The organism is Aestuariivirga litoralis (assembly GCF_003234965.1).
GTDB classification, from domain to species: Bacteria; Pseudomonadota; Alphaproteobacteria; order Rhizobiales; family Aestuariivirgaceae; genus Aestuariivirga; species Aestuariivirga litoralis.
The window spans coordinates 448,337-504,451 of record NZ_QKVK01000002.1; the positions used below are offsets into that span (position 1 = coordinate 448,337).

General features: G+C 66.3%; 53 protein-coding genes (2 of these 53 only partly in view). 23 read left to right on the top strand and 30 right to left on the bottom strand.

The features are described from left to right. Positions 1-45 carry the start of a branched-chain amino acid ABC transporter permease gene (locus tag DK847_RS06060; RefSeq protein WP_111196857.1) on the bottom strand. 837 nt of this gene lie to the left of the window's left edge, so only the first 45 of its 882 coding nucleotides appear in the window; the start codon lies at positions 43-45; the stop codon falls past the left edge of the window. A 69-nt stretch (positions 46-114) separates the two neighbouring features. Next, positions 115-1,419: an ABC transporter substrate-binding protein gene (locus tag DK847_RS06065; RefSeq protein WP_111196859.1), complete on the bottom strand. Its 1,305-nt coding sequence runs from the start codon at positions 1,417-1,419 to the stop codon at positions 115-117. Between the two features lie 186 nt (positions 1,420-1,605). Here DK847_RS06065 and DK847_RS06070 point away from each other — a divergent pair, with 186 nt between their 5' ends. Beyond that, entirely contained in the window at positions 1,606-2,391 is a 786-nt protein-coding gene (locus DK847_RS06070) for a DUF937 domain-containing protein (protein WP_111196861.1), read from the top strand. A gap of 24 nt (positions 2,392-2,415) precedes the next feature. Here the strand turns inward: DK847_RS06070 and DK847_RS06075 are convergent, their stop codons facing one another. Beyond that, positions 2,416-2,859: a MarR family winged helix-turn-helix transcriptional regulator gene (locus DK847_RS06075; protein ID WP_111196863.1), complete on the bottom strand. Its 444-nt coding sequence runs from the start codon at positions 2,857-2,859 to the stop codon at positions 2,416-2,418. Positions 2,860-2,862: 3 nt separating this feature from the next. Next, complete coding sequence (locus tag DK847_RS06080; protein WP_111196864.1) at positions 2,863-3,636, bottom strand: ferredoxin--NADP reductase; 774 nt, start codon at positions 3,634-3,636, stop codon at positions 2,863-2,865. Between the two features lie 97 nt (positions 3,637-3,733). Between DK847_RS06080 and DK847_RS06085 the strand changes: the two genes are divergently transcribed. From DK847_RS06085 to DK847_RS06095, 3 genes are all read left to right on the top strand, one after another. Continuing rightward, a complete protein-coding gene (locus DK847_RS06085) occupies positions 3,734-5,152 on the top strand; it encodes a 6-hydroxynicotinate reductase (protein ID WP_161957171.1) in 1,419 nt (472 codons plus the stop codon). A 224-nt stretch (positions 5,153-5,376) separates the two neighbouring features. Next, on the top strand, positions 5,377-5,832 hold the full coding sequence (locus DK847_RS06090) for a (2Fe-2S)-binding protein (RefSeq protein ID WP_111196868.1): 456 nt from the start codon (positions 5,377-5,379) through the stop codon (positions 5,830-5,832). 29 nt (positions 5,833-5,861) lie between these two features. Next, positions 5,862-8,015, top strand: coding sequence for a xanthine dehydrogenase family protein molybdopterin-binding subunit (locus DK847_RS06095; protein WP_111196870.1), 2,154 nt, complete (start codon positions 5,862-5,864; stop codon positions 8,013-8,015). A 25-nt stretch (positions 8,016-8,040) separates the two neighbouring features. Here DK847_RS06095 and DK847_RS06100 read toward each other — a convergent pair whose 3' ends face one another. Beyond that, positions 8,041-8,748, bottom strand: coding sequence for a hypothetical protein (locus tag DK847_RS06100; protein ID WP_146256059.1), 708 nt, complete (start codon positions 8,746-8,748; stop codon positions 8,041-8,043). A gap of 202 nt (positions 8,749-8,950) precedes the next feature. On the opposite strand from DK847_RS06100, the gene DK847_RS06105 reads away from it, so the two are divergent. Both DK847_RS06105 and DK847_RS06110 read left to right on the top strand, forming a co-directional pair. After that, positions 8,951-10,201, top strand: coding sequence for an aminotransferase class V-fold PLP-dependent enzyme (locus tag DK847_RS06105; protein WP_204508246.1), 1,251 nt, complete (start codon positions 8,951-8,953; stop codon positions 10,199-10,201). Positions 10,202-10,239: 38 nt separating this feature from the next. After that, positions 10,240-11,091: an amidohydrolase family protein gene (locus DK847_RS06110; RefSeq protein ID WP_111196874.1), complete on the top strand. Its 852-nt coding sequence runs from the start codon at positions 10,240-10,242 to the stop codon at positions 11,089-11,091. Here the strand turns inward: DK847_RS06110 and DK847_RS06115 are convergent, their stop codons facing one another. Both DK847_RS06115 and xsc read right to left on the bottom strand, forming a co-directional pair. After that, the gene (locus DK847_RS06115; protein WP_111196876.1) at positions 11,092-11,850 is read right to left on the bottom strand and encodes a hypothetical protein; all 759 of its coding nucleotides are present in this window, start codon (positions 11,848-11,850) and stop codon (positions 11,092-11,094) included. A 90-nt stretch (positions 11,851-11,940) separates the two neighbouring features. Next, positions 11,941-13,716 carry a sulfoacetaldehyde acetyltransferase gene (gene xsc, locus DK847_RS06120; protein WP_111196878.1) on the bottom strand — a complete coding sequence of 592 codons (1,776 nt, stop codon included), beginning with the start codon at positions 13,714-13,716 and terminating at the stop codon, positions 11,941-11,943. 599 nt (positions 13,717-14,315) lie between these two features. Between xsc and DK847_RS06125 the strand changes: the two genes are divergently transcribed. Further along, a complete protein-coding gene (locus DK847_RS06125) occupies positions 14,316-14,942 on the top strand; it encodes a tetratricopeptide repeat protein (RefSeq protein WP_111196880.1) in 627 nt (208 codons plus the stop codon). Between the two features lie 156 nt (positions 14,943-15,098). On the opposite strand, the gene DK847_RS06130 is transcribed toward DK847_RS06125, so the two are convergent. The 6 genes from DK847_RS06130 to DK847_RS06155 form a co-directional block, all read right to left on the bottom strand. Further along, positions 15,099-16,214 carry a THUMP domain-containing class I SAM-dependent RNA methyltransferase gene (locus DK847_RS06130; protein WP_111196881.1) on the bottom strand — a complete coding sequence of 372 codons (1,116 nt, stop codon included), beginning with the start codon at positions 16,212-16,214 and terminating at the stop codon, positions 15,099-15,101. Positions 16,215-16,331: 117 nt separating this feature from the next. Further along, positions 16,332-17,051, bottom strand: a complete 720-nt coding sequence (locus tag DK847_RS06135) for a hypothetical protein (protein ID WP_146256060.1) — start codon at positions 17,049-17,051, stop codon at positions 16,332-16,334. Positions 17,052-17,061: 10 nt separating this feature from the next. Continuing rightward, complete coding sequence (locus DK847_RS06140; protein WP_111196885.1) at positions 17,062-17,469, bottom strand: phage holin family protein; 408 nt, start codon at positions 17,467-17,469, stop codon at positions 17,062-17,064. Between the two features lie 8 nt (positions 17,470-17,477). Continuing rightward, positions 17,478-18,056, bottom strand: coding sequence for a hypothetical protein (locus DK847_RS06145; RefSeq protein ID WP_146256061.1), 579 nt, complete (start codon positions 18,054-18,056; stop codon positions 17,478-17,480). Positions 18,057-18,081: 25 nt separating this feature from the next. Beyond that, positions 18,082-18,951: a DUF3618 domain-containing protein gene (locus tag DK847_RS06150; protein WP_111196889.1), complete on the bottom strand. Its 870-nt coding sequence runs from the start codon at positions 18,949-18,951 to the stop codon at positions 18,082-18,084. A 107-nt stretch (positions 18,952-19,058) separates the two neighbouring features. Next, complete coding sequence (locus DK847_RS06155; RefSeq protein ID WP_111196891.1) at positions 19,059-19,808, bottom strand: creatininase family protein; 750 nt, start codon at positions 19,806-19,808, stop codon at positions 19,059-19,061. Positions 19,809-19,911: 103 nt separating this feature from the next. Here DK847_RS06155 and DK847_RS06160 point away from each other — a divergent pair, with 103 nt between their 5' ends. The 4 genes from DK847_RS06160 (at position 19,912) to DK847_RS06175 (ending at position 24,992) form a co-directional block, all read left to right on the top strand. Beyond that, positions 19,912-20,973, top strand: a complete 1,062-nt coding sequence (locus DK847_RS06160; RefSeq protein WP_111196893.1) for an ABC transporter ATP-binding protein — start codon at positions 19,912-19,914, stop codon at positions 20,971-20,973. 326 nt (positions 20,974-21,299) lie between these two features. Next, positions 21,300-22,946, top strand: a complete 1,647-nt coding sequence (locus DK847_RS06165) for a type 2 periplasmic-binding domain-containing protein (protein ID WP_111196894.1) — start codon at positions 21,300-21,302, stop codon at positions 22,944-22,946. A 64-nt stretch (positions 22,947-23,010) separates the two neighbouring features. Continuing rightward, a complete protein-coding gene (locus DK847_RS06170) occupies positions 23,011-24,123 on the top strand; it encodes a carbohydrate ABC transporter permease (RefSeq protein WP_111196896.1) in 1,113 nt (370 codons plus the stop codon). Continuing rightward, on the top strand, positions 24,123-24,992 hold the full coding sequence (locus DK847_RS06175) for a carbohydrate ABC transporter permease (protein ID WP_111196897.1): 870 nt from the start codon (positions 24,123-24,125) through the stop codon (positions 24,990-24,992). The genes DK847_RS06170 and DK847_RS06175 overlap by 1 nt, the downstream gene beginning before the upstream one ends. Positions 24,993-25,120: 128 nt before the next feature. On the opposite strand, the gene DK847_RS06180 is transcribed toward DK847_RS06175, so the two are convergent. From DK847_RS06180 to DK847_RS06195, 4 genes are all read right to left on the bottom strand, one after another. After that, positions 25,121-25,516 carry a carboxymuconolactone decarboxylase family protein gene (locus DK847_RS06180; protein WP_111196899.1) on the bottom strand — a complete coding sequence of 132 codons (396 nt, stop codon included), beginning with the start codon at positions 25,514-25,516 and terminating at the stop codon, positions 25,121-25,123. After that, positions 25,516-26,331: a cyclase family protein gene (locus tag DK847_RS06185; protein ID WP_111196901.1), complete on the bottom strand. Its 816-nt coding sequence runs from the start codon at positions 26,329-26,331 to the stop codon at positions 25,516-25,518. Before DK847_RS06185 ends, DK847_RS06180 begins: the two co-directional genes overlap by 1 nt. 185 nt (positions 26,332-26,516) lie before the next feature. Then, positions 26,517-27,998, bottom strand: coding sequence for an FGGY-family carbohydrate kinase (locus DK847_RS06190; RefSeq protein ID WP_111196903.1), 1,482 nt, complete (start codon positions 27,996-27,998; stop codon positions 26,517-26,519). Next, entirely contained in the window at positions 27,995-29,098 is a 1,104-nt protein-coding gene (locus DK847_RS06195; RefSeq protein WP_111196905.1) for a M42 family metallopeptidase, read from the bottom strand. Before DK847_RS06195 ends, DK847_RS06190 begins: the two co-directional genes overlap by 4 nt. 72 nt (positions 29,099-29,170) lie before the next feature. Here DK847_RS06195 and DK847_RS06200 point away from each other — a divergent pair, with 72 nt between their 5' ends. Together DK847_RS06200 and DK847_RS06205 are read left to right on the top strand one after the other, a co-directional pair. Next, the gene (locus DK847_RS06200) at positions 29,171-30,169 is read left to right on the top strand and encodes a sugar phosphate isomerase/epimerase family protein (RefSeq protein WP_245414535.1); all 999 of its coding nucleotides are present in this window, start codon (positions 29,171-29,173) and stop codon (positions 30,167-30,169) included. Continuing rightward, complete coding sequence (locus tag DK847_RS06205) at positions 30,166-31,017, top strand: ribokinase (RefSeq protein ID WP_111196909.1); 852 nt, start codon at positions 30,166-30,168, stop codon at positions 31,015-31,017. The genes DK847_RS06200 and DK847_RS06205 overlap by 4 nt, the downstream gene beginning before the upstream one ends. Positions 31,018-31,153: 136 nt before the next feature. Here the strand turns inward: DK847_RS06205 and DK847_RS06210 are convergent, their stop codons facing one another. From DK847_RS06210 to urtA, 6 genes are all read right to left on the bottom strand, one after another. Further along, on the bottom strand, positions 31,154-31,606 hold the full coding sequence (locus DK847_RS06210) for an RbsD/FucU family protein (RefSeq protein WP_111196911.1): 453 nt from the start codon (positions 31,604-31,606) through the stop codon (positions 31,154-31,156). 56 nt (positions 31,607-31,662) lie between these two features. Continuing rightward, positions 31,663-32,364 carry an urea ABC transporter ATP-binding subunit UrtE gene (urtE, locus tag DK847_RS06215; RefSeq protein WP_111196913.1) on the bottom strand — a complete coding sequence of 234 codons (702 nt, stop codon included), beginning with the start codon at positions 32,362-32,364 and terminating at the stop codon, positions 31,663-31,665. A 2-nt stretch (positions 32,365-32,366) separates the two neighbouring features. Then, positions 32,367-33,113 (bottom strand): urea ABC transporter ATP-binding protein UrtD, encoded by a 747-nt coding sequence (gene urtD, locus DK847_RS06220; protein ID WP_111196915.1) that lies wholly within the window; start codon positions 33,111-33,113, stop codon positions 32,367-32,369. Then, a complete protein-coding gene (gene urtC / locus DK847_RS06225; protein WP_111196916.1) occupies positions 33,110-34,228 on the bottom strand; it encodes an urea ABC transporter permease subunit UrtC in 1,119 nt (372 codons plus the stop codon). Before urtC ends, urtD begins: the two co-directional genes overlap by 4 nt. Beyond that, the gene (gene urtB / locus DK847_RS06230; RefSeq protein ID WP_111196918.1) at positions 34,225-35,817 is read right to left on the bottom strand and encodes an urea ABC transporter permease subunit UrtB; all 1,593 of its coding nucleotides are present in this window, start codon (positions 35,815-35,817) and stop codon (positions 34,225-34,227) included. Before urtB ends, urtC begins: the two co-directional genes overlap by 4 nt. Positions 35,818-35,922: 105 nt before the next feature. Further along, positions 35,923-37,215 (bottom strand): urea ABC transporter substrate-binding protein, encoded by a 1,293-nt coding sequence (gene urtA / locus DK847_RS06235; protein ID WP_111196920.1) that lies wholly within the window; start codon positions 37,213-37,215, stop codon positions 35,923-35,925. 289 nt (positions 37,216-37,504) lie between these two features. Between urtA and DK847_RS06240 the strand changes: the two genes are divergently transcribed. Further along, positions 37,505-39,223 carry a PHA/PHB synthase family protein gene (locus DK847_RS06240; RefSeq protein WP_111197288.1) on the top strand — a complete coding sequence of 573 codons (1,719 nt, stop codon included), beginning with the start codon at positions 37,505-37,507 and terminating at the stop codon, positions 39,221-39,223. A 6-nt stretch (positions 39,224-39,229) separates the two neighbouring features. On the opposite strand, the gene pcaF is transcribed toward DK847_RS06240, so the two are convergent. Genes pcaF through DK847_RS06255 form a run of 3 tightly spaced genes read right to left on the bottom strand, consistent with a single transcriptional unit; the run spans position 39,230 to position 42,329 of the window. Next, positions 39,230-40,432: a 3-oxoadipyl-CoA thiolase gene (gene pcaF, locus DK847_RS06245; RefSeq protein WP_111196922.1), complete on the bottom strand. Its 1,203-nt coding sequence runs from the start codon at positions 40,430-40,432 to the stop codon at positions 39,230-39,232. A gap of 8 nt (positions 40,433-40,440) precedes the next feature. Then, entirely contained in the window at positions 40,441-41,574 is a 1,134-nt protein-coding gene (locus DK847_RS06250; protein ID WP_111196923.1) for a 3-hydroxyacyl-CoA dehydrogenase, read from the bottom strand. Further along, entirely contained in the window at positions 41,571-42,329 is a 759-nt protein-coding gene (locus DK847_RS06255) for an enoyl-CoA hydratase-related protein (protein ID WP_111196924.1), read from the bottom strand. The genes DK847_RS06250 and DK847_RS06255 overlap by 4 nt, the downstream gene beginning before the upstream one ends. 111 nt (positions 42,330-42,440) lie before the next feature. Between DK847_RS06255 and DK847_RS06260 the strand changes: the two genes are divergently transcribed. The 5 genes from DK847_RS06260 to DK847_RS06280 are packed head-to-tail and all read left to right on the top strand — an operon-like array spanning position 42,441 to position 47,541. After that, positions 42,441-44,726, top strand: a complete 2,286-nt coding sequence (locus DK847_RS06260) for a bifunctional salicylyl-CoA 5-hydroxylase/oxidoreductase (protein ID WP_111196925.1) — start codon at positions 42,441-42,443, stop codon at positions 44,724-44,726. Next, positions 44,723-45,178 (top strand): MarR family winged helix-turn-helix transcriptional regulator, encoded by a 456-nt coding sequence (locus tag DK847_RS06265; protein WP_111196926.1) that lies wholly within the window; start codon positions 44,723-44,725, stop codon positions 45,176-45,178. Before DK847_RS06260 ends, DK847_RS06265 begins: the two co-directional genes overlap by 4 nt. Beyond that, positions 45,175-45,987 (top strand): enoyl-CoA hydratase family protein, encoded by an 813-nt coding sequence (locus DK847_RS06270; RefSeq protein WP_111196927.1) that lies wholly within the window; start codon positions 45,175-45,177, stop codon positions 45,985-45,987. Before DK847_RS06265 ends, DK847_RS06270 begins: the two co-directional genes overlap by 4 nt. A 1-nt stretch (position 45,988) precedes the next feature. Beyond that, entirely contained in the window at positions 45,989-47,128 is a 1,140-nt protein-coding gene (locus DK847_RS06275) for an acyl-CoA dehydrogenase family protein (protein WP_111196928.1), read from the top strand. A 2-nt stretch (positions 47,129-47,130) separates the two neighbouring features. After that, the gene (locus DK847_RS06280; protein ID WP_111196929.1) at positions 47,131-47,541 is read left to right on the top strand and encodes a RidA family protein; all 411 of its coding nucleotides are present in this window, start codon (positions 47,131-47,133) and stop codon (positions 47,539-47,541) included. A 67-nt stretch (positions 47,542-47,608) separates the two neighbouring features. On the opposite strand, the gene DK847_RS06285 is transcribed toward DK847_RS06280, so the two are convergent. Together DK847_RS06285 and DK847_RS06290 are read right to left on the bottom strand one after the other, a co-directional pair. Further along, a complete protein-coding gene (locus tag DK847_RS06285) occupies positions 47,609-48,061 on the bottom strand; it encodes an acyl-CoA thioesterase (RefSeq protein ID WP_111196930.1) in 453 nt (150 codons plus the stop codon). 79 nt (positions 48,062-48,140) lie between these two features. Next, positions 48,141-48,728 (bottom strand): VOC family protein, encoded by a 588-nt coding sequence (locus tag DK847_RS06290; RefSeq protein WP_111197290.1) that lies wholly within the window; start codon positions 48,726-48,728, stop codon positions 48,141-48,143. Between the two features lie 212 nt (positions 48,729-48,940). On the opposite strand from DK847_RS06290, the gene DK847_RS06295 reads away from it, so the two are divergent. From DK847_RS06295 to DK847_RS06310, 4 genes are all read left to right on the top strand, one after another. Further along, a complete protein-coding gene (locus DK847_RS06295) occupies positions 48,941-50,521 on the top strand; it encodes a phytoene desaturase family protein (RefSeq protein WP_111196932.1) in 1,581 nt (526 codons plus the stop codon). A gap of 124 nt (positions 50,522-50,645) precedes the next feature. Continuing rightward, positions 50,646-51,428: a cyclase family protein gene (locus DK847_RS06300; protein ID WP_111196934.1), complete on the top strand. Its 783-nt coding sequence runs from the start codon at positions 50,646-50,648 to the stop codon at positions 51,426-51,428. A 24-nt stretch (positions 51,429-51,452) separates the two neighbouring features. Then, positions 51,453-53,027: a phytoene desaturase family protein gene (locus tag DK847_RS06305; protein ID WP_111196936.1), complete on the top strand. Its 1,575-nt coding sequence runs from the start codon at positions 51,453-51,455 to the stop codon at positions 53,025-53,027. Next, entirely contained in the window at positions 53,024-53,542 is a 519-nt protein-coding gene (locus tag DK847_RS06310) for a MarR family winged helix-turn-helix transcriptional regulator (protein WP_111196938.1), read from the top strand. The genes DK847_RS06305 and DK847_RS06310 overlap by 4 nt, the downstream gene beginning before the upstream one ends. 163 nt (positions 53,543-53,705) lie before the next feature. Here the strand turns inward: DK847_RS06310 and DK847_RS06315 are convergent, their stop codons facing one another. Continuing rightward, on the bottom strand, positions 53,706-55,229 hold the full coding sequence (locus DK847_RS06315; protein WP_111196940.1) for an indolepyruvate oxidoreductase subunit beta family protein: 1,524 nt from the start codon (positions 55,227-55,229) through the stop codon (positions 53,706-53,708). Beyond that, on the bottom strand, positions 55,229-56,115 hold the final stretch of the coding sequence (locus DK847_RS06320; RefSeq protein WP_111196942.1) for a thiamine pyrophosphate-dependent enzyme. It continues 1,276 nt past the right edge of the window; the window shows 887 of its 2,163 coding nt (coding positions 1,277-2,163); its start codon lies beyond the right edge, outside the window; the stop codon is at positions 55,229-55,231. The genes DK847_RS06315 and DK847_RS06320 overlap by 1 nt, the downstream gene beginning before the upstream one ends.

Sequence of the window (56,115 nt, forward strand, 5' to 3'; positions counted from 1 at the left end):
CGTGCCTTCGAGAATGGCGAGCAGGAGATGCGGGAAGAAGCCCAAGTCACACAGCCGTCAGCAAGGGAAAAGGATGGCCGGGGCGAGGCCCGGCCATGATGTGCGTGTGACGGCTCAGAGCGCCATCTTGGAATAGTCGTCCTCGGGCTCGTACATGCCCTCCTCGATGGTCGTGCGATAGACCAGTTCGCCCACGCCGTTCTTCACCTGGGTGATGTTCTGATGGCCAAAGACCTGGTGGATCTTGCCATTGAAGATCTTGTCGCCCTGCGGGTGCTCGTTGCCCTCGGGGATCGTGGTGATGGCCTCCACCGCCTCGATCAGCTTGCCGCGGTCGGCCGTCGTCTTGTAGCCCGCCGCCTCCATCGCCTGCTTGATGATGTAGAGCGTCTCCCAGCAGCCGAACATGTGGGAATAGGTCGAGACGTCATTGGGGTCGGAGACGCTGGCGCCATACTGGTCCACGCCCACCTTGCCGCGATAGAAGGTGTCGGCCTCGGTGGGCTTCGCACCGGCGTAGCGCGGATAGGCTTCCCAGAAATAGGAGCCCTCGAGGAACTCGAGGCCCGGGCTCTTGAGGCTCACCGCCTCGAGGCTGTCGATGAAGCCGAAGAGCGGGGGATGGTTCGAGCCATAGAACTCGCCCAGTTCCTTGACGAAGGTCAGCACCGCCGGCCCCACCATCACGTGGTAGATCACCTCGGTGTCGGCCGGGATCTGCGCGAAGTAGCGCGAGAAGGAGGTCTCGGTCGGCGGGATCGGGATCAGCGCATTGACCTCGCCGCCCTGCGCCTTGATGGCGGCGGAGAAATAGTCGCGGTGGTCATAGCCGAAGGCGAAGTCCGGGAAGATCATGGTGACCTTCTTGCCCAGGTTCTTGGCGATCCACGGCGCCATGGAGATGACCTGGCTGCGCACGTCCGTGATGCCCGGCTGGAAGGTGTAGCGATTGAGCTTGCCGGAGGCGACGTGATGGCCTTCCGAAACCACGAAATAGGGAATCTTCAGTTCGCCGGCACGCGGGGCCGAGCCCATCACCACATGGCTGAACAGCGTGCCGAAGGCCACGTCGCACTTGTGCTGGGTGGCGAATTTCTCGACCACTTCGGCACCGCGGCCGGGGTCCGTCGCATCATCTTCGGGCACGATCTCGATGGGCCGGCCGGAGATGCCGCCGGCCTCGTTGATCAGCTTCACCGCCGCATTGGTGGTCTGCTCGTACCACTTGCCATAGGCCGCGCCGATGCCGGTGCGGTGCACCTGGAAGCCGATGCGGATCGGTTCGGAGGATTGCGCCTGCGCATAACGGACGTAACCGGGCCCCATCAGGGCGGCAGCGGCACCCGCACCGCCGAGCTTCAGGGCGGAACGGCGGGAAATGAGCGTCTTGTCAGGCACGATCAGTTTGCGTTTCGACATGGTTTCCTCCGGTTATGTTTTCGCCCCCGTATGCGGGGTGCGTGGTCTGGCGCCGGAAGGGATCATATCAAAAGCGAGGCTGCCGGATAGGGGGCGGTGCGGCAAACTGCAATTGATTGTAACCACACAGTGTGGGACGCTGAGGTTGTGTATAGCTCCGCGGCACCAATCAGGGAGGCAGAAACCATGGATCTTTCAGCAATCGGCCGTCAGTACGGCCTCGACCCGGCGCAGACCGAGGCGGCGGTTGCCGCCCTCGCCCCCGTCATTGCGGCGGGCTTCAAGCAGAGCGCCGGCTCGGGCAATGGGCTCGGTTCCATCTTCGACGCGTTGCAGCAGGATGAGCAGCGGGGCCAGATCGCCTCGCCGACGGACGCTGGCAATGTGGTGCTGGGCCAGATCTTCGGCTCGAAAGACGTGAGCCGCGGCGTCGCCCAGCAGCTCTCGGCCAGTTCCGGCATCAGTTCGACCATCCTCAAGCAGCTCCTGCCGGTGATCGCGGCCTATTTCGTGAGCCAGATGATGAGCGGCAAGGCTGCTTCGGCCTCCACCGGCTCGGGCGGTGGCGGCCTTGGTGACATTCTGGGCCAGGTGCTCGGCGGCGGCGCGGCCCCACGTTCGGCCCCTGCCCCGCAGCAAGCACCGGGGGGCGGGCTCGGCGACATCATCGGCAACATCCTGAACGGCGCCGGCCAGCCGCCGTCGCGCCAGTCGGCACAGCCCGCCTCCGATGGCGGTCTCGGCGACATTCTCGGCCAGGTCCTCGGCGGGGCCCAGGGTGGCCAGGCAAGACAGGGCGGCGGCGGTCTCGCCGATGTCCTTGGCGGCATGCTCGGTGGTGGCCAGCCTCAGGGCGGCGGCGGCCTCGGTGACATCCTGGGCCAGGTGCTGGGCGGAGCCGGCGGTGCGCAGAAGGCGAGCTCGGCGGATGATCTTCTGGCCAGCGTGCAGGCCGCGCTGCGCGGGCGCTGAATCACATTGTGAAGGCTGCGGCGCTCACCCGATGCGCCGCAGCAGTTCCACCAGCGCGCGCTGCTCCGCCGCATCGAGCGGCTGCAAGGTTTCGGCGGTAATGGCCGTTGCTGCGGAAACGCCGCGCGCCACGGCCGCCACACCTTCGCGGGTGATCGACACGCGCATGCGCCGCCCGTCCTCGGGGTCGGGCGCGGTCTTCACAAAGCCGCGCTTCAGCAGGCGATCGACCACGCCCTTGATGGTGGCGGCATCCATGGCCGTCTCGCGGCCCAGCAGGTTCTGCGACAGGGATTCGAATTCGGCGAGCTTGACGAGCGCCGCCCATTGCGTCGGCGTCAGCTCATCGATCATGTGCCCAGCGAAGATCGCCGCATGGCGCTGGCCCGCACGGCGAAGATAGAAGCCCACCTGGTCTTCCAGGCGGTAGCCGCCCAGCGCGGTCGCCTTCGCCTCCGCACCGGCCATGGCTCACTTCTCCACAAAGGCCTTTTCGATGACGTAGCTGCCCGGCTCGTTGCTCGAACCCTCGGTGAAGGACATGCCCTTCAAGAGCCCGACGATGTCAGCGAGGAAGGCAGGCGAGCCGCAGATCATCACCCGGTCATGCGCCGCCTCGACGGGCGGCAGGCCCAAGTCCTGCGCCATCCTGCCATTGCCCATCAGCAGCGTAATGCGGCCGCGGTTCCTGAATTCCTCGCGCGTCACCGTGGGGTAGTAGAGCAGCTTGGCGCGCACGTCCTCGCCCAGGAGCTCGTCGTTCGGCAGCTGGTTCTCGATCTCGTCGGCATAGGCAAGTTCGGCGGCGGTGCGGCAGCCATGGACGAGGATCACCTTCTCGAAACGCTCATAGACGGCAGGGTCCTTGACCAGGCTCATGAAGGGCGCCAGCCCCGTGCCGGTGCCGAGGAGGTAGAGGTTGCGGCCGGGCGTCAGGTTGTCGAGCAGCAGCGTGCCGGTGGGCTTCTTGCCGACCAGGATCTTGTCGCCCACCTGGATGTGCTGGAGCTTGGAGGTGAGCGGGCCGTCGGCCACCTTGATCGACAGGAATTCAAGCTCGTCGGCGTAATTGGGGCTCACCAGCGAATAGGCGCGCAGCAGCGGCTTGCCGTTCACCTCGAGGCCGATCATCGTGAACTGGCCGTTCTCGTAGCGGAAGGCCGGCGAGCGGGTGGTCTTGAAGCTGAACAGGCGATCGGTCCAGTGATGGACGCTCAGCACTTCTTCCTCATACAACGCACTCATGGGCCGCCCCGATCCTCAAATTTGTTTGTATACATACAAAAAATATGGGATCATGGCAGCCCTGTCAACCGTGATTTCGCACCTGCGAAGGATTGCCATGGACGCCCCGACGGACAAGATCCGCTGCGATGCCTGCCCCGTGCTCTGCTTCATCCGGGAGGGCATGCTGGGCGCCTGCGACCGCTATGCCAACAAGGGTGGCGTGCTGACGAGGGTAGACCCCCATGTGCTGCTGGAGCGCACTGTCGCCCAGGGCGGCGGCCTCGTGCCCTTCCTTCCCTCCTCGCGTGACTGGGACGGCTCGATCGTCCGCGAGCCGCAGACCTTCGTCACCGCCATCGGTGCCGGCACCACCTATCCGGACTACAAGCCCGCGCCCTTCATCGTCTCTTCCGAGGTCGACGGCGTGGACATGGTCACCGTGGTGACCGAGGGCATCTTCAGCTATTGCGGCCTCAAGGTGAAGATCGACACCGACCGGCACCTTGGCCACGAAACCGCCGCCGTGCGCGTCGACGGCGAGCAGATCGGCCATGTCACCACCGCCGAATATGGTTCGCAGATGCTGTCGCTCGGCGGCGTGCGCCATTTGACCGGCGGCTCGAAGAAGGAAGGCCGCGTCACCTGCGAGGCGATGCTGGCACTCGCCAACTGCAAACCCGTCGAGGTGACCGTCGATGGCGGCGCAACCGTCGTCATCGAGGCCGGCAAGGCGCCAATCATCAACGGCGTGAAGGAAGAGCGCATGCGGGTGGGCTGCGGCTCCGCCACCATCGGCATGTTCGCCAAGCAGTGGATGGGCCATGTCGACGAGGTGGTGGTGGTCGATGATCACATCACCGGGGTTCTTTCCGAGCACCAGGCGGGCAAGTTCCTGGGCGTGCCGGACACCGGCATCAAGATGAAGGGCCACCGCTCCACCCCGGGCCGCTACTTCAAGGTCGCCCAGCCCGGCACTGGCTGGGGCGGCACCGACCTCACCGACCCGCTGTCGATCCTCAAGCCCTTCGACCCCAAGGAAGCCTGGCCCGGCCTGCGCATGCTCATGGTTTCGACCACCGGCGAACACCACGCCTATTTCGAACTCGACGCAGCGCTCGCCCCCGTCGAGAAGGAACTCCCTCCCGCTCTGCGCCTGTCCGTCGACCGCATCCAGGAGAATTGCGAGCCGGCTCTCTCCACCGTCCTCTTCATGGCAGGCGCGGGCGGATCCCTGCGCGCCGGTGTCACCGAAAACCCGGTGCGGCTCACGCAATCGGTGAAGCAGGCCATCACCCGCGTCACGGCAGGGGGAGCGCCCTGCTATGTCTGGCCCGGCGGCGGCATCACCTACATGGTGGACGTCACGCTGCTGCCTGAAAACGCCTTTGGTTCGGTGCCCACCCCCGCCCTCGTCGCCCCCATCGAGTTCACCATGAGCAAGGCGGACTATGCGGCCCTCGGTGGTCACATGGACGAGCTCCGGACGCTCGCCGACATTGCCGGGGACGGATCGAAAAGGCGCATCGCGGTGTGATGGCTCAGCGCAAGCTGTGCGACAACTAAGAACAAGTTGGTGATAAATAGAATCTCCAGCGACAGATACTGTTAACTTTGCCAGCTTGCATGGCCCATTCCCAGGGTCTTCCGTCAGCCATCCGTCAGCTTTGACGGGCTAACCAGCATGACGATCGCTGATTACGCCGGCCCTTGCCGGTTTATTCCAGCACATGCCGGTGAATGAGAAGGGGAACACCATCCATGGCACAGATTTCGTTCAAGCTGAATGGCGTGGCGCGCACCGTCACGGTCGACAACATCGAGACGCCGCTGCTCTGGGTTCTGCGCGACCTGCTCGGATTGACCGGCACGAAATATGGCTGTGGCGTCGAGATCTGCGGCGCCTGCACGGTGCTGGTCAACGGCCAGCCTGAAAAGTCGTGTGACGAATCGATCGGCGAAGTGGCCGGCAAGTCGGTGATGACCATCGAGGCGCTGAACAGCGATCCGCTCGGCGCCAAGCTGCAGGCCGCCTGGCTGCAACATCAGGTGCCGCAATGCGGTTTCTGCCAGTCCGGCATGCTGATGGCGGCCTACGGGCGGCTGAAGGCCGGCGAGTCGCGCGCCTCCACCGCGTCAGGCCTCAGCAATATCTGCCAGTGCGGAACCTTCCAGCGCGTGAAGGAGGCGATCCTCAGCCTCCCTGGCGTCGCCTGAGCCCGAAGCCAACAGCAGGAGATCACACCATGCGTGACACCGCACAGGACGACAGCCTCGTTCTCGACCGCCGCAGCTTCATCGGTGGCGCTGCCGCTGCCTTTCTCATGCCGGTCAGCCTTGGCCTCACCGCCTCTCCCGCGGCGGCGGCGACCGGGGTGGGCGCCTATATCCGCATCGACGCCGACAACACGGTGACACTGATCACCGGCCAGACCGAGATGGGCCAGGGCATCGGCAGCGGCCTCGCCCAGATCATGGCGGAGGAGCTGATGCTCGACTGGGCGCAGGTGCGCTTCGAGCATGCCCCCGTCAATCCCGCCGTCTATGGACTTCCGGGCTGGGGGCTGCAGCTCACTGGCGGCTCGACCTCCACCATGATGTGGTACACGCCGCTGCGCACCGCCTCGGCCAAGGCGGCCTGGCGCCTGCGCGCAGCCGCGGCGCTCACCTTCGGTGGCACGCAGGCGCAATGGTCGCTTGTCGTGGGCGGCAAGCTCCGCCACGCAACATATGGCGAGAAGACCTTTGCCTCCGTGCTCGGCAAGATCGCCAGCACAAGCGATCCGGCCTCGGTGTCCTTTGCCGGCACGAAGCGCATCGTCGGCCAGGGGGTGCGCCGCCTCGACCTTGCGGGCAAGGTCAATGGCACGGCGAAGTTCGGCACGGACGTGATGCTGCCGGGCATGGTATTTGCCAGCGTCGTGCACTGCCCCACCATCACCGGCACGGTGAAGAGCTGCCCGACGAGCGCCGCGGGTGCCCTCGCGGTCGTCAACCTGGGTAACGCGGTTGGCGTCGTCGCCTCCAATACCTGGGCCGCCATGCGCATCGCCAATTCGCTGCAGTCCAAGGTCACATGGACCCTGCCTGCCGACCTGTCGCTGCTCGATTCCGCCGCCCTCGCGAGCAAGGCCCAGGCGCTGCAGGCAGCTGCGAAGCCCGCCAACCTCCAGGTCTTCGAGACGGCGGGAACGCCAGGCGCCGGCACCGGCAAGCTCGACGCCATCTACAAGACGCCCTTCCTGGCCCATGCCTGCATGGAGGTGCTGAACGCCACGGTCCAGGTGACGAAGACCAACGGCGTCGTCAGCAAGGTGGAACTCTGGCTTCCCACCCAGGGCCAGAGCTTCATTGCGGCCACCGTGCGTTCCGTGGCAGGTCTTGCCAATCTCACCGATGCCCAGATCAAGGTGAACTCCATGCTCTGCGGTGGCGGCTTCGGCCGCAAGATCGAGCAGGACTATGTGCTGCAGGCGGTCAAGCTCGCGGTGGCTGTCGGCAAGCCCGTCAAGCTCACATGGTCGCGCCCGCAGGACTTCAAGAACGACAAGTACCGTCCTTATGCCTCCATGCGGGTGCGCATGGGCGGCGACGCAAACGGCATCACCGGGCTTGTCTACCGCAATGTCTCGGCCTCCATCACCTTCCAGCAAGGCACCAACCCGGAGGACACGGGGGCAGTGGCGGGCGCGGTGAAGCTGCCCTACGCCATTCCCAACCGCCGCATTGAGTTCGCCCCCCTGCCGACCGCCATTCCACTCGGCTACTGGCGTTCGGTTGGCGAATCCTACAACACCTTCGCCGTCGAGAGTGCCATCGACGAGTTGGCCATGGCGCTGGGCCAGGATCCGATCGCCTATCGCCTGCGCATGCTGACTGCCGACGCCCGTGCCACCAAGGCGCTGCAGACGTTGAAGAACTCACCCAACTACACCGCCATGCCCACCATGCGGCGCGGCGTCGCCTTCCTCAGGGGTTTCAACAGCTACGTGGCGCTGGCGCTCGAGATTGCGCTCGACTCCGCCTCGCGCATCAAGGTCACCAAGGCCCACTATGTGGTTGACTGCGGCGTGGTGATCAATCCCAACGCGGTCGAGGCACAGATGCAGGGTGGCCTGGTTCACGGAATCTATTCCGCGCTCTACAACCGCGTCAGCTTCGTTAATGGCGTGCCGCAGGTGCAGAACTTCTCCAACTACCGGGTGCTCACCCCGCGCGACATGCCGAAGGTCACGGTGGATATCCTGCAGGGCGATCCGGCAACCGCCATGCCCGGCGGCATCGGCGAGGCAGGCGTGCCCTGCGTTGCCCCGGCACTTGCCGCCGCCTGGCACCGCATGAGCGGCACGCGGGTGCGCGAACTTCCCTTCCACCCCGGCGCCACCATGTCGGACGACTGAGGCGCGGCCAACCTGCCCGGTGCCCTCAGGGTGCCGCGGTGGTGGCCGTACCAGTGGTGGAACCGGTGAGTGAAGCTGACGGCGGAAGCTCCGTGCCCGCCGGGAAGACCTCCGCACCGATACCACTGATCTCCACGGCCCCGCCCTCCTCCGGCAGGATGCCGATGAAGTCGCCATAACCCGCCTTCATCACCGGCACCTTGTAGATGAACGAATAGCTCGCCAGCTGGTCGCCGAGGTCAAAGCGCTGCCAGCCGGAATTGCCCACCTCGTTGGTCGAGTAGGCAACGGCGAAGGACTTGCCCGGCGCGTCGGACGCGCGGCGTGCCATCACCGTTACCCGCACGGCCTGGCCGCTCGCTGCCTGCTCGAAAGCAGGTGGCAGGGTGAGATAGACGCCAGGCTTTCCGAAGGCTGGTGCATTCGATTTCATTCCTGACAGGCGCACGACCGCAATGTCACCTGCTGCGCCGGCCATGGGTGCAATGGTGGCGCCTTCCGGGGCGGTGAGGCCGGCCATACCCTTGACGTCCGCCACGGTTTCGTAGCGCGCGGTGGCCGGAAGCGGGGCCGGTGGCTCGCTCTTGCCTTCCGCGGTCACCTGCCCGCCATTGGCGAAGGTGGGCAGCGCCAGCGATGCGGGCAAGTATGGCCTGGCAAACACCAATACGCCGGCAAACACCGCCACCGCAAAGGCAACGATCGCCGCTGCAACCAGCCAACCCCATCTCACGCCCGTATTCTCCACAAACAATCTCCCTGCCGGGGCCCGCGCCGTTCCGCCCGTCCGGTCCGATAAACTCATTTGGCGACAGCGCCAAGTCAACCGCGAAATGCCGCTGACCCTGCGGCAGCCGGTCGGCGTGGAACGTCGCTTGCCAATGCGCGCGATCACGGGCATCCCCACGGAAACTGACCTCCGGAGTGCCTTGCCCATGTTCACGCCCGCCCTGCTTGACGCTGTCCGCGCCCGCTTCGCCCATGTCGATGCCTGCCCCTTCTCCGGCCTGCGGGTGTTCTTCGAGAATGCCGGCGGCGCGCTTACGTTGAAATCGGTGGTGGAGACCTCCGCCACCTATGCCGCGATCCCCGACAACCAGGGGCGCGACAATCCGGCATCGAAGGCCATCATGGCGGCGATCGACAGGGCAAAGGCCGACATGCGGCTGTTCTTCAATGCGCCCTCGGGCCAGGTTTTCGTCGGCGAGAGCGGCACGGAGGTGCTGTTCCGCCTGGTCCGCACCGCAGCGCTGGGGGCCGCTCCGGGCGGCATCTTGCTGTCGACCACGCTGGAGCACCCCGCCTCGCGCAGCGCCATGGCGCGCTGGGCGGATGTCACGGGCCGGAAACACGTGCTCGTGCCGCATGATGACGCCACGGGCTGCGTCACCGCCGCCGACTACCTGCCCTTCCTCACGCCGGAGATCCGGGTGGCCACCATCGTCCACACCTCGCCGGTCACCGGCATGGCGGTGGACGCGGGTGCCATCGCCGCCGCGATCCGCAAGGCAGCGCCCCACTGTTTCATCATCGTCGACGGCATCCAGCATGCGAGCCATGGCGCGGTGGATGTCGCGGGCCTCGGAATAGATGGCTATGCGATCTCGCCCTACAAGGTGTTCTCGCGCCACGGCTATGGCGTGGGCTGGGCGTCGGACCGGCTGACCGGCTGCACGAAGGAAACCGTCATCGGCGGACCGGCCACCAGCTGGGAAATGGGCACGCGCGATACGGGGAGCTACGCAACCTTCTCGGACGTCGTGTCCTATTTCGACTGGCTCGGCAGCCATTTCACCAGCAGCGAGGATCGCCGCACGCGGCTTGAAGCTGCAGCCGCGGCGATCCACGACCACGAGCACATGCTGGCCGAGGCCATGGTGAATGGCACTGGCAACCTGCGGGGACTGAAGGATATTCCCGGCCTCCACATCATTGGCGGTGCAGCCAATGCGCGGCGCGAGGGCGTGGTCTCGGTCTGGCTCGAGGGCCGGCCCAGCGAGGAGGTGGTGAGCTTCCTCAATGACCGCGGCATCCGCACCCACACCCGCAAGGCGGACCATTACAGCGGCAACGTCCTGTCACCCCTCGGCCTCAAGGATTGCGTGCGCATCTCCTTCAGCCACTACAATACGCTGGCCGAGGTGGCGCAGTTCCTGACCGCGATGAACGAGTTCACCTCCGCCTGATCATCGGCTAGCCTCTCCCCGAAACGGGACGGAGCAGCATGATCGATTTCCCCATCACCGACACCCATGTCCACCTGCTGGACACCTCGAAGTTCAAGTATGGCTGGGCGTCGGGTGCCCCGAAGCTCGGGCGCGACTGGACCATCCATGATCTTGAGCAGGCCGCGAAGCCCTACGTCATCGAGAGCATGGTCTTCGTCGAGGTCGACGTCGACTATCCCCAGCACATGGACGAGGCGGAGTGGGTGCAGCAACTCGCCCAGGGCGACTCGCGGCTGAAGGGCTGCGTCGCCTCGCTGCCGCTCGAGGAAGGGCCAAAGCTCGAGGCCGATGTTGAAAGGCTGTCCGGGTTTCCGGTGGTGCGTGGCATCCGGCGGCTGATCCAGAACAAGAGCGACCCCGAATTCGTGCTGCGGCCAGACTTCATTGCGGCGACGAAACTGTTGCCCAAGTATAACTACAGCTTCGACGTTTGCATTTACCACCATCAGTTCGGCAATGTGATCGAGTTCATCCGCCGCTGCCCCGAGGTATCCTTCATCCTCGACCACATCGGGAAGCCCGGCATCAAGGATGGCCTGATGGAACCATGGAAGCGGCACATCCGCGAACTGTCGCAGATCCCCAATGTGATGGTGAAGCTCTCGGGCGTCACCACCGAGGCCGACCACGAAAACTGGACCCGCGAACAGCTGCGGCCCTACATCGACCACGTCATCGAGAGCTTCGGCTTCAACCGCATCATGTATGGCGGCGACTGGCCGGTGGCGGAGCTGGCAGGAAAATATACCGACTGGATTCAGGTGCTTGACTGGGCGACTTCGGGCTCGACGCCGGAGGAAAGGCGCAAGCTGTTCCGTGACAACGGAATTCGCGCCTATCGCCTGTAGCTAGTTCGACGGCGGCGGCGACTGGATGGCGGCCTGCTTGCCGGTGCAGATCGGCGGCAGGTCCTTGTCGCCGAACCAGATCTCGAAGGTGTTGGGGCGCACCTTCTTGGCGCCGGACCAGATGTTGGTGAGGTTTACCACCTGGATGTCGAAGCCGATGTTGCGCAGCCAGTTGGCGATGGCTTCGGCCTTGGGCACGTCGTCATCGTTCATGGCGCGGATTTCATTCACCTTTCCATCCCACTTCGCCATGGCGATGGAGGGCACCGTGATGGCCGCGCCATCGGTATCCTTGAGGCCGGTCAGGAGCTTCGAGAAGCAGGCGCGCTGCTGCTCGTTGAGAACATTGACGAAAACCCGCGACGGCAGGCGGCCGACGGCCTCCTTGAACACCGCCTGGACATTGGTGTTGGTCTGGGCTGCGGCGGTGAGCGCGCGCTCCATGGCGGGCAGCAGCTGCGGGTCGGAGGCGTTGTTGGCGTAGTCGAGCTGGGCGGCCACGAACTCGACGGGCACCTTGTCGTTCTTCAGCAGGTACTCGAACATGGCGATCCCGTATTTCTGGCGCTCCGGCTTGTCGTCGGATACGAGATCGATCATCGTCTTGAGATCATTCACGTTCTGCTGCCAGCGCGTGTAGTAGAGGCCCATCCCCGCGATGGTCAGCGGGATCATGATGGTGGCCGTCATCTGGAGCATGATGTCGCGCCACGCGCGGGCGCGCTCGCGGATTTCCGATGCCTTCGGCGATTCAGCCATGGGTGTCCCTGTTCCTCACGCCCGCCCTCACACCAAGGGAATGCAGCAAAAGCGTGACGGAGCCCGGAATCCCGGGCCCCGTACCGAGACTTACACGGTCTGCGGCCGCATGTCCTTGGCGTCGATGCCGGCCACGGCAACGGGCTTCTTCATGGCGTCGCGGCGGAAGGGCTCACCCAGTTCCTGGTTGATCATGGCCTCGATGAGGGTCGTCTTGCCGTGCTTCATCTGGTCATCGATCGCCTTGGCGAGCGCATCGCGCAGCTCGTCCATGGTGTAGGCGACAACCCCTTGAAGTCCGCAGGCTTTTGCGATGCCGGCGTAGCTCACCTGGGTGTCGAGTTCGGTGCCGACGAAGTTGTCGTCATACCAGAGGGTCGAGTTGCGCTTCTCGGCACCCCACTGGTAGTTGCGGAACACCACCTGGGTGATGGCCGGCCATTCCTTGCGGCCGATGGCGGTCAATTCCGTCACCGCGATGCCGAAGGCGCCGTCGCCGGAGAAGCCGACCACGGGCACGTCCGGGCAGCCGATCTTGGCGCCGACGACCGAGGGCAGGCCATAGCCGCAGGGGCCAAAAAGGCCTGGCGCCAGATACTTACGGCCCTGCTCGAAGGTGGGATAGGCATTGCCGATGGCGCAGTTGTTGCCGATGTCGGAGGAGATGATGGCCTCCTTGGGCAGCGCCGCCTGGATGGCGCGCCAGGCCATGCGGGGGCTCATCCAGTCGGGCTTGGCCTTGCGGGCGCGCTCGTTCCACGTCGTGCCGGGGTCGTCTTCCTCGTGGTCCATGGAGGAGAGCTGCTGGGCCCAGCGCGACTTCGTCTGGGCGATCAGGTTCTTCCGCTCCTCGCGGCCGGCATCGCCGGCGGAGGGCGACAGCTTGGCCAGGATGCCTTCGGCTACCTTCTTGGAATCACCCACGATTCCGACGGTCACCTTCTTGGTGAGGCCGATGCGGTTGGGGTTGATGTCGACCTGGATGACCTTGGCCTCCTTGGGCCAGTAGTCGAGGCCATAGCCCGGGAGCGTCGAGAAGGGGTTGAGGCGGGTGCCGAGCGCCAGCACCACGTCCGCCTGCTTGATCAGCTCCATGCCGGCCTTGGAGCCGTTGTAGCCGAGCGGGCCGACGAAGAGCGGGTGCGAACCGGGGAAGGCGTCGTTGTGCTGGTAGCCGACGCAGACCGGGGCGGAAAGCCTCTCGGCCAGCGCTTTCGAGGCCGGGATGGCGCCGCCGAGCACGACGCCCGCGCCGTTGAGGATGACCGGAAACTTGGCTTCCGACAACAACTTAGCGGCTGCGGCGATGGCCTCCTCGCCGCCCGACGGGCGCTCGAAGGCGACGACGGCGGGGAGTTCGATGTCGATCACTTGAGTCCAGAAATCGCGCGGCATGTTGATCTGGGCCGGGGCCGAGAGGCGCTTGGCGTTCATGATCACGCGGTTCAAGACCTCCGCCACGCGGGAGGCATCACGCACCTCCTCCTGGTAGCCGACCATGTCCTTGAACAGGTCCATCTGCTCGACTTCCTGGAAGCCGCCCTGGCCGATGGTCTTGTTGGCGGCCTGGGGGGTGACCAGCAGAAGCGGCGTATGGTTCCAATAGGCTGTTTTTACTGCGGTAACGAAGTTGGTGATGCCCGGGCCGTTCTGCGCGATCATCATCGACATCTTGCCAGACGCGCGGGTGTAGCCGTCGGCCATCATGCCGCCCGAGCCCTCGTGGGCACAGTCCCAGAAGGTGATGCCGGCCTTGGGGAAGAGGTCGGAAATCGGCATGAAGGCCGAACCGATGATGCCGAAGGCATGCTCGATGCCGTGCATCTGGAGAACCTTGACGAAGGCTTCTTCGGTGGTCATGCGCATGGGGTGCTTCCTCGGGTGAATCTGGTTGGTGGCCTTGTAGCGCTCCTGACTGGTACCAGACTAGCACCAGAGGATGGGGACACCGCGGTCCACAACCGGGGGCGTTGGGGTGATGCAAAGCGGGTGATGGATGTTGCGGGCGGATGTGTTTTCGGATGCAAAAACCTTGTTGTTGTTGACACGGTCCCCGGCGGGCAGGTGCAACCGCGCAGGGTTGCGAAATTTTGTTGCGCAAGGTTGGGAAGCCGGGATGCGGACATCAACTGGCCATAATCGGCCGGCGTTGCGTAATTTTGTTGCGCGATGGATGGGAAGGTGGGGCGGTTGTACGGCGACAACCCACCTCATGCCGTCATCCCAGCGCAAGCTGGGACCCAGCTTTCCGCGTGGCCGATGCCCGAAGCTGGGCCCCAGCTTTCGCTGGGGTGACGAGCCAGAGGGGAGTGGGGGGCGACAGTACGACAGGGGGTTGGGTGACCGGCCCCCGTGGGTAAGGGTATGGGCCTATTGCCCTGCCCTGCACCCTGCCGTAGAGGTGGAGTTGAGATGACACCCGCAGCGGGGGAAGCCCCGGGGCGGTCTTGAACAGGAGTTTTCCGATGACGTTCGACCTTCGCGCCGGCGCCCTTGCCCTGGCCATCATGGCTGCCGCCAGCGGCACGGCCTGGGCCGATGCCTATCAGGACGGCATGACCGCCTTCCAGAGCGAGGACTATGGCAAGGCGCTGAGCCTGCTGCTGCCCTATGCCAAGGACGGCAATGCCGAAGCCGCCTACCTCATCGGCGAGATGTATGGCCCGCGCAGCTGGGGCCAGAAGGGCGAGAACCGCAACGGTGTCGAGCAGGACAACAAGCAGGCCATCTACTGGTGGGGCGAAGCCGCCAAGAAGGGCAATGTGGACGCCCAGCTGAAGCTCGGCTGGTGGCTGATGAAGGGCCAGGACGTGGTCAAGCAGGACCAGGCCGCCGGCATGAACTGGCTGCTCATGGCGGCGAACCAGGGCGAGCCGCAGGCGCAGTACGAAGTGGGCCTCGCCTACTGGAAGGGCCGCGGCGTGAAGCCCGATCCGATCGCCGCCTACATGTGGCTCGACCTCTGCGCCAATGAGCCGGGCTTCGACAATGCGGCGAACTACATCGAGCAGATCGCCAAGGGCATGACGCCCGACCAGGTGAAGCAGGCCAAGCTGATGGTGCAGGCCTTCGCCCCCAAGATGCAGAAGTAAGGCGCAGCGCCATGATCATGCATCAGTTCACGGCCAAGCACTGGGTGATCACCTGCATCATCATCCTGATCGCGGTGGGCGCCTTCGCGGCCAGCTGGTCGTAGGGGCACCATGGTGTTTGCCGCCCCCTTGTGGGGAGGGGAGCTCTGACGGGCCCTAGGGCAGCGGTGAGGTTCGGTGCAGCGTGACCCGCAGGCCGCCGTGCAGCACCGGTGGCTGAGGCGGCAGGAAGGGCAAGCCGGTCGCGCGGGCCAGTGAGGCGTCCGTCGTGACGAGGCCGACGCGCCAGCCGGAGAAGCGCTGCTTCAGCACCTGCCCGAGGGCACCATAGAGCGCGAACAGCGGCTTCCTGTCGCCGATGCGCGTGCCATAGGGCGGGTTGACGATGACGAGGCCCGGAGGGCCTTGCGGCGGCACGAGATCACTGACCGATTGCTGCTTGAACTCCGTGAAGGCGCTGACCCCTGCCCTTTCGGCATTCTGCCGCGCCATGCGGATGGCGCCCGCATCACGGTCGCTGCCAAAGAAGCGGACGGGCGGCACGCGCGGCCGGGACCTGGCCTTCATCTCCGCCCACAGCTTCGCATCGAAGGTGGCGAGCTTCTCGAAGGCGAAGGCACGGGTGCGGCCGGGATCGAGACTGGCTGCGATCTCGGCGGCCTCGATGACGAAGGTGCCGGAGCCGCACATGGGGTCGACCACCGGCTCCTCGCCCGTGAAGCCGCACTGGCGGAGGAAGAGTGCCGCCAGCGTCTCGCGCAGGGGCGCCTTGCCGACGCCTTCCTTGTGGCCGCGCTTGTGGAGCGAGGCGCCCGAACTGTCGATGCTGAGGGTGCAGAGATCGTCCTCGATGCGGGCCTTGACGATGACGCCGGCATCATCGTCGATCGCTGCACCGAATTCTTCCGCGATGGCGCGGGCGATGCGCTGGACCACGGCACCCGAGTGATAGATCTTCGAGCGCGCGCAGCTGGCCTCGACCCGCACCGGCACGTCCTTGCGCAGCACCTGGCCCCAGGCAAATTCGCGCGCCAGCCGGTCGAGCTGGGCGAGGTGCATCACGCGGAAGGAGCCGATGCGGGCCAGCACATGGCCGCAGCCGCGCAACACGAGATTGGCACGCCACACGTCCTTCCACGTGCCCTTGACCATGACGCCGCCCGCCACCTGCCGCGCGGCCTTGAAGCGGTGCTGGCGCACCTCGTCATAAAGGGCTGCTTCGAGGCCGGGCGGGGCCATGAGGAAGATGTCGAAATCGGGGGCTAAGGCCATGCGGCGGCATAACCCGAAAGCCGCGGCGGGGCCATGCCTCATTCGCAGGGCAGGCGACCACGCCCGCCCTGCCCTCTCCCCCTGCGGGGGAGAGGACGAACGAGTTGGGAGCGGGGATCAGCCCGGCCCGCGGCTCGCAGCGCCGCGCACTTCGCTGACGGCGGCGGCGGCGACGTCGCGGGCCTGTTCGGCGGCTTCGCCGAGCTTGCCCTTCACTGCTTCGCTCGCCTGGCCCAGCGTGTCGCGCTCGGTGGCGGTGAGCGGCAGCGAGGCGGCGACGGCAGCGCCGAGCGCCAGGCCCGCCACACCCAGTGCCACGGGGTGGCGTTCGAACATGTCCCTGAGGCCGCCGGTCATGTCACCCATCGCGCCGCGCAGCGAGGTATCGCCGCCGCGGCTGAAGTTCGGGTTGCGGTATTCCGCCTGCGCGTCAACGCCATGCAGCGTGCTGCCGAGATAGTCGCCCATGCGGCTCGCGGTGTCGCTCACCGCCTCGGCGAAGCCGCCGACGGTGGAAGAGACGCCGGAGGCGACAGTGTGGCCCATGCTGCTGACCGACTGGGCGGCACCCTGCGCCAGGCCGCTGGCGCCATGAGCCACCGAACCCGCGCCATGCGCCACCGTGCCGACGAGGGAGGACTGCTGGCGGCCGCCGAACAGCGTCATGCGGCCGCCGCCGGCGAAGAGCCACAGGGCGCCCATGCCGATGAGGGCGGCGGGGACCGGGTTGTCGCGCACCGCATCGGTGAAGGCGGTCATCATGTCATCCCTGTCGCGGCGGGGGCCGCGCATGGCGGGGGCCTCGACGACGACGACGGTTTCTTCGATCATGGTCATGGCCATTCCCTCACATGTGTTCCTTCATCGTGCCGACGTCGCGATGAAGCTGGTTGATGGTGCGGCTGGGGACCAGCGCCTCCGCCTTGAGGCGGCTCATCCCCACCATCGCCAGCATGCCGGCGATGACGAAGCCGACGACGGCCGTGATCAGGTACGAGAGCGACCAGGCGAGGCCCAGCTCATGCAGCCCGGCGGCCAGCGCCAGCATGAGGACGCCGAGCGCCGGCAACGCCACGAAGGCGGCGAGCCCCAGCATCGCGCCGCCGCGCGCCACCTGCTTCGCCTTGTCGGTCATCTCGGCGCGGGCCAGCGCCACCTCGTTCCTGACGAGGCGGGAGAACTGGCCCAGCGCATCCGAGATCAGCTCCGAGACGGGCTTGGTCTCCGGCGGGCGATTGTCATATGCCGATGCCATGGCCTGCCTCACAGGCCCACGCCGGGCGTCATGCCGGGAGACTGCGAGGCGCCGAAGCGATCCTCACCCATTCCCGCGCCCGCGGTGGCGCCATAGCGGCCGGAGTCGACCGGTTCCTGCGCGCGCCAGCTTTCACCGCCGGCCGACGAGGTGCCGGCACCCGAGGCGCCGCTCTTGAGGAAGCGGATGGCCGCGAAGCCCGCGAGGAAGCTGAGCCCCAGGAAGGCGGTGGGCTGGCGGCGGGCAAAGGACTGCACGTCCTGCATCATCTGGCCGATGTCGCGGCGGCGGAGGGAGTCCGACATCGTCTCAATCTGGTCGGCGGCGTAGCGGATATAGTCCGCGGCCTGCGGCACCTGGCCCTCGAATTCACCCGCAGCGCGGCGCACCGCCCCGGCGATGGAGTCGACGTAGTCGGCACCGACCGCCTTCTGGCGCTCGGCGGTGTCCATGATCTTCTCGCCGGCCTTCGACGCCATGCCGCGCACCCCGCCAGGGCTGCCGCCCAGGCCCGGGTGCTGTTCGGCCATGCCCTCGAAGCCGGAGGACGGCTGGTTCTGGTTCATGGTGTTGTCGATGTTGCTCATGTTCATCTCCCGAATGCTGGTTGGATCAGGACCGGCTGGCAGAGCCGGGGCCGGAGGCGGTGCGCTCCATCGCCTCGCGCGCGCTGTCGACTGCGGTGCGGGCGGTGCGGCGCGCGGCCTCGGGCGTCAGCCCTTCCTGGCGGATCTCCTCCGATGCCGTTTCGTAGACCTGCCGGGCCACATCCCTGGCCTGGCGCAGGCCCTGCATGGCAAGCTCCTGCGAGCGGCGGCGGACGTCCTCCGCCGTTTCGCCCATCAGGCGGCGTTCCGGGCGCGACACGGGCACGGCGGCGGCCACGATGCTGCCCACTGCGAAGGCAACACCGCCGACGAGCAGCGGATGGCGCTCGACCGTGTCGAAGAGCTGCTCGCTGGCCCGCGCAAAGGTTTCACCGGCGCGGTCGCTGACCTGGTGGATCGTGTCCGAGGCGGTCTGGCGGGTGCTGTCCAACGTGCTGGCCAGCGTGTCGGTGGTGCGGCTCGCGGTGTCCGACACCTTGCTGCGCAGGCTGTCCACCGTGTCCTGCGCCTTCTCCGCGAGGCTGGAGGTGAGGTCGGAGGCCTTGTCCCGGAGGCCCGACACCATGGCGCTGCCATTGCCGGAAGCATAGCCGGAGGCGTGTGCATCCCTGCGGCGCGCCATGGCGAGGCCGGCGCCGATGAGAAGCACGGGCGCCGGCATGGCGCCGATGAGGCGCCACATCGGATAGGCCGCACCCACCGCGAGGGCGGCGGCCTGCAGCGGGTTGTCGCGGATGTAGCTCTTCACGTCCGCCTTGATGGCGGAGGGCGAGATGCGGTTGTGGAGCGCGTCCACCGTCTGCGCCAGTTCGGCGCGGGTCGTTTCGGCGCGGCGCTCGAGTTCGCTGAGGGAGTTGTTGCTGGTTGTCGCCATTCTCTTAACCCCAATGCAGTTGTCGGCTGATGGGGCACAAACTCCGGGCGATGCGGATCGTTCCAAGCCGGCGCAAGGCCGGCTTCAACCGCCTGCGCGCGGCGGCATCACAAGGTTGAGAGGCCGAGCACGCGGCGCATGTGGGCGAGGATGAGGTCACGCCCGCGCGCACCCGTCTCGGCCGTGGCCCTGGCTGCGGTGGCGGTGTACCAGCGCGCGTCATCGCGCTTCGCCATGTCCACCGCCTCGGGGCACATGGCGAGCATCAGCGAGGTCTCGCCCTCGCCCGCATGGTCGAAGGGATATTGCTCGATCGTGTCGCGCGTCATCAGGGGGTGGATCTTGATCCAGTTGAAGGGATCGGCCCCGCCGGCCTGCCGGGCATAGTAATCGGCCATCGCCGCGTCACCCCACCAGCCTTCGCCGCGCGTCTTCTCGAGGAAGGCGAAGATCGCCTGCCTCGCGCCGAACCTGAAGGCGAGGTCGGTGGGCATGCCGGTGGCGAAATTCTCCGTCTGGTGATGGATGAAGGCATGGATGTTGCGGAAGCCCACGCGCAGGAGCCCGGTGAAGAGCTCGCGCGCGAAGGGATGGAGGGCGGTCGAGTCGACCTGCACCGAGCCCGTGCCTTCGGGCGGCTCCACCGCATAGCTCGCCGCGCCATAGTAGAAGGGCGGCAGGATGACGATGTCCGCCTCCTGCTCGAGGAGGTCCAGCGCGCGGGTGACGGCGAGCGTGTCCATGCCCACGGCCATGTGCTCGCCATGGTATTCGAGCACGCCCAGCGGCAGCACGACGGGCGTGTTGGCGGCAATGGCGGCGCGGATCTGGTGGGGGAGCATCATTTCATAGCGCATGGGCGGCAGTCCCTAGTAAGCACTCGACGGGGTCAAAAACCTGCCCTAGTCTCCGCCCTCGCTCAGCGGGGCGCAAGACCCCGCACTTCAAGGGGGACGTGACTTGGCTTCGGTCGACATCATTGACGTGCGCAAGAGCTATGGCGAGCAGGCGGTGATCCATGGCGTGTCGATCCCCATCGCCAACGGGGAATTCGTGGCGCTCGTCGGGCCATCGGGCTGCGGCAAGTCGACCCTGCTGCGCATGATCGCGGGGCTCGAGGACATCACCGGCGGCAACATCAGGATCGGCGACAAGGTGGTGAACGCCCTGCCGCCGAAGGACCGCGACATCGCCATGGTGTTCCAGAACTATGCGCTCTACCCGCACAAGACGGTGGCCGAGAACATGGGCTTCGCGCTGAAGCTCAGGAAGACGCCGAAGGCTGAGATCGACCAGCGGGTGAAGCGCGCTGCCGAGATCCTCGACCTCATGCCCTATCTCAACCGCTATCCGCGCCAGCTTTCGGGCGGGCAGCGCCAGCGCGTGGCCATGGGCCGGGCCATCGTGCGGGCACCCCAGGTGTTCCTGTTCGACGAGCCTCTGTCCAACCTCGATGCCAAGCTTCGCGTGCAGATGCGCGCCGAAATCAAGGAACTGCACCAGCGCCTCAAGACCACCACCATCTACGTCACCCACGACCAGGTGGAGGCCATGACCATGGCCGACCGCATCGTGGTGCTGCATGACGGGATCGTGGAGCAGATGGGCTCGCCGCTCGAGCTTTATGACCGGCCCGCCAACCTCTTCGTCGCGGGCTTCATCGGCTCGCCCGCCATGAACATGTTCAAGGGCACGATCCGGGGAGGTAGCCAGCCGCATTTCGAGGCAGCCGACGGGACGCGGCTGCCGCTGGCGTCCGTTCCGGCGGGTTCGGACGGGCTGGAGGCCGTTTATGGCATCCGGCCGGAGCATTTGGTGCTGGGCGGCGAACTGCGACCGCAGGTGACGGTGATCGAGCCCACCGGCTCCGAGACGCAGGTGGTGGCGAAGCTGGCGGGCGAGAAGATCACCGGCGTGTTCCGCGAGCGCGTGAACGTGGCGCCGGGGGAGGCGATTGCGATGTCGCCCGATGTGTCGCTGGTGCATTTGTTTGATGCGAAGACAGGTGGTCGGATTTCCTGACCTGGAGAGCATTTCTCCTCGCCCATCATCGCCGGGCGTGTCCCGGCGATCATTTCTGCCGGCAGCTACAGGATGCCCGGGACGAGCCCGGGCATGATGAGGAGAGGCGGAATGAACACAGCTTGTGCGCCGCACATATTGCGCTGCACGACTACTTGCTCCGCCGGCGGAGTTTCGCGCATCCCCTTCGTTGACATTGCAAATCCCTGTTGCATAGTCGGCGCAGCGTTCCATGACGGCCCCTGCGAGCCTCTTCAAAAAAGTGAGGCGGCGGGGAGAGATATCGCAACAACCTGCAACGGACGCTCTAGGGAGGACCCAAGGACATGAAAGTCGAACTCTATAACTACATGATGAGCCGCCGCGCCGTGCTGAAGGGCGCTGCGGGCGTTGCCGCCATGGCCGCCGTGGGTGGCCCGGCGATGAACGTCTCCACCGCCTTCGCGCAGGACGACATCCGCGCTGCCATCCTGAAGATCCCCGGCGTGGGCAAGGGCCAGCCGACGGATGCCGACTGGCAGAAGGTCGGCGAGATGTGCCTCGGGCCGACGAAGCAGAACGTGCAGGAGGGCGAGTTCAAGGGCGTCGAGCTGTCGTTCATGGGGCTCAACAACCAGAACGTCCACAACGTGCTGTTCCGCGGCCTGTCCAAGGCCTGGGCGGACTACACCGGTGCGACGATCAACTGGATCGACCTCGCGCAGGCCGACTACAATGCCCGCCTGCAGCAGGCGATCGCCACCGGCACGGTGGACTTCGACGTGATCGAGATGGGTGCGCCCTTCGAAGGCGACGTCTGCGGCAAGGGCCTGGCCTCGGTGATGCCGGACTGGGTGGCCAAGCAGATCGACATGGATGACTATGTCGGCTACCTCAAGGCGCCCGTCGGCACCTGGGACGGCAAGACCTATCGCGTCTCCTGCGACGGCGACTGCCACAACTTCAACTTCCGCTCCGACGTGTTCGCCGACAAGGCGCTGGCCGAGGAATGGAAGAAGGCCGGCGGCGAAGGCGAATGGGCCGAGCCCCGCACCTGGCAGCAGGTGAATGCCATGACCAAGTTCCTGAAGGGCAAGCAGCTCGACGGCCAGGACCTCTATGGCTATCTCGACCCGGCCAAGGGCTGGGGCGGCTTCGGCTTCTACTTCCTGGGCTCGCGCGCCACGGCCTATGTGAAGCACCCCGACTCGAAGGCCTTCCTGTTCGAGGCGGAGACGATGAAGCCGATGGTCAACAACCCCGGCTGGGTGCGCGCCATCCAGGACGTGGTGGACTGCCTGCCGTCGGAACCCGCCGACCAGCTCAATGCCGACCCCGGCACCACGGGCTTCCAGCAGTTCCTCGCCGGCACGGGCTCCATGCTCTCGTGGTGGGGCGACATCGGCTCGAACGTCAACACCAATGACTCGTCCGTCATCCAGGGCAAGACCGCCTTCGACATCCTGCCCGGCTCGCCGGACGTCTACAACCATGCCGCCGGCAAGTGGGAGACGCTCGCCTCGGGCCCGAACTTCGCGCCGAACATGGCCTATATCGGCTGGGGCATCTACGTGATGGCCCGCGTCGATTCCGACCCGAAGAAGCAGAAGGCGGCCTGGTCGCTCGCTGCCCACCTGGGCGGCAAGGACATCTCGCTGTGGATGGCGGCCTACCCGTCGGGCTTCCAGCCCTATCGCCAGAGCCACTTCAACATTCCGGAGTGGGTGGGTGCGGGCTATGACGAGGCGTTCATCGCGAACTACCTCGCCTCGCAGGCCAATTCCTACAACCACCCGAATGCCGCGATCGAGCCGCGCATCCCCGGCATCTTCCAGTATTACTCGGAGGCCGAGGACATCCTCTCCAACATCTATGCCGGCAAGATGACGGCACAGGAAGGGGCGGACGCCATCGCCGCCGCCTGGGAGAAGCGCACCGACCAGCTCGGCCGCGACAACCAGATCAAGCTCTACAAGAAATCGCTCGGCATGTAAGCCACGCCACCGGGCCGGCAGCACCCTGCTGCCGGCCCTTTTTTGTTTCCCCGAAAGTTTCACGATGACCTCCGCTTCCACCGCAGCACCGGGCCATGAGGCCGTCGCACAGCATGTCTCGCCCGAGCGGCGGCGCCTGGGCAGCCTGCTGATCCGCAGCGCGACACTGCTGCTCTTCGTCATCGGTGCGGTGCAGCTGCTCTACGTGATGGGTTACACCTCCTGGGGCTTCACCAACTGGCAGCCGGTGTTCATCGCCTATATCGTTTGGAGCGTTGCCTTCTGTTCCGGCCTCGTGCTGCGCGACGGCGAGGCGGGCTGGCGCGCGGTCTTCGTGCTGCCGGCGCTCTTCTTCACCCTGGCGCTCGTCATCTTCCCCACCTTCTTCGGCTTCTACATCGCGTTCTCCGACTGGAACCTGCAATCGGCCGGCGGGCGGCAGTTCAACGGGCTCGACAATTTCTGGCAGCTGATCGCCGACCCGTATTTCTGGAACGCGCTCGGCAACATGGTGTTCTACGTTGCGACCGTGGTGGTGCAGTATGCGATCGCCTTCGGGCTTGCCATGCTGCTCAATGCCGAGATCAAGGCGCAGAAATTCTTCCGCGTCGCCTTCCTGCTGCCCTTCATGCTCTCGCCCGTGGCGGTGAGCTGGATGATCGGCAAGTCGATGCTGGAATACCGCTTCGGCCCCGTCACCCACCTGCTGCGCGAACTGGGCTGGAGCCAGCCAACGCTGCTCACCACGCCGTGGCTCGCCAAGACGACGATCGCGCTGATGGATGCCTGGGTGTGGATCCCCTTCATGATGATCATGATCCTCGCCGGCCTCCAGGCGCTGCCCAAGGACGTGCAGGAGGCCGCCAAGGTCGACGGCGCCACCGGCTGGCAGGGCTTCTGGCAGATCACCTTCCCGCTGATGCTGCCGGTTTCCGTCACCACCATCGTGCTGCGCATCATCTTCCAGCTGAAGCTCGCCGACATCGTGATCAACACCACCTCGGGCGGGCCCGGCGGTGCCACCGACACGATCTCGAGCTACATCTTCCGCGTCTACAAGGACCGATCCAATGTGGGCTATGGCACGATGATCGCGGAGGTGTACCTGATCCTCATCATCATCTTCGTGGCGCTGCTCCTCAAATTCACCAGCCGCTACATGCAGAGGGCGGTGTGATGCCTTACGCCCTGAAGCGCTTCCTGATCTACGCGGCACTGATCCTGTGGACGATCATCGCGCTGTTCCCGATCTTCTGGACCTTCTCCACCACCTTCAAGGTGGCGAAGGACGTGCAGCTGGGGAACATCATCCCCTGGGTGGACTTCACGCCCAACTGGCTGGGCCTGCGCGCCATCGGGCTTTCGCCCGACACGATCTTCACCGAATCGACACCGCGCACCGAATTCCTCAAGCGCTTCTGGAACTCGATCCAGGCCTCGGTGGGGGCCTCCGTGCTGGCGCTGATCCTCGGCTCGATGGCGGCCTATGGCTTGAGCCGCTTCTCCTATCGCTGGAAGATCTGGCGGAACCGCGACATCTCGTTCTTCTTCCTCTCCCAGCTCATCCTGCCGCCGGTGGTGCTGGCGATGCCCTTCCTCGTGCTCTACAAGGAGCTCGCACTGCTCGACTCGATGGTGGGTCTCATCCTCATCTACACGCTGTCCGTCCTGCCCATCGTCATCTGGATCATGAAGGACCAGTTCGACACCATTCCGCAGGAGCTGGAACAGGCGGCCCTCGTCGACGGCTGCTCCACCTGGGGTGCGTTCTTCCGCATCATCCTGCCCATCGCGCTGCCGGGCATGGTGGCGGCCTTCATCCTCTCCGTCATCCTGTGCTGGAACGAGTATTTCTTCGCGGCGCTCCTGACGTCCAGCTATGCCAAGACGCTGCCGGTGATGGTGGCGAGCCAGACCGGCTCGCAAGGAATCTCATGGTGGTCGATGGCCGCACTGTCCTCCGCCGCGATTCTGCCGCTGATCATCATCGGCGTGTTCCTCGAGCGCTACATCGTGAAGGGGCTGACCTCGGGGTCGGTGAAGTAGGGCGCTCATCCGTTCCGTCACACTCCTTGTTACGTCACCCCAGCGAAAGCTGGGGCCCAGCTTTGGGCGGTCGTCACGCGGAAAGCTGGGTCCCGGCTTTCGCCGGGATGACAGTATTTAGAGGTGCTTCACGCCTTGAAGCGCTCGTCCGGTTCCACCTGCAGGGCATGGGCCAGTGCATTGGTCTGGCTGGCGAGCGCCACGACGCGCAGGAGCTCCGCGTGCTGGCCGGGCGTCATGCCTTTTGCACGCGCTGCCGCGGTGTGGGAGTGGACGCAGTAGCTGCAGCCATTGACGGTGGAGACCGCCACATAGATCAGCTCCTTCACCAGCGGGTCCAGCTCGCCCGGCGCCATCACCTCCTGCACGCGCTCCCAGGTGGACTTGAGAAGGGCCGGGTCATGCGCGAGGGCGCGCCAGAAATTGTTGACGTAATCCGTGTTGCGCCTGGCGCGGATGTCGTCGAAGACGGCGCGGGCCTCCGGCCCCGCCGCCTCGTCGTCGAGCAAGGGAAGCGTCGCCATCAGAAGGTCGCCATGACGCGCGCCGGGCCGCCGGTGCCGCCGCGGTGCTTGGGTGCTCCGACGAAGAGCGTGGCGCCCTTCACCGGCAGGAGATCGAGATTGGCGACATTCTCGATGCCGTAGCGCCCGCCGGGCAGCCAGGTGTTATGGACGATGAAATCCTGCGAGCTGCCGGGATCGAGCGACAGGGTGTCGACCGCGATGGCGGCTGCACCTGCTTCGGCCAGGAGATCCACCGCCTCCTTCGAGAAGCCGGGAAAGGCGAACTTGCCGTCGGGCAGCGTGCGGTAGCCGGGCTCACCCACCTTGGCGGACCAGCCCGAATTCATGGCGACGCAGGCACCCTTGGGAATGGCGCCGTTGGCGGAAACCCAGGCATCGATGTCGGCCTTCGTCACCATGGCGTTGGGATCCTCCTTCGCCCTGGCCTTGATGTCGAGGATGCAGAGCGGGCAGACGAGGTTTTCAGGCGCGAGATCCGCGACCGAGGTGCCATCCGCGGTGAAGTGAAGCGGGGCATCGATGTGGGTGCCCGAATGCTCGAAGATGGTGAGCTTGTAGATGGTGTAGCCATTGGTCTTGAAGTCGACGACCTTCTCCATCTCGATGCCCGGCTTGCCATCGAAGGTGGGGAAGTTCTCATCGAAGGTGTGGGTGAGGTCGACGACCTTGCCGGAACTCTGCGCCAGCGTCTCCCGCGCGCTCACGACGCTGGCGGCCAATGCCGCAGCCCCCGCCGCCGCGGAGCGTGCGAGGAAGGAGCGGCGGGACTGGGCCTGCTGCCGCACGTTCTCGATGACACAGGCATTGCACATGGTGTTTCTCCGTTGATGGACGGAGGCTACGCTAGGTCAGGATCGGGGAGGTGGCAATGGGTTCGCGCCCCTCCCCTCCCGTTCGTCACCCCAGCGAAAGCTGGGGCCCAGCTTTGGACGTCAGAGCACGCGGAAAGCTGGGTCCCAGCTTTCGCTGGGATGACGGATGTGGCGGAGCGGGAGCCTTACAAAAACCGCTTCGTCGCCGGATAGAGCCCGCGGAACACCGCGTGCTGGCGGTCGTACATCGCTTTCAGCTCCGGCTTCGGCGTGATGGCGGAGGCGACCGGGTTCCAGCGGTCGATGTCGGCGGGGGTCACGTCGCCGAGCGCCAGGGCGGCGAGGAAGGCATCGCCGTATGACGCGCCGATGGTCTTCTGGCGCAGCACCTGGCGCAGGCCGCTGATGTCGGAGGTCGCTTCCGACCAGACGCGGTTCTTGGTGCCGCCGCCCACGGCATAGACCGTGCGCGGTGACTGGCCGGCTTCAGCATAGGTTTCGAACACGTGGCGCGTGCCATGGGCGATGCCTTCGAGCACGGCGCGGAACATGTCGGCCCGCGTGTGAGTGAGGTCGAGGCCGAAGAGGAGGCCCTTGGCCTTCGTGTCGTGGATCGGCGTGCGCTCGCCCGAGAAATAGGGGAGCAGCACGAGGCCCTTGGCGCCGGGAGGCGAGGCCTCCGCCTCCTTGGCCAGCGTCACCACCGCGCTCCCGGCGGCAAGCTCCTTCGCGAAATTGTCGCGGAACCAGTGGGTGAGCGTGCCGCTGGTGGAGAGGCCCGCCATGGCGCCATGCTGGCCGGGGAAGAGCCAGGGCGCATACCACAGGCGCCCGTCGCGCACGCGTTCGGGCGTGATGAGGATGATGAAGATGGTGGAGCCATACATCAGCATCAGGTCGCCGCTGTTGAGCACGCCGACGCTCACCGCCTCCGCCGCCGCATCGATGGTGCCGGCAATGACGGGTGTGCCTTCTGCGAGGCCGGTCTCGGCGGCGGCCTTCGCAGTGACGGACCCTGCGATGTCGGTGGTCCAGAGGAGCTCCGGCAGCTTGTCCATGCCGATGATGCCGGGGGCCAGCTCGTCGCTCCAGCCCTGCCTGTCGGCCAGGTAGAAGGGGCTGAAATTGCCGGCCGAATAATGGTCGATGGTATAGCGCCCGGTGAGGCGGTGGACGAGGAAGGAGCTCGAATTGAGGATCTTGTGGGTCTTGGCGAAGACCTCCGGCCGGTGGCGCTTGAGCCACAGGATCTTGGGGCCCACCGCCTGCGAGGTGAGCGCGTTGCCGCAGCGCTCGAGGATCGTCTCCGCGCCGATCTGCCGGGTGAGGTCCTCGATCTCCTGCGCCGCGCGCGTGTCGACGCCATAGAGCACGGCGTTCATCAGCGGCGTGCCGCTTTCATCGACGGGCAGCATGCAGGGGCCGATGCCGCTCGACCCGATGGCGGCGATGGCGGATGGCGCGATGCCGCTCTCCGCCAGCATCTTCTTCGTCACGAAGACGAAGTCACCCCACCAGTCCTGGCCGGCATCATGCTCCGCCCAGCCGGGCTCAGGCACCTGCATTTTGTGGGCGCGCGACGCCTGCGCCACGATCTCGCCCGCGGCGTTGACGATCACGCCCTTGGTTTCGAAGGTGCCGATGTCGACGCCGAGATAGTGCTTCATTCGAAGAACTGGTCCCGGTCCAGCGTGAAGCTGCGGTCGATGCGCGTCAGCGCCGCCGTCAGCAGTCTCGTGAGGCCTTCGAGGTCGGCGAGGTCGCAGACCTCGAGGGCGGAATGCGTGTAGCGCGCGGGGAAGCCCATGTCGATCGACGCGACACCCTTGCCGACGAGCTGCACGTAGGAGGTTTCGGTGAGGGCACCAATATGGGCGGAGCGCTGCAGGTTGATCTTCTCCGCGTCCGCCGTGAACTGGAACAGCTGCACGAGGGCGGGATGCGGAATGCAGCCATTGAGCGTGCCGCGGCCGTGGAAGCTGAACATGCTCATCACCGGCCCGGCACCCAGCCGCACGTCGCCGCGCTGGCCCATGTCCGGCGTGTCGGTGGCCAGAGCAAGATCGAGCTGGATGCAGATGTCGGGCTGCAGCACCTGGGCGGCCGTCACGGCGCCGCGCAGGTTGAACTCCTCCAGCACCGAGAAGACGAGGTGGATCGTCGGCAGCGTGAAGATCTCGCGCGTGGCCCTGGCGAGCTCCAGCATCACCGCGCAGGCCGCACGGTCATCGACCGAGGTGCCGCCGATGCGGCCACCCGCGAGTTCCACCACATTGGGCGCGTAGACGATGGGGGTGCCGATGTTGATGCCCGCCTGCAGTGCCTCCGCGGCAGACGAGAAGCCGCAGTCGATGTAGAGCTCCTGGTAGGGGACGACGCGATATTTCTCCTCCGGCGTGGTGGCATGGTGGCTCTTGTTGGCGATGATGCCGGGAACGCTGAGGCCGCCGCCCACCGAGAGCAGCACCTCCTGTGCCGCCAATGCGCGCTCCGGCACGCCGCCCACGCGCTCGGCGCGGATCAGGCCATTGGCCTCGATCTTGCGGACGATGAGGCCCAGCTGGTCCATGTGGGCGATGAGCATGACGGAGGGCAGCTCCACGTCACCCTCGATCGTCGCGATGAGGTTGCCCAGCATGTCGGTGCGGGACTCGATCCCCATCGCCTTCAGCTCGGCGCGGATATGGCGCCTGACCGTGCCCTCGAAGCCGGAGAGGCCGGGGATCATCATCAGCTCTTCCGTCCAGCGCCTGATCCGCTCCTGCATGCCGTTCCCTTTCAATTCCACTGCCGAATTGGTAACGGAAGGAAGGACATGCCGCAAGCCAAGAGGCCCAGAGTGACTGCAGAGAAGACCCGCTTCGCCTATGCCACCAGGCTCAACGGCTTCAAGGCCGATGCCGCCAGGGTCTGGCCCGGAAGGAACCGCATCACCTCGCTCGACCTCATCGAGCGCGCCGCCACGGTGCCGGGGCTCTCCGCCGTCGACTTCAATTTTCCCGACCACCTGGAAGGCACCACCGCAAAGGACATCCGGGCGAAGCTCGACAGCCTGGGGATCAGCCTCAATGGCTTCGCCATGCGCTATTATTCCGACCCCGGCTTCAAGAAGGGGGCGCTCACCAACCCCGACAAGGCGATCCGCGCCAAGGCGCTGGACCTGACGCTGCGGGGGATCGATGCGCTGGCCGAGGCGGGCGGCGACCTGATGACGCTGTGGCTGGGGCAGGACGGCTTCGACTATTCCTTCCAGGCCGATTACCTGCGGCTGTGGGACGAGACGGCAGAAGCGCTGACCGTAATCGCAGCACACAACCCCGCGATCGACATCTCGATCGAATACAAGCCCAATGAGCCGCGCGCCTTCTCGCTGCTCCCCGACGTCGCCACCACGCTGCTGATGGTGTCCGACGTCAATGCGAAGAACATGGGTGTGACGCTGGACTTCGCGCATGTGCTCTATGCCGACGAGATGCCGGCCTATGCGGCCTCGCTCATCCACCGCCGCAGCCGCTTGCTGGGCGTGCACCTCAATGACGGCTATGCCAAGCGTGACGACGGGCTGGTCGCCGGCAGCGTGCACGTGATCCAGACGCTGGAGCTGCTCCATACGCTGGAAAAGCTCGGCTATCGCAATGCCATCTATTTCGACACCTTCCCCGATGCGGTGGGGCTCGACCCGGTGGCGGAATGCGCGGCCAATATCTCCGCGGTGGAGGGCATGTGCCGCGTGCTGGACCGGCTGCGCGGGAACCAGGCGCTCGATGTGGCGATCGCGGCGCAGGACGCGGTGGCGAGCCAGCGCATCCTGCAGAACGCCTTGTATGGTGGCGCATGATCGACGTCGCCGTCGTCGGCAGCCTGCACCTCGATATCATGGTGGCGGCGCCCCGGCTGCCGGGGCGTGACGAGACGCTGGTCGGCTCCTCCTGGCACTACAAGTGCGGCGGCAAGGGCGGCAACCAGGCAGTGGCCGCCGCGCGCTTCGGCGCAAGGACTGCGTTTGGCGGGCAGACGGGGCAGGATGATTTCGGCGAAAGGCTGCGGGCCAATCTCGTGGCGGCGGGTGTCGACATTACCCATGTCGGCATCGACGCGACGCAGGGCAGCGGCATGAGCGTGGCGATCAGCGAGGACGGCGGCGAATATGGCGCGGTGGTGGTTTCGGGGGCGAACCTCACCATCGATGCCGACGCGGTGGCAACGCGATGGGCGCCGCTGTGGGATGCCAAGGTTCTGCTGCTGCAGAACGAGATCCCCGAGGCCGTGAGCCTTGCTGCCGCGCGGGCGGTGAAGGCGAAAGGCGGGCGCGTCGTGCTCAACGCCGCGCCGGCGCGGCAGATGTCGGCGGCCTTCCTCGATCTCGTCGACGTGCTGGTGGTGAACCGGGTGGAGGCGACGATGCTCTCGGGCGAGGACGACATGACGCGGGCCCTCCACCACCTGCATGCCAGGAGCCGCGACGTGGTGCTGACGCGCGGTGGCGAGGGGCTGATGCTGATGACGCGCGACGGCTCCCGCATCGATGTCCCCGCCCTGCCGGTGAAGCTGATCTCCAGCCATGGTGCCGGCGACTGTTTCTGCGGCGCGCTCGCGGCGCGGCTGGCGGCGGGGGACGGGATCGAGGATGCGTGCCGCTTCGCGACGGAGGCGGCGGGGCGCTTCGTGTCGACGGTGCAAGGCTAGCTGATCCGCATTCATCATCATCTTCCTCCATCATCGCCGGGCTCGTCCCGGCGATCCTTTTCGTCGCTGCAAAAGGATGGCCGGGACAAGCCCGGCCATGATGATGTGGGGAGGTGTGCTGAACCGGGAACGTGCGCTAGCGCCCGTCGAAAATCACGCCCATGGTGAAGAGGAAGCAGCCATAGGGGCGGAACTCGCTGGTGCGGACGACGCAGAAGCCCTTCTTTGCTGCCTCGTAGAAGGCAAAGCGTTCCAGCGCCTCCATGCCGACGTCCCTGCCCTCGGCCTCCCTCGCGATCCGGTGCACCTCGGCCTGCATGGGGAGCAGCCGGTCAGGCTCGCCCACCACCTGCATGCGCGAGACGGGATCGGGGATGAAGTCGTCGAGCGGCATGACGGAGAGAATGGCACGCGCCGCCTGCGGAATGTCGAGGCCGGGAAGCTCGATCAGCTTGCCGGTGGCGGTGTGGCGCGCCACGTCATGGGCGGGGAAGTTGCGGTCGACCAGCACCAGGCGCTCGGCATGGCCCATGGAGGCGAGGCACCAGAGGAGGTCGGGGCTCAGGGTGGCGGGGATGTTCTTCAGCATGCGGGGGCTCCGTGTGTGCTCCCTTGTCGCAAGCCGTGGCGGGGCTTGCAACCCGCTCAGAACATCAGGTGGCGGCGCACGTCCGCGCGGTCGAGATCCTCCGCCGGGCCGCCATGCACCACCTCGCCGCGGTCCATGATGTAGACGCGGTCGGCAAGCTCACGGCAGAAGTCGAGATATTGCTCGACCAGCAGGATGGCCATGCCGCTCGTTTCCTTCAGGTAGCGGATGGCGTGGCCGATATCCTTGATGATCGAGGGCTGGATGCCCTCGGTCGGCTCGTCCAGCACGAGGAGCTTCGGCCTGGTTGCCAGCGCCCGTCCGATGGCGAGCTGCTGCTGCTGGCCGCCCGAGAGGTCGCCGCCGCGGCGTGCCAGCATGTCCTTCAGCACGGGGAAGAGGCGCAGCACCTCCGGGTCGATGAAGCGCTCGGCACGCGGCACGGTGGAGAGGCCGGTGCGCAGGTTCTCCTCCACCGTGAGCAGCGGGAAGATCTCGCGGCCCTGCGGCACATAGCCCAGCCCCGACCTGACGCGGGCATAGGGGGCAAGCGCATCGATCGGCCTGCCATCGATGGCGATGGAGCCCGACTTCACCCTCTGCAACCCCATGATGGCGCGCAGCAGGCTGGACTTGCCGACACCGTTGCGGCCCAGCACGCAGGTGATGGCACCCGGCTTCACCTCGAGCGACACGCCCTTCAGCGCCTGGGCGGCGCCATAATAGAGATCGAGATTGGAGACGTTGAGGCTGATCATCCTCACCTGCCCAGATAGACTTCGATGACGCGCGGCTCCGCACTCACCTGCTCGAGCGGGCCTTCAGCCAGTACCGCGCCTTCGTGCAGCACCGTGACCTTGACGCCGAGTTCGCGCACGAAGGACATGTCATGCTCCACCACCACCACGGCCTTGCTGCCGGCGATGCGCTTGAGAAGCCGCGCCGTCTCCGCCGTCTCGTCATCGGTCATGCCGGCCACGGGCTCGTCCACCAGCAGCAGCTGCGGTTCCTGCGCCAGCAGCATGCCGATTTCCAGCCACTGCTTCTGGCCATGGCTGAGATGGGCGGCGAGGCGGCGGCCCTGCGACAGCAGGCCCACCGTGTCGAGCACTTCCTCGATGCGCTGCTTCTCCTGCGGCGCGAGGCGGTGGAACAGCGCCTCCGCCACGCCGCGGTGGCCGGCGAGGGCCAGCTCGACATTGTCCCAGACGGTATGGCTTTCGAAGACCGAGGGCCGCTGGAACTTGCGGCCGATGCCGAGCCGCGCGATCTCCGTCTCGTCGCGCGTGAGGAGGTCGACCGCGGCGCCGAAGACGGCTTCGCCCGATTGAGGCCGGGTCTTGCCGGTGATCACGTCCATCATGGTGGTCTTGCCGGCGCCATTGGGGCCGATGATGGCGCGCATCTCTCCCTCCCCGATGATGAGGGAGAGGTTGTTCAGCGCCTTGAAGCCGTCGAAGCTCACGGTGATGCCATCGAGATAGAGGATGGAGCCATGCCTGCTCATTCGGCGGCCTCCGGCAGGGCGGTGGGCGTCTTCCCGGCCTTCGCCTTGCGCGGCAGGCGCGCCAGCCAGTCCGCCAGCGTGCCGACGATGCCCCTGGGCAGGAACAGCGTGACGCAGATGAAGAGCGCCCCCAGAACGAGGAGCCACATGTCCGGAAAGGCGGCGGTGAAATAGGTCTTGCCGGCATTGACCGTGACGGCGCCGATGATCGGCCCCACCAGCGTGCCGCGGCCGCCCACCGCCGTCCAGATGACGATCTCGATGGAATTGGCCGGCGCGAATTCGCCCGGGTTGATGATGCCCACCTGCGGCACGTAGAGCGCACCCGCAATGCCCGCCATGACGGCGGAAAGCGTGAAGGCGAAGAGCTTCACATGCTCGACGCGGTAGCCGATGAAGCGGGTGCGGCTTTCGGCATCGCGCACCGCCACCATGACCTTGCCCAGCCGCGAGGCAACGATCCAGCGCAACATCAGGAGGAAGGCGGCGAGGACGATGCAGGTGGCCGCAAAGAGCGCGGCGCGTGTCGACGGCGCCTGGATGCTGAAGCCGAGGATGTCCTTGAAGTCGGTGAGGCCATTGTTGCCGCCGAAGCCCATGTCGTTGCGGAAGAAGGCGAGCAGCAGCGCATAGGTGAGGGCCTGGGTGATGATCGAGAGATAGACGCCGGTGACGCGCGAGCGGAAGGCGAACCAGCCGAAGACGAAGGCGAGGAGCCCCGGCACCAGCATGACCATGAGGCTGGCGAACCAGAACATGTCGAAGCCGTACCAGTACCAGGGCAGTTCCTTCCAGTTCAGGAAGACCATGAAGTCCGGCAGCACCGGATTGGCATAGACGCCGCGCGAACCGATCTGGCGCATCAGGTACATGCCCATGGCATAGCCGCCCAGCGCGAAGAAGGCGCCGTGGCCGAGCGACAGGATGCCGCAATAGCCCCAGGCGAGATCGAGTGCCAGCGCGAGAATGGCGAAGCACAGGTACTTGCCCAGGAGCGGCACGAGATAGTCCGGGATGTGGAAGGCCTGCTCCGCCGGCACCGCCAGATTCAGCAGCGGCACCAGAAGGGCGAGGCCGAGGATGATCGCCGCGGCGATGAGGGAAAGCCTGCTCATGTCTCGACGAACCTGCCCTTGAGGGCAAAGAGGCCGCGTGGCCGCTTCTGGATGAAGAGGATGATGAAGACGAGGACCAGGATCTTGCCCAGGACTGCACCGGCGAAGGGCTCCAGCAGCTTGTTGACGATGCCCAGCGTCATCGAGGCCACCAGCGTGCCCCAGAGACTGCCCACACCGCCGAAGACCACGACCATGAAGCTGTCGATGGAGTAGCCTTGCCCAAGGTCGGGTGACACATTGTCGATCTGCGACAGGCCGACCCCGGCGATGCCTGCGATGCCGGAGCCCACGGCGAAGGTGAGGGCGCCGATCCACGGCGTGCGGATGCCGATGGCGGAGGCCATGCGGCGGTTCTGGGTGACGGCGCGGACATGGAGGCCGAAGACCGTCTTGTTGAGGAGGAGATAGAGCGCGAAGAACACGGCGAGCGAGAACAGCACCAGCCACAGGCGGTTATAGGTGATCGAGAGCTGGCCAAGCTCGAAGGCGCCCGAGGCCCAGGAGGGGTTGCCCACCTCGCGGTTGGTGGGACCGAAGATCATGCGCACGCCCTGCTGCAGGATGAGCGACACGCCCCAGGTGGCGAGCAGCGTTTCGAGCGGGCGGCCATAGAGCGGGCGGATGACCGTGCGCTCGATCAGCATGCCCATCAATGCCGCGACGAGGAAGGCGAGCGGCAGGGCGATCAGCAGCGAAGCATCGAAGAGGCCGGGCGCGCGGGCGCGGATCAGTTCCTGCACCACGAAGGTGGTGTAGGCGCCGAGCATGACCATTTCGCCATGCGCCATGTTGATGACGCCCATGACGCCGAAGGTGATGGCGAGCCCGATGGCGGCCAGCAGCAGCACGGAGCCGAGCGAGATGCCGTACCAGACATTCTGCGCCACGTTCCAGTAGGCGAGCGTCGCCTCGATGCCGGAGGCGGCGCGCCGCGCGCTGTCGGCCACCACGCCCTCGCCCTGCCCGGCGGTGGCGAGGATGGGCAGGACGTCGCGGCTCCCCGTGGCGGCGAGCGTGCTGATGGCGGCGAGCTTCGCGTCATCCGGACGGTCGGACGAAAGGATGGCGGCGGCGCGGGCGAGCTCGAGGGCGGACTTGACGGTGGCGTCCGTCTCCTTGCCCAGTGCCTCCTCCAGCGCCGGAAGTGCTGCGGCATCGCGCGATTTCAGCACCGCCTGGGCGGCGGAGAGACGCTTGGCGGGATCGGCGCTGGCAAGCTCCGAGCCACCTGCCGCGGCCTTCAGCAGGCGGCGCAGCGCATTGTTGATCTTGATCTTGGAGAGATCGGATTTCGGCGCCACGCCCGCCGCTTCACCCGTCACCGGATCGGTGAGGGCGAGACCATCGCCCGCAGGCACGGCGATGAACACCTGGCGATCGGCCTTTCGCACGTAAAGACTGCCATCGCCCAATGCATCGAGAGCCTTCTGACTGGCCTCGCCCGGCTCGGCGGCCACCGTCTTGATGGCCTGCTCCATGTCGGCGAGCTTCGCCTGGCCGAGCGCGTTCACCGCCTGTCGCAGATCGGCCAAGGCCGGGCCGCCTGCGAGCAGGAGCAGCAGAACTGCCGCGATGAGGCGCCGCATGGGAACTCCCCAATGTTTGCGAGATCAGTTTGCGAGATCAGATTGTGGTGCAGATCCTCACCCTGCCCTCTCCCCCGACGGGGGAGAGGAACGGGTCGGGAGATGTCAGGCGCCGCACTTGCCGGTGGCGGTGTTGAAGTTGCCGCAGGACATGGGCGCCCGCCAGTCGGAGATGAGCGGCTTCGATTCCGGCAGGAAGTCCGACCACTCGTCGCCGACGACGAGGCCGGGTGTGGACCACACGATGTCGAATTGCCCGTTCTCCTGCACCTCGCCGATCAGCACCGGCTTGGTGATGTGGTGGTTCGGCATCATGGTGGAGAAGCCGCCGGAGAGGTTGGGCACCGAGATGCCGATCAACGCATCGATGACCTTGTCGGGGTCCGTGGTGCCGGCCTTCTCGACCGCCTTCACCCACATGTTGAAGCCGATGTAATGGGCCTCCATCGGGTCGTTGGTGACGCGCTTGTCGTTCTTGGTGAAGGCCTTCCACTTCTTGATGAACTCGGCATTCTCAGGGGTGTCGACCGACTGGAAGTAGTTCCACGCCGCGAGATGGCCGACGAGCGGCCCGGTGTCGATGCCGGCGAGTTCCTCCTCGCCCACCGAGAAGGCGACGACGGGAATGTCTTCCGCCGAGACGCCCTGGTTGGCGAGTTCCTTGTAGAAGGGCACGTTGGCATCGCCGTTGATGGTGGAGACGACCGCCGTCTTCTTGCCCGCCGAGCCGAATTTCTTGATGTCGGAGACGATGGTCTGCCAGTCGGACTGGCCGAAGGGCGTGTAGTTGATCATGATGTCTTCCTCGGCGACACCCTTGGACTTCAGGTAGGCCTCGAGGATCTTGTTGGTGGTGCGCGGGTAGACATAGTCAGTGCCGGCCAGCACCCAGCGCTGGACCTTCTCGTTGTCGAGCAGGTAGTCGACCGCCGGAATGGCCTGCTGGTTGGGCGCGGCACCGGTGTAGAAGACGTTGCGCTCCGACTCCTCACCCTCATATTGCACGGGGTAGAAGAGGATGCTGTTGAGTTCCTTGAAGACGGGCAGCACCGACTTGCGCGACACGCTCGTCCAGCAGCCGAAGACCGCCGCCACCTTGTCCTTGGCGATGAGCTCGCGCGCCTTTTCGGCGAAGAGCGGCCAGTCGGAAGCGGGATCGACCACCACCGCCTCGAGCTTCTTGCCGAGCAGGCCGCCCTTGGCGTTCTGCTCCTCGATCAGCATCAGCATCACGTCCTTCAGGGTCGTTTCCGAAATCGCCATGGTGCCCGACAGCGAGTGGAGCACGCCCACCTTGATCGTGTCATCCGCCGCGCGCGCCACGCCGAAGCCGCCGAAGGCCGCACCCAACGCCACGCCGGCCGCTGCCTGCGCAAAAGCTCTCCTGGTCAAAGACATCTCTGTTTCCTCCGTGGACTGTTGTTTCTTTCGTCCGGGGGAAGCCATCGCAACCGGCGTGCCAGTCCGGCCGGCGCCGGGACAATCTCGCTATGCGGCTGATTTGCTTCGGCTTATGCTGCAGTGCCGAAAAATGCATCAGACGCTGCGTCACATCGCCTGCACAATTAACGTTCATTGATTGCGGTGCAGCATAATATTTAACCCGCCGCGGGCAGGCTCAGCAACGCGGCGCGGTTGATCTGGATCAGCATGACCAGCCGCCGCCTGGACTAACTGGATGACCGCCATGACCGACACGCCCCGCCACTTCGAAACGCTCGACCGCGCGCAGCGCGCCGCGCTGGCGCATGTGACGCAGGGCATCTCGCCCTATGCGCTGTGGTCGGCCTATCTCGACTGGGCCACGCATTATGCCATGTCGCCCGGCACGCAGCTCGACGTGGCGGAGCGCGCGGCGGAGAACGCCGGCAAGCTGTGGCTCTATGCGGCGGCGAAGATGAGCGGGCAGAACCCGGCGCCCCCCTTCCCCGCCAATGGCTGGACGAGCTTCCAGGAGGACCCGGCGTGGCAGGCCCCGCCGCTGGACCTGCTGCGGCAATGGTACCTCGGCCTCAGCCACCTCGCCGTGTTCGCCGCAGAGGCGCCGCGCGGCATGCAGACGATCGACCAGACGCGCATGGGCTTCATCACCCGGCACCTGTTGGATGCGCTGGCGCCGTGGAGCAACCCCTTCATCAACCCCGACATCTGGAAGAAGGTGCTGGCCGATGGCGGCGCGGGCCTGGCGAAGGGCCTGCAGAACCTCATCGAGGACCGGCAGCGCGAGGCGAGCAGCCAGCCGCCGGCGGGCGCCGAAGGCTTCGTGGTCGGCAAGACGCTTGCCGCCACGCCGGGCGAGGTGGTGTTCCGCAACGACCTGATGGAACTGATCTGCTATCGGCCGGCAACGGAGGCGGTTGCGGCGGAGCCCATCCTGCTGGTGCCGGCCTGGATCATGAAATACTACATCCTCGACCTGTCGCCCGGGAACTCGCTGGTGCGCTTCCTGGTCGGGCGCGGGCACACGGTGTTCATGATCAGCTGGCGCAATCCGACGGCGGAGGACCGCAACCTGGCGCTCGACGATTATCGCAGCAAGGGCGTGATGGCAGCGCTGGACGAGATCACCCGGCTGCTGCCGGGCCGTGGCATCCATGCCTGTGGCTATTGCCTGGGCGGCACCATCCTGGCGATTGCCGCCGCCACCATGGCGCGCGACGGCGACAGGCGGCTGGCCTCGCTGTCGCTGCTTGCGGCGCAGACGGATTTCTCGGAAGCGGGCGAGCTGATGCTGTTCGTCGACGACAGCCAGGTGGCCTTCCTCGAGGACATGATGTGGGACCGGGGCGTGCTGGATACCAAGCAGATGGCGGGGGCCTTCCGCATCCTGCGCTCCAACGAGCTGATCCTGTCGCGCATCATCCATGACTACGTGCTGGGCGAGCGCGAGGCGATGACCGACCTGATGGCCTGGAACGCCGACCAGACGCGCATGCCCTATCTGATGCATTCGCAGTACCTGCGCGGGCTGTTCCTCGAGAACCGGCTCACCGCAGGGCGCTATGCGGTGGAGGGCCGGGTGATCGCACTGCGCGACATCGATGCGCCGGTGTTCCTCGTCGGAACCGAGAAGGACCACATCGCGCCGTGGCAGTCGGTCTACAAGTTCCGGCTCTTCGCCGACACGGAGGTGACCTTCGTTCTCACCACCGGCGGCCACAATGCCGGCATCGTCAGCGAGCCGGGCCACAGGCACCGGTCGTTCCGCATCGGCACCGCGGCGCATGATGCCAAATACGTCGACCCCGTGAGCTGGGCCGCAGCGGCAGAGCCGCGCGAGGGCTCCTGGTGGCTGGCCTGGGCGGACTGGCTGGAGGCGAAGGGCACCAGGGCCATGGTGGCGCCGCCGGACATGGACGCCATGCCGAAACTCGGCGCGGCCCCCGGACGCTACGTCTTCACCTGAGGCCCATCACGCCCGCGCCAGCGCCAGCGCCACGCCCTGGCCCACCCCCACGCACATCGTCGCCAGTGCCAGACGGCCGCCTGACAGGCTGAGGTCGAGGGCTGCCGTTCCAGCCAGCCGCGCACCGGACATGCCGAGCGGATGGCCGAGCGCGATGGCCCCGCCATTGGGGTTCACATGCGCCGCATCATCGGCAAGGCCCAGCTGGCGGTGCACGGCCAGCGCCTGCGCCGCGAAGGCCTCGTTGAGCTCGATGACATCGAACCGGTCGACGGCGAGGCCGAGCCTTGCGCAGAGCTTCTGCGTGGCGGGCACCGGGCCCAGCCCCATGATGCGCGGTGCTAGCCCTGCCGACGCGAAGCCAAGGATGCGCGCCAGCGGCTGCAGCCCATGGCGCTTCATGGCGGCTTCGGACGCGATGATCAGGGCGGCCGCGCCATCATTCACACCCGAGGCATTGCCGGCCGTGACGCTGCCGCCGGCGCGGAAGGGGGTGGGCAGCCTGGCGAGCTGCTCGAGGGTGGTGGCGCGCGGGTGCTCGTCCTTCGCGACGATGACCGGTTCGCCCTTGCGCTGCGGGAGGGTGACCGGCGTGATCTCGCGGGCGAAGCGGCCATTGCCTTGCGCGGCGATGGCGCGGGTCTGCGAGCGCAGCGCGAAGGCATCCTGGTCGGCCCGCGAGATGGCGCAGTCGGCGGCGACGTTCTCCGCCGTTTCGGGCATGGAGTCGATGCCGTATTGCGCCTTGATGACCGGGTTCACGAAGCGCCAGCCGATGGTGGTGTCATGCACTTCCGCGTTGCGCGAAAAGGCTTCGGTGGCCTTGGGCATGACGAAGGGTGCGCGCGACATGGATTCAACACCGGCGGCGATGGCAAGATCGATCTCGCCCGCCTTGATGGCGCGCGCGGCGATCGCCACCGCATCCATGCCGGAGCCGCAGAGGCGATTGACGGTGACGCCCGGCACGCTGTCGGGCAAGCCCGACAGCAGCACCGCCATGCGGGCGACGTTGCGATTGTCCTCGCCCGCCTGGTTGGCGCAGCCGAGAATGACTTCATCCACCGCCGACCAATCGAGGGACGCGTGTTTCTGCATCAGCGCCTTGATGGGGATCGCCGCGAGGTCATCGCTGCGCACGGAGGAGAGCGCGCCGCCGAAGCGGCCGATGGGGGTGCGGAGGTAGTCGCAGATGAAGGCGTCCATCAAGTGTCCTTTCACGCGCCGATCAAGTGCGCGAGCGCGGGCGAAGCTGTGTAGCGGCCCTTGAGATGCGCGGGTGCAGCGGCCTCGCGCGCGGTGAGCGTTGCAAGGATGCGGTCCGCACCATGTGCGCGTGCCGACTCGAAGGGGCCGCGCGGGAAGTTGAGGCCGAGTTTCAGGGCCGTGTCGATATCGTCCGGCGCGAGCCCGCTCTCCTGCGCGAGGACGGCGGCCTCGTTGGCGAGCGTGGCCTCGATGCGCAGCGCGATCTCCGCCCCGTCGGCGGGCGCTTCGCCGGGTGTTGCGGGGTGAAGGAAGCCCTGGCCCGACTTGCGGCCGAGATGGCCGTGGTCCACCTGTTTCTGGAGTGCGGCGAAGACGTGATAGCGGGGATGGCCGTTCATTGCCTGTGACAGGCCGCGCGTGGCGGCAAGGTTGATGTCGGCGCCGATCAGGTCGATGAGGCCGAAGGGACCGAGGCGATAACCGGCCTTGAGCATGGCAGCGTCGATGTCTGACGCGCTGCGGCCTTCCTCCAGCATCGCCAGCGCCTCACCGTAATAGGGCCTGGCACAGCGGTTGACGATGAAGCCCGGCGAATCGCTGCAGGCGATGACCGTCTTGCCTGCCGCCGTCGTGATGCTGCGCGCGAGATCCACCGCATCGGACGATGCAAGGGGCGGCACGACGAGTTCCACGAGCTTCATCACCGGTGCGGGGTTGAAGAAGTGGAGGCCGAGCCCGCGCGCGGGATGCGCGAGCCTGGCCATGATGGCGGCGACCGAAAGGGAAGAGGTGTTGGTGGCGAGCACCGCATCGGGGCCCACATGGCGCTCGACCTCGGCGAAGAGGGCCTGCTTGACGCCGAGATCCTCGATGACGGCCTCGATCACCAGCCGCGCATCCTTCAGCGCCGCAAGATCGTCGGTGATGGTGATGTTGTTCAGAATCGCATCGCGCGCGGCCTCGGTGAGCTTGCCCGCTGTCACGCGGGGTTCGAGGGATTGGGTCAGGCGGGCTTTCGCGCTGTCGCGTGCGGCGGGCATTGCATCGAAGGCGATCATCCGGTGCCCGGCCTGCGCATAGAGCTGGGCGAGCCCCAGGCCCATGGTGCCGAGGCCCAGCACGGCAATGACGGGCTTGGTCATTGGCCCCTGAACTCCGGCTTGCGCTTCTCCCGGAAGGCGGCGATGCCTTCCGTCTTGTCGGCGCTGTCGAGGAGCTTCTCGAACAGGCTGCGCTCCAGCGTGAGGGCTTTCGGATCATCGTCGCCATCGACCAGCGCGCGCTTGGCGGCCTGCAGCGCCAGCGGCGCACGGGCTGCGAGTTTCGCGGCCAGCTTCTCGCCCTCGGGGATGGCGGAGCCTTCGCATCTCCAAGCCGCGATGCCCCAGGCCTCGGCGGTGGCGGCATCGATGATCTCGCCCGTCAGCACCATGCGGCTGGCCCGCGCCCGGCCGACGAGCGACAGGAGGCGCTGGCCGCCGCCCGCGCCGGGGATCAGGCCGAGGCTGGTTTCCGGAAGGCCGAAGCGCGCCGTCTCGCCGGCGATGACGAGGTCCGCCATCAGGGCGAGCTCGAAGCCGCCGCCCAGCGCGAAGCCGTCGACCGCGGCGATGAGCGGCTTGCGGAAGTCGCGGATGGTCTGCCAGTGCGCCTTGCGCGGATCCGCGGCACCTTCCGCCCGGGTCTTGTGTTCGATCTCGCCGATGTCGGCGCCCGCCGCGAAATTGCCCTCCGCCCCGCAGAGCAGCACGGCGCGGCAGGAGGAGTTGACGGCCGCGCCCATCAGCGCGGCGGCGAGCTGGCCCAGCAGTTCGGTGTTGAGCGCGTTGCGCGCGGCCGGGCGGTTGAGCGTGAGCCGCAGCCAGCCGTCGTGGCGGTCGATGAGCAGGGTGTCCATGCCGGCATGATGCCCCCGCGGAGAGAAATTTCAAGTTCGAATATTTTGAACTTGAAATATTAAAATCTGCGTGCGAGCCTCACCGAACCCTGCTCACCGGGAGATTTTCGCATGCGCATCCTGTGCCTCGGCGGCGGCCCCGCCGGACTTTATTTCGCGATCTCGATGAAGCTGCGCGACCCGGCGCATGAGGTGACCGTGCTGGAGCGGAACCGCGCCAATGACACGTTCGGCTGGGGTGTGGTGCTGTCCGACGACGCGCTCTCGCGCATGCAGAAGAACGACCCCAAGAGCACCGAGGCCATCCGCAGTCATTTCGCCTACTGGGACGACATCGCCGTGGTGCATGACGGCCAGCGCACCGTTTCCGGTGGCCACGGCTTTGCGGGCATCGGGAGGAAGCAGATGCTGATCCTGCTGCAGGCACGCGCCCGCGAACTGGGCGTGGACCTGCGGTTCGAGACCGAGTTCAAGTCGGCCGAGGAATATGCGAAGGAGTATGACCTGGTGGTCGCCTGCGATGGCATCAATTCGGTGGTGCGCAAGGAATTCGCCGGGGTCTTCAGGCCGGACATCGACATGCGGCTGTGCAAGTTCATCTGGCTCGGCACGCACCAGAAATTCGACGATGCCTTCACCTTCATTTTCGAGAACACCGCGCATGGCTGGGTGTGGGCGCATGTCTACCAGTTCGATGCGGACACCGCGACCTTCATCGTCGAATGCCTGCCGGAGACCTGGGATCGCTGGGGCTTCGCGGACATGTCGAAGGAGGAGACCATCGCCACCTGCGAGGCGATCTTCGCCAAGCACCTCGGCGGCCATGAACTGATGTCGAATGCCGCGCACCTGCGCGGCTCCGCCGTGTGGATGCAGTTTCCGCGGGTGATCTGCGAACGCTGGTATCACAACAACATCGTGCTGATGGGCGATGCGGCAGCAACGGGGCATTTCTCCATCGGCTCTGGATCGCGGCTGGCCTTCGACAGTGCCATTGCGCTGGCGGACTATCTCCACTCCGAGCCGACGATGGAGCAGGCCTTCCAGCGCTACCAGGACGAGCGGCGCGTCGAGGTGCTGCGCCTGCAGTCCGCCGCGCGGAACAGCCTCGAATGGTTCGAGCAGGTGGAACGCTACCTCGACCTGCCGCCGCTGCAGTTCGCCTATTCGCTGCTCACCCGCAGCCAGCGCATCAGCCACGAGAACCTGCGATTGCGCGACCCGAAATGGCTGCGCGAGGCCGAGGACTGGTTCCAGGAACAGGCGGGCGGGCAAAAGGGCCGTGCGCCGATGTTCGCGCCGTTCCGGCTGCGCGACATGAGGCTCAAGAACCGCCTCGTCGTCTCGCCCATGGCGCAATACAAGGCGGTCGACGGCTGCCCCACCGACTGGCACTTCGTGCATTATGCCGAGCGCGCCAAGGGTGGTGCGGGGCTGGTCTATACCGAGATGGCCTGCGTCTCTCCCGACGGCCGCATCACGCCGGGCTGCCCGGGGCTTTACGCACCGGAACACGAGGCGCTGTGGAAGCGCCTCGTCGAATTCGTCCATGCCGAGACGACCGCGAAGATCTGCTGCCAGATCGGGCATGCGGGCCGCAAGGCCTCGGTGCAGGTGCCGTGGGAGGATGACGAGATGCCGCTCGCCACGGGTGGCTGGGAGACGATCGGTCCCTCCGCCATCGCCTGGTCGCCGAAGCACAAGGCACCGCGCGAGATGACTCGGGGCCACATGGACAAGGTCACCGCGCAGTTCGTCGCCGCCACCGAAATGGCGAAGCGCGCGGGCTTCGACATGGTGGAACTCCATGCGGCGCACGGCTACCTGATCTCGAGCTTCATCTCACCCGTCTCGAACCGCCGCACGGATGACTATGGCGGCAGCCTCGAGAACCGCATGCGCTGGCCGCTCGAGGTGTTCCGCGCCATGCGCCAGGCCTGGGGCGAGGAGAAGCCGATGTCGGTGCGCATTTCCGCCACCGACTGGGTGGGGGCGGATGGCATCACCCCGGAGGATGCCGTCACGGTGGCGAAGATGTTCCACGGCGCAGGGGCCGACATCATCGACGTCTCGGCCGGGCAGACCACGATCGACGCGAGGCCCGTCTATGGCCGGATGTTCCAGACGCCGTTCAGCGACCGCATCCGCAACGAGGCGGGGATTGCCACCATGGCGGTGGGCAACATCACCGAGGCCGACCAGGTGAACTCGATCCTGCTCGCCGGCCGGGCCGACCTCGTCTGCCTGGCGCGGCCGCACCTGGCCGACCCCTACTGGACGCTGCATGCGGCGGTGCAGATGGGTGACCAGGCAAGCGAGTGGCCGCTGCCCTATCTGCGCGGACGCGACCAGGCCTTCCGGCTCAGGGCCAAGTCCACCGAGGCGATCCGCGCATGACCGCGCCCGACATCGACCCGCTGTCGAAACGCCGCCTGAAGATGTGGATCAGGCTCCTCGGCGTCGCGCGCGCCGCCGAGAGCAGCCTGCGCGAATATCTCCGCGTCGAGCACGGCACCACGCTGCCGCGCTTCGACGTGATGGCAGCGCTCTACCGCCGCCGCGACGGGGCCACCATGTCGGAGCTGAGCCGCATGCTGCTCGTCTCCAACGGCAACGCGACGGCCGTGGTCGACCGGCTGGAGAAGGACGGGCTGGTGCGCCGCACGGCATCGGAGACCGACCGCCGCACCGTCTATGTGGCGCTCACGCCCGAGGGCTTGCGCCAGTTCGAGCGCTTGGCGGCGGACCATGAGCGTGAGATCAATGCCCTGTTCAGCGACCTGAGCGAGCAGGACGTGGAACAGGTCACGGCGCTGTTGAAGCGCATGGGCAAGGGAGACAAGGCATGACGTCGCTGGCTTCATTCAAGCCGCAGCATTTCCTGTGGGTGGTCAATGACCGCATCGCGGTGGTGCGGCTCAACCGTCCGGACCGCAAGAACCCGCTCACCTTCGAGAGCTATGCCGAGCTGCGCGACACCTTCCGCAACCTCGTCTATGCGACGGACGTGGATGTCGTCGTCTTCGCCTCGAACGGCGGCAATTTCTGCTCGGGCGGCGACGTGCATGACATCATTGGGCCGCTGGTCGGGCTCGACATGAAGGGCCTCCTCGCCTTCACCCGCATGACGGGCGATCTGGTGAAGGCCATGATCGCCTGCGGCAAGCCGATCATCGCGGCGGTCGATGGCGTGTGTGTCGGGGCCGGCGCCATCGTCGCCATGGCCTCCGACATGCGGCTGGCGACACCGGAGGCCAAGGCCGCCTTCCTGTTCACGCGCGTGGGGCTCGCGGGCTGCGACATGGGGGCCTGTGCCATGCTGCCGCGCATCATCGGGCAGGGGCGCGCGGCGGAACTTCTCTATACGGGCCGGGTGATGACGGCGGCGGAGGGTGAGCGCTGGGGCTTCTGGAATGCGCTGCATGATGCGGCTGCACTGGAGGCTGAAGCGATGAAGCTCGCCCGCGCCCTTGCCGCAGGCCCCACCTTCGCCCATGGCATGACCAAGACGCAGCTGAACCAGGAATGGAACATGGGCCTCGAACAGGCGATCGAGGCGGAGGCGCAGGCCCAGGCCATCTGCATGCAGACCAGGGATTTCGAGCGCGCCTACCGGGCCTTCGTGGCCAAGCAGAAGCCGGTCTTCGAGGGGAACTGAGATGGCGGACACGACATATCTCGACTGGCCCTTTTTCGAGCCGCGCCACAAGGCACTGGCGGAGGAGCTTCATGCCTGGTGTCGGGCCAATCTCACCGGCCATCATGATGACGTGGACACGGCCTGCCGCGCGCATGTGAAGACGCTCGGTGCATCCGGCTGGCTTAAACACACGGGCGCTGCCGATGGCGAGAGGCTCGATGTGCGCACGCTGTGCCTGATCCGCGAGACCATCGCGCAATATGACGGGCTTGCCGAATTCTCCTTTGCCATGCAGGGCCTCGGCATGGGGGCGGTGACGCTGTTCGGCACGCCCGAGCAGAAGCAGTGGCTCGCCCGCACCCGCAGCGGCGCGGCGATCGCGGGGTTTGCGATCACCGAGCCCGAGGCGGGGTCCGATGCCGCCGCTGCGAAGATGACGGCAACGCGCGTGCAGGGCGGCTTCGTGCTGAGGGGCGAGAAGACCTACATCTCCAATGGCGGCATCGCGGATGTCTATGTCGTCTTCGCCCGCACCGGCGAGGCGCCGGGGGCGAAGGGGCTCTCCGCCTTCCTCGTGCCGGCGGACACCAAGGGCCTGCGCGTTGCCGCGCGCATCGACGTGATGGCGCCGCATCCGCTGGCGCTGCTCGATTTCGACACTGTGGAAGTGCCCGAGGCTGCGCTGATCGGCAAGCCGGGGGATGGCTTCAAGATCGCCATGTCGGTGCTGGACGTGTTCCGCTCCACGGTCGGTGCCGCCGCACTTGGTTTCGCGCGCCGCGCGCTGGACGAGACGCTGACCCGGGTGAAGACGCGCAAGGTGGGCGGGGCGCCGCTCGCTGACCTGCAGATGGTGCAGGGCCACATCGCCGACATGGCGCTCGACATCGATGCTGCGGCATTGCTCGTCTATCGCGCCGCCTGGACCAAGGACTCAGGTGCGCCGCGCATCACGCGCGAGGCCTCGATGGCCAAGCTCGACGCGACGGAGGCTGCGCAGCGCGTGATCGACATGGCGGTGCAGCTGCATGGCGGCGATGGCGTGAAGAGTGGCAGCGTGGTGGAGCATCTCTACCGCGAGATCCGCGCGCTGCGCATTTACGAGGGCGCAAGCGATGTGCAGCGCGTGATCATCGCCCGCGCCGTGCTGGGAGGCTGAAGATGGGTGAGTCACCACATGAGTTCCTTCACCCGCGCAACTGGAAGCCGGCGCTGGGCTATGCCAATGGCGTGGCCGCTTCGGGCCGCATGATCTTCTGCGGCGGCCTCATCGGCTGGAACGCGCAGCAGGAATTCGAGTCCGACGACTTCATCGACCAGGTGGCGCAGACGCTGCGCAACATCGTGGCCGTGCTGGCGGAGGCGGGGGCGGGGCCGGAGCACATCGTGCGCCTCACCTGGTATGTCACCGACAAGCGGGAATACCTGGCGCGGCTGAAGGAGCTGGGCCGCGTCTATCGCGAGATCATCGGCAAGCACTTCCCGGCCATGGCGCTGGTGCAGGTGGTGGCCCTGGTCGAGGACCGCGCCAAGGTGGAGATCGAGGCGACGGCGGTGGTGCCGGAGGGATAAGACTGCTCCGTGCTCTGACGTCCCCTCACCTGCCCCGCCTTGCGGGAGAGGACGTCTGCGCGATAGATCAGCCGCGCTGCACCGGCTGGTGCGGGTTCGCGGCATCGTCCTTCGGCAGGAAGCTCATCAGCTTGGCGCGCACGTCGTCGGGCCAGGTCATCGAAGTGTGCTTGTCGAGCCAGCTTGCGGCAAGAACCTGATGCACCGTCCAGCGCAGCTCGTCGCCGCACCAGATCTCATGGTCGAGCGCCACCGAGGAGCGGCCCACCTTCTTCACCGTGACGCGGAAGGTGAGCTTGTCGCCGAAGAAGGAGGGCTTCGAGAAATTGCAGGTCAGGTGCACCGTGGGCGTGCCCCAGCGCTCCTTCCAGATGATCTCGTGCCAGGGATAGCCGATCCACGACCAGAACTCCTCCACCACGCCGTTGAGCAGGTTGAGATAGGACGGATAATAGGCGGTGCCCGAGATGTCGCAGTCGCCGAAGCGGAGCATGCGATCGGTGGTGAAGCTGACGGCCATGGCAGGGTCCCGAATGTGAAGCGCCGGGCACGTCGCCATGCCCGGCGCGACTGTAACATGCGAGAGGGTAAATGCCAGCTTACTTGGCGGGGTCCTTCGGCGACCACAGCACCGGGCCGCCGTCCTTCTCATAGGCCATGCCATTGGGATAGGTGATGGCCTCGAGCTGCAGGCCCCAGGGCGACTGGAAGTACAGGATGGCCTGGCCGGCGGCGGGGCCCTGGTCCACCGGCAGCGGCCCGAGGCGCGTGACCACCCCCTTCTCGTCGAGGAAGGCCTTGGCGGCCTTGATGTCATCGACATAGAAGGCGATGTGGAAGGCGCCGATGTCGCTGTTCTTCTGGTCCAGGCTGCGCTGGCCGGGGGCCTTGTACTTGAACAGCTCGATGTTGGAGCCGAAGCCGCAGCGCATGAGCGTGATCTGCTCGATGACGGCCTTGGAGTCGACGCCCAGCAGGTCGGTCATGAAGGTGCCCTTGTCATCGGCGAAGGGGCCGAAGGACATGGCCTTCTGGCAGCCGAGGATATCGGTGAAGAAGGTGACGGCCTGGTCCATGTCGGGGACGGTGATGCCGGTGTGGTCATGCCCGCGCATGCCAGGCATGGCGGCTTGGGCGGCAGAGAGGCTCAGCAGCAGCGCAGAGGCTGCCAGAAAGGCGCGCTTCATCATGGGTGGTTCCTCCAATTGCGTGATCGGCCGGCTTATCTGCAGGCTCGCTGCCATTTCGGTCACAAAACATCCATCTGCACAAGATCGATTCCGCAAATGACAGCATCACGCGGGGTGCAAGGAGATGTTTCCATCCATCTGCATGTATTTTCGGATTGACCGTCCGAGACCGCTGTTGGAAGCTTCCGCCATAGAGCGGAGCATTCGGCATGGCGACGTCCACATTCGACGCGGTGATCATCGGTGCGGGCCACAATGGGCTGGCGGCAGCGGTTCACCTGGCCAAGCGCGGCTGGAGCGTTGGCGTGTTCGAGGCCAATGGCGAAGCCGGCGGTGCGGTGAAGACGCGCGCGGTGACGCTGCCGGGTTTCCGCCATGACCTTGCAGCCATGAACCTCTCGATGTTCGCGGGATCGCCCTTCCTGCGCGAGCATGGCGAAGGGCTTGGCCGCCACGGCCTGGGCTTTGCCCCCGCTGCACATTGCTTTGCGTCGGTCTTCCCCGACCGCACCTGGTTCGGTGTGTCGAAGGACCCTGCCCTCACCATGGCGCGGCTCAACGCGCTGGACCCCGGTGACGCCGAGGCCTGGGATGCGATGATGCAGCGCTTCGGCAAGGATGCGCCGCACATCTTCGGGCTTCTCGGCAATGCCATGCCGAGCTGGGCGACGGCGAAAGTGATCTGGAAGGCGTGGCGCGAGAACGGCACGGCCTGGACGCTGGACATGCTGCGCTTCCTCACCCTGCCGACGCGGACCTGGGCCGACATGCATTTCCGCAATGACAAGGTGAAGGCGACTCTTGCCGCCTGGGGCCTGCACCTCGATTTCCCGCCGGATGTGTCCGGCGGCGCGCTGTTTCCCTATCTCGAATCCATGACCAACCAGGCCTTCGGCATGGTGATCGGCCAGGGCGGTGCCGACACGATGATCCGGGCACTGACGGGTTATCTCGGCGAACTCGGCGGCGCGCTGCACCTCGATGCGCCGGTGGCGGAGGTCGTTCATTCAGCGGGCAGTGCCAGCGGCATCCGGCTTGCCGATGGCCGCATGATCACGGCGCGCAAGGCAGTGATCGCCAATGTCACGCCGCGGCTGCTGTTCGGCAAGATGCTGCCCAATGGCACGGGCAAGCCTGCGGTCGACGCCAAGTTCAAGGCCTTCCGCCCCGGCCCCGGCACCATGATGGTGCACCTCGCCATGGATGGGCTGCCGGACTGGGCGGCGGGAGCGGAACTCAAGGACTTCGCCTATGTGCACATCGCGCCCGACTTTGCCTACATGAACCGCGCCTACGGGGAGGCGATGGACGGGCTGCTGCCCGGGAAGCCGGTGCTGGTGGTGGGCCAGCCGACCACGGTCGATCCCTCCCGCGCGCCGGATGGCAAGCACATCCTGTGGGTTCAGGTGCGCGTGCTGCCGAAGCATGTGACGGGTGATGCAGCGGGCCTGATCGGCGAGACGCAGTGGGGCGCGATCAAGGAGGCCTATGCCGACCGCGTGGTGTCAATCATCGAGCAGTTCGCGCCGGGCACGCGGGAGAAGATCCTCGGCCGCGCGGTGTTCTCGCCCGATGATCTCGAGGAGGAGAATCCCTGCCTCGTCGGCGGCGACAATCTTTCGGGCAGCCACCAGCTGGACCAGAACTTCCTGTTCCGCCCCGTTGCGGGATACTCGCGCTACAAGATGCCGCTGGAGCGGCTCTACATGTGCGGGGCCGCCACCTGGCCGGGGGCGGGCACGGGCGCGGGCTCGGGCTATCTGCTGGGGAAAATGCTCGGCGGCAGCTGATGCGTGCCTGCGCATGGAAGTCGTTGCTGCACCTGCGAAAAAGCCAGCATTTCCAGCATTTCTGATGCTTGCGTTTTCATGGGAATGAAATAGCCTTCCGCCATCAACCAACGAGGAAACGCCCATGTCCAACGCCGTTACCGAACTTGCTTCCGCGCTGCTCTCGGGCCGCGTCGAGGTGGTCGATCTCACCGCCGTGCTCGGCCCCGAGACGCCGCTGATCAAGCTGCCGCCGCAGATCGGCCTCAACACGCCCGCCGTCGAGATCCACACCATTTCGCATTACGACGACAAGGGCCCCTTCTGGGCGTGGAACTGGCTGAAGCTGGGCGAGCATTCGGGCACGCATTTCGATGCGCCGCAGCACTGGATCACCGGCAAGGACTATCCGGACGGCGCCACCGACACCATTCCGGCGCAGAATTTCGTCGGCCCGCTCAACGTCATCGACTGCAGCGCCGAAGTGGCGAAGAACCCGGACTTCCTGCTGACGGTCGACCACATCAAGGCCTGGGAAGCCAAGCACGGCCAGATCGAAAAGGGCTCCTGGGTCGTGATGCGCACCGACTGGTACAAGCGCAATGGCAGCGAGAAGGACTTCCTCAATGCCGACGAGAACGGCCCGCATTCGCCGGGCCCGACGGCCGAGGCGATCCAGTACCTGATCGACAAGGGCATCACCGGCTGGGGTTCCGAAACGGTGGGCACGGATGCGGGCTCGGCTGGCGGCATGACACCGCCCTTCCCTGCCCATAACCTGATGCACAAGAACAACCGCTATGGCCTCGCCTCGCTGTGCAACCTCGACAAGCTGCCGCCGAAGGGTGCGGTGATCATCGCGGCGCCGCTGAAGATCAAGCACGGCACGGGCAGCCCGCTGCGCGTGCTGGCGCTGGTCGGCAAGTAAGCAACAGACTGAGAGGGACGCGGCATGGCCGACTACGTGATCGCCGGCAGCGGCATCAACTCACTCGTCGCTGCGTCCCTTCTTGCGCTCAAGGGCCGCAAGGTGCTGGTGCTGGAACGCAACGCCGTCACCGGCGGCTGCATGCGCACGGAAGAGGCGACGGTGCCGGGCTTCACGCATGACGTGATGGCGACGACCTTCGTGCTGTTCCTGCTGTCGCCCGCCTATGCCGCACTGGGCAAGGAGCTGGAGACGCGCGGCCTCGCCTTCGCGCATCCGGAGATCCCCACGGGCGTGCTGCGCCCCGATGGCTCGCACCTCGTGCTGACGCGCGACCGGGCAAGGAACATCGCCGCCTTCGATGCGCTGGCCAAGGGCGATGGCGCGCAATATGCCGCCGACATGGAGGCGCTGGGCGCCAATGCGCCCTTCCTCTTCGCGCTGCTGGGCGGCAGGCTGTGGTCCTGGGACATGGCGAAGCTGGTGGCGCGCGAGGCGTGGAAGCGCGGGCCGCTTGGGCTTTCTGCCTTCTTCGGCGCAGCGCTGATCTCGGCGCGGCACTGGCTGCAGCCTTACTACAAGTCCGACCGCTTCCACGCGCTGATGGCGCCCTGGGTGCTGCATTGCGGGCTGGGGCCCGAGAGCACCTATTCCGGCCAGATGGCCAAGGTCATCGCCTTCGCGCTGGAAGCCGCAGGCGCCCCCATCGTCAAGGGCGGTGCGAAGAACATCATCGCCGCCTTCGAGCAGCTGATCCGCGATCATGGCGGCGAGATCCGCACCGGGGCCGATGTCACCGAAGTGACGGTGGATGAGGCGGGCCGTGCCACCGGCGTGGTGCTGGCGTCCGGCGAACGCATCGCGGCTGCTGAAGGCGTCATCTGCTCGATGACGCCGAACCAGCTTTATGGACGCCTGCTGAAGAACTGGCCCGGCGCTGCGCGTGAGCGCGAGGAGACGCGCGGCTTCGCCTATGGCAAGGGCAACATGCAGATCCATTATGCGCTGAAGGCGCCGCCGCCGTGGAAGGACCCGGAGCTTGCCAAGGTGGCGCTGCTGCATCTCACCCCCGGGCTCGACGGCGTGTCCAAGGCGGTGAACGAGGCGGAGCGCGGCATGTTGCCCGCCGAGCCCACCATCTGCCTCGGCCAGCCGACGAACTTCGACCCGTCGCGCGCGCCCGAGGGCCAATCGATCCTGTGGCTGCAGCTTCCCGAGTGCCCCCGCCACATCAAGGGTGATGCCGCAGGCGAGATCGCGGCACCCGCCGATGGGCGATGGACGGACGCGGTGCGCGAAGCCTATGCCGAGCGCATCGAGGCGATCCTCAGCAGGCACATCCCGGACTTCAGGTCGCTGGTGCTGGCGCGGCGCTGCTATTCACCCGCCGACCTCGAGGCGATGAACGTCAATCTCGTGGGCGGCGATCCCTATGGCGGGGCCTGCAGCATCGACCAGTTCTTCCTGTGGCGGCCGCTGCGCGGGCTCAAGAACCACGAGACGCCGGTGAAGCGGCTGTGGCAGATCGGTGCCTCCACGCACCCGGGCCCCGGCCTCGGCGGCGGCTCCGGCTTCCTTCTGGCGTCTTCGCTGAAATGACGCGCGACCTCGCCTTCCTCAGCGGCGTGCTGCATCGCGAGGCGGATGCCGAGACCTCGCTGCCGTCGCTGGCCGAGATCGGGCTCAATTACTTCGTGCCCTACCTGCTCAACCGCATTGCCGCAACGTGGAACGCGGAGCTTGCGGGGGAACTGCGCAAGTTTGATCTCACCACGCCGCAGATGCGGGCGCTCGCGGTGCTCGGCATCAATTCAGGCCTCACCATCAACGAACTTTCGACACTGACGGTGACCGAGCAGTCGACCATGAGCCGCACGCTGGACACGCTCGAGGCCCGCGGCTTCGTGGGCCGCCGCCCGCGCGCCAGCGACCTGCGTGTGCGCGAGGTGGAGATCACCCCGGCAGGCCGCGAGGCCTTCGATGCCTTCTGGCCGGTGATGTTCCAGCACTATGAGCAGATGTTCCGCGGCATCGGCGAGGAGGAGTTCTCGCATTTCGTAGCAACCCTGCAGAAGGTGCTGCGCAACATCAGGCTGGCGGAGGCGGAAGGGTAGAAGGCCAGCGCAGCTTGAATTTCCCTCCCCCTTGTGGGGAGGGATCAAGGGTGGGGGTGCCGCGAGTCCGGTGCTTGAAGTCTGCGTTCGCGGCACGACCCCCACCCCTACCCCTCCCCGCAAGGGGGAGGGGAACTCCGGGCGGACATGACGGGGCTCTGTTCTAAAGCTCCCGCACCGTCTTCAGCGCGCCGTCGAGCGCGTCGCCATTCTCGTCCTTCAGCGCCGCCGAGATCAGGCGGTCGATCCAGGCGCCGCCATCGGTGCGGGCTTCGAGCTGCGGCACGGCGGAGAGCACGCGGTCGAACTTCGACAGCCCGCGCGCATGGGTGTCGGAATAGCCCTTGATGAGCCGGTGCGTGGCAAGGATGGCGCGGGCGAGATCATAGTTCTTTGGCAGCGTGCGCGTGGCGAGGTCGAGCCAGACCTGCATGTGGCGCATCTCGTGATCATGGCGCAGCAGCTTTCGGCGCCAGCGGCGCAGGCCCGCGATCATGCTGAACTGCAGGAAACCGCGGATCGAGTGGGTGCGGATGCGTCGGTCGCGGTTCACCCAGCGGTCGATGCGTGCCATCCAGGCGGGGCTCGCCGAAACCTTGCGGCCCCAGCCGGCGGGCAGGAGGCTCACCACCTCCTCGCCGCGCGGGTGCACGAATTCGGTGAGTTGCAGCGGATCCTCGCCCGCCTTCATCTCGGATGCGATGCGGGCGAAGCGGGCGGAACGGATCTTGAGGTCGGCAACGCCGATCACGTCGTCATAGGCCATGGCATTGGCCACATGCTTGGCCGCGGCGGCCGTGAAGGCGAAGTCCTGTGCTGCGCCACCGTTGCGGGCGTCGAGGATCGTCAAGGCCTCAAGCCGCGCCAGATACTCATCGCCATAGGCATGGTCCTGATAGTCGATGCAGCGCTTGAGGCCTGCGAGGGCCGCGACCTGGGCGGAGCCCGGCAGCGCGCGGACACGGGCGAGGCGCTGGTCGAGGTCAAGGGCTCCCAATGTCTCCGGAATGCCGACTGCCTTGCGGTTTGCGATGCGCGCTTCTGGCAGCTCGTTGGCGGTGGCGCGTGCAAAACCCTCGGCAAAACCCTTGAGCGAAGCTTTCACGCCGCGACCACCTTCCGAGATCACCGCCTCGAAGCTCGCCCGGTCGAAGGGCAGGGCGCCGGAGCCTGCGAGGGCGCCGAAGAGCGGGGCGGAGATCACCGTGCCGGACTCGCGCGCGGCCTCGTCCTTGTCGAAGGCGATGACGCGGCGTGCGGCAATCCGCGACGCGGCATCGACCGCCTGCGGATCGGCGATGGACTCGCCGGGCTTCTCCTTCTCGGCCACGGCATAGGCGCGGTGGGTGGAGGTGATGAGCAGTGTGCGGTCCGGCGTGACGAGGCCGCGCAGGATGGAGCGGCCCGCCTCCATCAGCTCCGCCGCGATGACCACGTCAACGTCGCCGGGCGTGGGCATGAGCGCCAGCACCGGCGCGTGCCCGTCCTTCGGCGGCAGCATCTCGATGTAATAGAGTGTCGCGCCGGTGCGCTGGGCGACGCCGGGCACTGAGGTCGACTGCGCGTACCAGCCATTGGCCTCGGCCACCGCCACGATCCAGTCCGACAGCACGCCACCGCCCTGCCCGCCCATGGCGAGAATGGCAATCGACAGCGGCTTGTCGCGCGGGATGGAAGCGTCGAACATCAGGCACTCACCCTGGCGAAGAGGTGGCGGCCCGTCTCGCGACGGCGCTGCAGGAAGGAGATGACACCGGCCCGCAGCCTTGCCATGAAACGCTCCCAGCCCGAGGCATTGCGCAGCACGTCGGCGCGGTAGAAGGAGGGGCAGAGGATGGCAGCCTCCGCCACCTCGCCGCAATTGCCGCAGGCGACACAGCTGTTGTCGATCGCCGCCACGGGGTCATCACGCAGCGGATCATCCACATGCTTGACGGACAGCGACGGGCAGCCGGAGAGGCGGATGCAGGCATGATCGCCCGTGCAGATGTCCTCATCGACGCCGAAGCGCTGGCGGAGCACCGGCTGGCCCGCCTGCTCGGCCTTGTCCACCAGCGGCTTCACCCGGCGCTGCTTGTTGAGCATGCATTCGGAGGAGGCAACGATGATCTTCGGCCCCTGCTCCTCCGTCGTCAGCGCCTCGCGCAGCGTGTCGCGCATTTTCGCCACGTCATAGGTGTGGTCGATCTGGCGCACCCACCTGGCGCCAACGCCCTTCACGGCATCGACGATGGAATTGTTGGTGGCGCGTTTCTTGTTTTCTGCACGCGATGAGAGGATATCCTGCCCGCCCGTTGCGGATGAATAGTAGTTGTCGACGATCAGCATCACGCCGTCATGCTTGTTGAACACGGCATTGCCGACGGAAGACGACAGGCCATTGTGCCAGAAGCCGCCATCGCCCATCACCGAGATGACGCGCTTGTCGGCCTTGACGTTGAAGGCCGACGCCGCGGCGGGGCCGAGGCCATAGCCCATCGTCGTCGCGCCGATGTTGAAGGGCGGCAGGATGGAGAAGAGGTGGCAGCCGATGTCAGCAGAGACATGATGCGTCCCCAGTTCCTTCTCGACCA

Excerpts from the sequence above, each read along its gene's own strand:
- DK847_RS06065 (WP_111196859.1), bottom strand. The coding sequence starts at position 1,419 with ATGTCGAAACGCAAACTGATCGTGCCTGACAAGACGCTCATTTCCCGC.
- DK847_RS06070 (WP_111196861.1), top strand. The coding sequence starts at position 1,606 with ATGGATCTTTCAGCAATCGGCCGTCAGTACGGCCTCGACCCGGCGCAG.
- DK847_RS06075 (WP_111196863.1), bottom strand. The coding sequence starts at position 2,859 with ATGGCCGGTGCGGAGGCGAAGGCGACCGCGCTGGGCGGCTACCGCCTG.
- DK847_RS06080 (WP_111196864.1), bottom strand. The coding sequence starts at position 3,636 with ATGAGTGCGTTGTATGAGGAAGAAGTGCTGAGCGTCCATCACTGGACC.
- DK847_RS06085 (WP_161957171.1), top strand. The coding sequence starts at position 3,734 with ATGGACGCCCCGACGGACAAGATCCGCTGCGATGCCTGCCCCGTGCTC.
- DK847_RS06090 (WP_111196868.1), top strand. The coding sequence starts at position 5,377 with ATGGCACAGATTTCGTTCAAGCTGAATGGCGTGGCGCGCACCGTCACG.
- DK847_RS06095 (WP_111196870.1), top strand. The coding sequence starts at position 5,862 with ATGCGTGACACCGCACAGGACGACAGCCTCGTTCTCGACCGCCGCAGC.
- DK847_RS06105 (WP_204508246.1), top strand. The coding sequence starts at position 8,951 with ATGTTCACGCCCGCCCTGCTTGACGCTGTCCGCGCCCGCTTCGCCCAT.
- DK847_RS06110 (WP_111196874.1), top strand. The coding sequence starts at position 10,240 with ATGATCGATTTCCCCATCACCGACACCCATGTCCACCTGCTGGACACC.
- DK847_RS06115 (WP_111196876.1), bottom strand. The coding sequence starts at position 11,850 with ATGGCTGAATCGCCGAAGGCATCGGAAATCCGCGAGCGCGCCCGCGCG.
- xsc (WP_111196878.1), bottom strand. The coding sequence starts at position 13,716 with ATGCGCATGACCACCGAAGAAGCCTTCGTCAAGGTTCTCCAGATGCAC.
- DK847_RS06125 (WP_111196880.1), top strand. The coding sequence starts at position 14,316 with ATGACGTTCGACCTTCGCGCCGGCGCCCTTGCCCTGGCCATCATGGCT.
- DK847_RS06130 (WP_111196881.1), bottom strand. The coding sequence starts at position 16,214 with ATGGCCTTAGCCCCCGATTTCGACATCTTCCTCATGGCCCCGCCCGGC.
- DK847_RS06135 (WP_146256060.1), bottom strand. The coding sequence starts at position 17,051 with ATGACCATGATCGAAGAAACCGTCGTCGTCGTCGAGGCCCCCGCCATG.
- DK847_RS06140 (WP_111196885.1), bottom strand. The coding sequence starts at position 17,469 with ATGGCATCGGCATATGACAATCGCCCGCCGGAGACCAAGCCCGTCTCG.
- DK847_RS06145 (WP_146256061.1), bottom strand. The coding sequence starts at position 18,056 with ATGAGCAACATCGACAACACCATGAACCAGAACCAGCCGTCCTCCGGC.
- DK847_RS06150 (WP_111196889.1), bottom strand. The coding sequence starts at position 18,951 with ATGGCGACAACCAGCAACAACTCCCTCAGCGAACTCGAGCGCCGCGCC.
- DK847_RS06155 (WP_111196891.1), bottom strand. The coding sequence starts at position 19,808 with ATGCGCTATGAAATGATGCTCCCCCACCAGATCCGCGCCGCCATTGCC.
- DK847_RS06165 (WP_111196894.1), top strand. The coding sequence starts at position 21,300 with ATGAAAGTCGAACTCTATAACTACATGATGAGCCGCCGCGCCGTGCTG.
- DK847_RS06170 (WP_111196896.1), top strand. The coding sequence starts at position 23,011 with ATGACCTCCGCTTCCACCGCAGCACCGGGCCATGAGGCCGTCGCACAG.
- DK847_RS06175 (WP_111196897.1), top strand. The coding sequence starts at position 24,123 with ATGCCTTACGCCCTGAAGCGCTTCCTGATCTACGCGGCACTGATCCTG.
- DK847_RS06180 (WP_111196899.1), bottom strand. The coding sequence starts at position 25,516 with ATGGCGACGCTTCCCTTGCTCGACGACGAGGCGGCGGGGCCGGAGGCC.
- DK847_RS06185 (WP_111196901.1), bottom strand. The coding sequence starts at position 26,331 with ATGTGCAATGCCTGTGTCATCGAGAACGTGCGGCAGCAGGCCCAGTCC.
- DK847_RS06190 (WP_111196903.1), bottom strand. The coding sequence starts at position 27,998 with ATGAAGCACTATCTCGGCGTCGACATCGGCACCTTCGAAACCAAGGGC.
- DK847_RS06195 (WP_111196905.1), bottom strand. The coding sequence starts at position 29,098 with ATGCAGGAGCGGATCAGGCGCTGGACGGAAGAGCTGATGATGATCCCC.
- DK847_RS06205 (WP_111196909.1), top strand. The coding sequence starts at position 30,166 with ATGATCGACGTCGCCGTCGTCGGCAGCCTGCACCTCGATATCATGGTG.
- DK847_RS06210 (WP_111196911.1), bottom strand. The coding sequence starts at position 31,606 with ATGCTGAAGAACATCCCCGCCACCCTGAGCCCCGACCTCCTCTGGTGC.
- urtE (WP_111196913.1), bottom strand. The coding sequence starts at position 32,364 with ATGATCAGCCTCAACGTCTCCAATCTCGATCTCTATTATGGCGCCGCC.
- urtD (WP_111196915.1), bottom strand. The coding sequence starts at position 33,113 with ATGAGCAGGCATGGCTCCATCCTCTATCTCGATGGCATCACCGTGAGC.
- urtC (WP_111196916.1), bottom strand. The coding sequence starts at position 34,228 with ATGAGCAGGCTTTCCCTCATCGCCGCGGCGATCATCCTCGGCCTCGCC.
- urtB (WP_111196918.1), bottom strand. The coding sequence starts at position 35,817 with ATGCGGCGCCTCATCGCGGCAGTTCTGCTGCTCCTGCTCGCAGGCGGC.
- urtA (WP_111196920.1), bottom strand. The coding sequence starts at position 37,215 with ATGTCTTTGACCAGGAGAGCTTTTGCGCAGGCAGCGGCCGGCGTGGCG.
- DK847_RS06240 (WP_111197288.1), top strand. The coding sequence starts at position 37,505 with ATGACCGACACGCCCCGCCACTTCGAAACGCTCGACCGCGCGCAGCGC.
- DK847_RS06250 (WP_111196923.1), bottom strand. The coding sequence starts at position 41,574 with ATGACCAAGCCCGTCATTGCCGTGCTGGGCCTCGGCACCATGGGCCTG.
- DK847_RS06255 (WP_111196924.1), bottom strand. The coding sequence starts at position 42,329 with ATGGACACCCTGCTCATCGACCGCCACGACGGCTGGCTGCGGCTCACG.
- DK847_RS06260 (WP_111196925.1), top strand. The coding sequence starts at position 42,441 with ATGCGCATCCTGTGCCTCGGCGGCGGCCCCGCCGGACTTTATTTCGCG.
- DK847_RS06265 (WP_111196926.1), top strand. The coding sequence starts at position 44,723 with ATGACCGCGCCCGACATCGACCCGCTGTCGAAACGCCGCCTGAAGATG.
- DK847_RS06270 (WP_111196927.1), top strand. The coding sequence starts at position 45,175 with ATGACGTCGCTGGCTTCATTCAAGCCGCAGCATTTCCTGTGGGTGGTC.
- DK847_RS06275 (WP_111196928.1), top strand. The coding sequence starts at position 45,989 with ATGGCGGACACGACATATCTCGACTGGCCCTTTTTCGAGCCGCGCCAC.
- DK847_RS06280 (WP_111196929.1), top strand. The coding sequence starts at position 47,131 with ATGGGTGAGTCACCACATGAGTTCCTTCACCCGCGCAACTGGAAGCCG.
- DK847_RS06285 (WP_111196930.1), bottom strand. The coding sequence starts at position 48,061 with ATGGCCGTCAGCTTCACCACCGATCGCATGCTCCGCTTCGGCGACTGC.
- DK847_RS06290 (WP_111197290.1), bottom strand. The coding sequence starts at position 48,728 with ATGAAGCGCGCCTTTCTGGCAGCCTCTGCGCTGCTGCTGAGCCTCTCT.
- DK847_RS06295 (WP_111196932.1), top strand. The coding sequence starts at position 48,941 with ATGGCGACGTCCACATTCGACGCGGTGATCATCGGTGCGGGCCACAAT.
- DK847_RS06300 (WP_111196934.1), top strand. The coding sequence starts at position 50,646 with ATGTCCAACGCCGTTACCGAACTTGCTTCCGCGCTGCTCTCGGGCCGC.
- DK847_RS06305 (WP_111196936.1), top strand. The coding sequence starts at position 51,453 with ATGGCCGACTACGTGATCGCCGGCAGCGGCATCAACTCACTCGTCGCT.
- DK847_RS06310 (WP_111196938.1), top strand. The coding sequence starts at position 53,024 with ATGACGCGCGACCTCGCCTTCCTCAGCGGCGTGCTGCATCGCGAGGCG.
- DK847_RS06315 (WP_111196940.1), bottom strand. The coding sequence starts at position 55,229 with ATGTTCGACGCTTCCATCCCGCGCGACAAGCCGCTGTCGATTGCCATT.